49 protein-coding genes (1 of these 49 cut by a window edge) are annotated in these 56,582 nt (G+C 67.0%); 27 read left to right on the top strand and 22 right to left on the bottom strand.

Annotated features, from left to right (window positions below):
* Window positions 1-570 carry the end of an alpha/beta hydrolase gene (locus CQW49_RS09280; protein ID WP_004448110.1) on the top strand. Its footprint begins 660 nt before the window's first position, so 570 of the gene's 1,230 nt are visible here — the last part of the coding sequence; its start codon lies beyond the left edge, outside the window; its stop codon occupies window positions 568-570.
* Between the two features lie 136 nt (window positions 571-706).
* Here the strand turns inward: CQW49_RS09280 and CQW49_RS09275 are convergent, their stop codons facing one another.
* Entirely contained in the window at window positions 707-1,399 is a 693-nt protein-coding gene (locus CQW49_RS09275) for an SDR family oxidoreductase (RefSeq protein ID WP_004448111.1), read from the bottom strand.
* A gap of 403 nt (window positions 1,400-1,802) precedes the next feature.
* On the opposite strand from CQW49_RS09275, the gene CQW49_RS09270 reads away from it, so the two are divergent.
* On the top strand, window positions 1,803-2,393 hold the full coding sequence (locus CQW49_RS09270; protein WP_004448112.1) for a DUF642 domain-containing protein: 591 nt from the start codon (window positions 1,803-1,805) through the stop codon (window positions 2,391-2,393).
* Window positions 2,394-2,632: 239 nt separating this feature from the next.
* Here CQW49_RS09270 and CQW49_RS24525 read toward each other — a convergent pair whose 3' ends face one another.
* Complete coding sequence (locus CQW49_RS24525; protein ID WP_157926078.1) at window positions 2,633-2,809, bottom strand: hypothetical protein; 177 nt, start codon at window positions 2,807-2,809, stop codon at window positions 2,633-2,635.
* A gap of 165 nt (window positions 2,810-2,974) precedes the next feature.
* Between CQW49_RS24525 and CQW49_RS09265 the strand changes: the two genes are divergently transcribed.
* The 3 genes from CQW49_RS09265 to CQW49_RS09255 are packed head-to-tail and all read left to right on the top strand — an operon-like array spanning window position 2,975 to window position 5,086.
* Window positions 2,975-3,577 carry a DUF2975 domain-containing protein gene (locus tag CQW49_RS09265; RefSeq protein WP_004448113.1) on the top strand — a complete coding sequence of 201 codons (603 nt, stop codon included), beginning with the start codon at window positions 2,975-2,977 and terminating at the stop codon, window positions 3,575-3,577.
* Window positions 3,578-3,814: a helix-turn-helix domain-containing protein gene (locus CQW49_RS09260; protein WP_004448114.1), complete on the top strand. Its 237-nt coding sequence runs from the start codon at window positions 3,578-3,580 to the stop codon at window positions 3,812-3,814.
* Between the two features lie 27 nt (window positions 3,815-3,841).
* Entirely contained in the window at window positions 3,842-5,086 is a 1,245-nt protein-coding gene (locus tag CQW49_RS09255; protein WP_004448116.1) for a S41 family peptidase, read from the top strand.
* On the opposite strand, the gene CQW49_RS09250 is transcribed toward CQW49_RS09255, so the two are convergent.
* Window positions 5,083-5,871 carry a DUF72 domain-containing protein gene (locus CQW49_RS09250; protein ID WP_004448117.1) on the bottom strand — a complete coding sequence of 263 codons (789 nt, stop codon included), beginning with the start codon at window positions 5,869-5,871 and terminating at the stop codon, window positions 5,083-5,085. The genes CQW49_RS09255 and CQW49_RS09250 overlap by 4 nt on opposite strands.
* A gap of 57 nt (window positions 5,872-5,928) precedes the next feature.
* A complete protein-coding gene (locus tag CQW49_RS09245; protein WP_004448118.1) occupies window positions 5,929-7,206 on the bottom strand; it encodes a GNAT family N-acetyltransferase in 1,278 nt (425 codons plus the stop codon).
* A gap of 341 nt (window positions 7,207-7,547) precedes the next feature.
* Here CQW49_RS09245 and dxs point away from each other — a divergent pair, with 341 nt between their 5' ends.
* Window positions 7,548-9,479 (top strand): 1-deoxy-D-xylulose-5-phosphate synthase, encoded by a 1,932-nt coding sequence (gene dxs, locus CQW49_RS09240; RefSeq protein WP_004448119.1) that lies wholly within the window; start codon window positions 7,548-7,550, stop codon window positions 9,477-9,479.
* A gap of 206 nt (window positions 9,480-9,685) precedes the next feature.
* Here the strand turns inward: dxs and CQW49_RS09235 are convergent, their stop codons facing one another.
* Window positions 9,686-10,159 carry a hypothetical protein gene (locus CQW49_RS09235; protein ID WP_004448120.1) on the bottom strand — a complete coding sequence of 158 codons (474 nt, stop codon included), beginning with the start codon at window positions 10,157-10,159 and terminating at the stop codon, window positions 9,686-9,688.
* A 174-nt stretch (window positions 10,160-10,333) separates the two neighbouring features.
* On the opposite strand from CQW49_RS09235, the gene CQW49_RS09230 reads away from it, so the two are divergent.
* Window positions 10,334-11,512, top strand: coding sequence for a lytic murein transglycosylase (locus tag CQW49_RS09230; RefSeq protein WP_004448121.1), 1,179 nt, complete (start codon window positions 10,334-10,336; stop codon window positions 11,510-11,512).
* A gap of 4 nt (window positions 11,513-11,516) precedes the next feature.
* On the opposite strand, the gene CQW49_RS09225 is transcribed toward CQW49_RS09230, so the two are convergent.
* Window positions 11,517-13,193: a glycosyltransferase family 4 protein gene (locus CQW49_RS09225; RefSeq protein ID WP_004448122.1), complete on the bottom strand. Its 1,677-nt coding sequence runs from the start codon at window positions 13,191-13,193 to the stop codon at window positions 11,517-11,519.
* Window positions 13,194-13,608: 415 nt separating this feature from the next.
* Here CQW49_RS09225 and CQW49_RS09220 point away from each other — a divergent pair, with 415 nt between their 5' ends.
* Together CQW49_RS09220 and CQW49_RS09215 are read left to right on the top strand one after the other, a co-directional pair.
* A complete protein-coding gene (locus CQW49_RS09220) occupies window positions 13,609-15,741 on the top strand; it encodes an FAD-dependent oxidoreductase (protein ID WP_004448126.1) in 2,133 nt (710 codons plus the stop codon).
* Window positions 15,742-15,795: 54 nt separating this feature from the next.
* A complete protein-coding gene (locus tag CQW49_RS09215) occupies window positions 15,796-16,662 on the top strand; it encodes a hypothetical protein (protein WP_004448127.1) in 867 nt (288 codons plus the stop codon).
* A gap of 38 nt (window positions 16,663-16,700) precedes the next feature.
* Here CQW49_RS09215 and bcsS read toward each other — a convergent pair whose 3' ends face one another.
* Window positions 16,701-17,525 (bottom strand): cellulose biosynthesis protein BcsS, encoded by an 825-nt coding sequence (gene bcsS / locus CQW49_RS09210; RefSeq protein WP_157926077.1) that lies wholly within the window; start codon window positions 17,523-17,525, stop codon window positions 16,701-16,703.
* Window positions 17,526-17,824: 299 nt separating this feature from the next.
* Between bcsS and CQW49_RS09205 the strand changes: the two genes are divergently transcribed.
* The 4 genes from CQW49_RS09205 (at window position 17,825) to CQW49_RS09190 (ending at window position 22,733) form a co-directional block, all read left to right on the top strand.
* A complete protein-coding gene (locus tag CQW49_RS09205; RefSeq protein ID WP_004448132.1) occupies window positions 17,825-18,202 on the top strand; it encodes a hypothetical protein in 378 nt (125 codons plus the stop codon).
* 262 nt (window positions 18,203-18,464) lie between these two features.
* The gene (locus CQW49_RS09200; RefSeq protein ID WP_004448134.1) at window positions 18,465-19,361 is read left to right on the top strand and encodes a PIG-L deacetylase family protein; all 897 of its coding nucleotides are present in this window, start codon (window positions 18,465-18,467) and stop codon (window positions 19,359-19,361) included.
* Window positions 19,362-19,434: 73 nt separating this feature from the next.
* On the top strand, window positions 19,435-20,832 hold the full coding sequence (locus CQW49_RS09195) for a glycosyltransferase family 4 protein (RefSeq protein WP_157926076.1): 1,398 nt from the start codon (window positions 19,435-19,437) through the stop codon (window positions 20,830-20,832).
* Window positions 20,833-20,858: 26 nt separating this feature from the next.
* Window positions 20,859-22,733, top strand: coding sequence for a glycosyltransferase family 4 protein (locus CQW49_RS09190; RefSeq protein ID WP_004448139.1), 1,875 nt, complete (start codon window positions 20,859-20,861; stop codon window positions 22,731-22,733).
* Here the strand turns inward: CQW49_RS09190 and phhA are convergent, their stop codons facing one another.
* Entirely contained in the window at window positions 22,734-23,621 is an 888-nt protein-coding gene (phhA, locus tag CQW49_RS09185; protein ID WP_004448142.1) for a phenylalanine 4-monooxygenase, read from the bottom strand.
* Window positions 23,622-23,755: 134 nt separating this feature from the next.
* Window positions 23,756-25,126: a tryptophanase gene (locus CQW49_RS09180; RefSeq protein ID WP_004448143.1), complete on the bottom strand. Its 1,371-nt coding sequence runs from the start codon at window positions 25,124-25,126 to the stop codon at window positions 23,756-23,758.
* A gap of 92 nt (window positions 25,127-25,218) precedes the next feature.
* Here CQW49_RS09180 and CQW49_RS09175 point away from each other — a divergent pair, with 92 nt between their 5' ends.
* The 3 genes from CQW49_RS09175 (at window position 25,219) to CQW49_RS09165 (ending at window position 28,253) form a co-directional block, all read left to right on the top strand.
* Window positions 25,219-25,950 (top strand): cytochrome c biogenesis CcdA family protein, encoded by a 732-nt coding sequence (locus CQW49_RS09175; protein WP_004448145.1) that lies wholly within the window; start codon window positions 25,219-25,221, stop codon window positions 25,948-25,950.
* Window positions 25,951-25,958: 8 nt separating this feature from the next.
* Entirely contained in the window at window positions 25,959-26,684 is a 726-nt protein-coding gene (locus tag CQW49_RS09170) for a class I SAM-dependent methyltransferase (protein WP_004448147.1), read from the top strand.
* Window positions 26,685-27,071: 387 nt separating this feature from the next.
* Complete coding sequence (locus tag CQW49_RS09165; protein WP_004448149.1) at window positions 27,072-28,253, top strand: PA0069 family radical SAM protein; 1,182 nt, start codon at window positions 27,072-27,074, stop codon at window positions 28,251-28,253.
* Window positions 28,254-28,277: 24 nt separating this feature from the next.
* Here CQW49_RS09165 and CQW49_RS09160 read toward each other — a convergent pair whose 3' ends face one another.
* Window positions 28,278-29,525, bottom strand: a complete 1,248-nt coding sequence (locus CQW49_RS09160) for an aspartyl protease family protein (protein ID WP_198586451.1) — start codon at window positions 29,523-29,525, stop codon at window positions 28,278-28,280.
* A gap of 379 nt (window positions 29,526-29,904) precedes the next feature.
* Between CQW49_RS09160 and CQW49_RS09155 the strand changes: the two genes are divergently transcribed.
* Together CQW49_RS09155 and CQW49_RS09150 are read left to right on the top strand one after the other, a co-directional pair.
* A complete protein-coding gene (locus tag CQW49_RS09155) occupies window positions 29,905-30,507 on the top strand; it encodes a ribonuclease HII (protein WP_004448151.1) in 603 nt (200 codons plus the stop codon).
* A 176-nt stretch (window positions 30,508-30,683) separates the two neighbouring features.
* Complete coding sequence (locus tag CQW49_RS09150) at window positions 30,684-31,856, top strand: site-specific DNA-methyltransferase (RefSeq protein WP_004448152.1); 1,173 nt, start codon at window positions 30,684-30,686, stop codon at window positions 31,854-31,856.
* A gap of 22 nt (window positions 31,857-31,878) precedes the next feature.
* On the opposite strand, the gene glmU is transcribed toward CQW49_RS09150, so the two are convergent.
* Window positions 31,879-33,249 (bottom strand): bifunctional UDP-N-acetylglucosamine diphosphorylase/glucosamine-1-phosphate N-acetyltransferase GlmU, encoded by a 1,371-nt coding sequence (gene glmU / locus CQW49_RS09145; protein ID WP_024749819.1) that lies wholly within the window; start codon window positions 33,247-33,249, stop codon window positions 31,879-31,881.
* 218 nt (window positions 33,250-33,467) lie between these two features.
* Here glmU and CQW49_RS09140 point away from each other — a divergent pair, with 218 nt between their 5' ends.
* Window positions 33,468-35,006: an OpgD/OpgG family glucan biosynthesis protein gene (locus CQW49_RS09140; RefSeq protein ID WP_004448154.1), complete on the top strand. Its 1,539-nt coding sequence runs from the start codon at window positions 33,468-33,470 to the stop codon at window positions 35,004-35,006.
* Window positions 34,994-37,201, top strand: a complete 2,208-nt coding sequence (gene mdoH / locus CQW49_RS09135) for a glucans biosynthesis glucosyltransferase MdoH (RefSeq protein ID WP_004448157.1) — start codon at window positions 34,994-34,996, stop codon at window positions 37,199-37,201. Before CQW49_RS09140 ends, mdoH begins: the two co-directional genes overlap by 13 nt.
* Before the next feature lie 145 nt (window positions 37,202-37,346).
* Here mdoH and CQW49_RS09130 read toward each other — a convergent pair whose 3' ends face one another.
* Window positions 37,347-38,669 carry a glycosyltransferase family 4 protein gene (locus CQW49_RS09130; protein ID WP_024749820.1) on the bottom strand — a complete coding sequence of 441 codons (1,323 nt, stop codon included), beginning with the start codon at window positions 38,667-38,669 and terminating at the stop codon, window positions 37,347-37,349.
* A 196-nt stretch (window positions 38,670-38,865) separates the two neighbouring features.
* Here CQW49_RS09130 and CQW49_RS09125 point away from each other — a divergent pair, with 196 nt between their 5' ends.
* The 3 genes from CQW49_RS09125 to CQW49_RS09115 are packed head-to-tail and all read left to right on the top strand — an operon-like array spanning window position 38,866 to window position 41,197.
* On the top strand, window positions 38,866-39,468 hold the full coding sequence (locus CQW49_RS09125) for a thiamine phosphate synthase (RefSeq protein ID WP_004448160.1): 603 nt from the start codon (window positions 38,866-38,868) through the stop codon (window positions 39,466-39,468).
* On the top strand, window positions 39,465-40,322 hold the full coding sequence (locus CQW49_RS09120; protein WP_004448163.1) for a tetratricopeptide repeat protein: 858 nt from the start codon (window positions 39,465-39,467) through the stop codon (window positions 40,320-40,322). The genes CQW49_RS09125 and CQW49_RS09120 overlap by 4 nt, the downstream gene beginning before the upstream one ends.
* 2 nt (window positions 40,323-40,324) lie before the next feature.
* The gene (locus CQW49_RS09115) at window positions 40,325-41,197 is read left to right on the top strand and encodes an alpha/beta hydrolase fold domain-containing protein (RefSeq protein WP_004448165.1); all 873 of its coding nucleotides are present in this window, start codon (window positions 40,325-40,327) and stop codon (window positions 41,195-41,197) included.
* A 3-nt stretch (window positions 41,198-41,200) separates the two neighbouring features.
* On the opposite strand, the gene CQW49_RS09110 is transcribed toward CQW49_RS09115, so the two are convergent.
* From CQW49_RS09110 to CQW49_RS09095, 4 genes are all read right to left on the bottom strand, one after another.
* Window positions 41,201-42,580 carry a class II 3-deoxy-7-phosphoheptulonate synthase gene (locus tag CQW49_RS09110; RefSeq protein WP_004448166.1) on the bottom strand — a complete coding sequence of 460 codons (1,380 nt, stop codon included), beginning with the start codon at window positions 42,578-42,580 and terminating at the stop codon, window positions 41,201-41,203.
* A 73-nt stretch (window positions 42,581-42,653) separates the two neighbouring features.
* The gene (locus CQW49_RS09105) at window positions 42,654-44,558 is read right to left on the bottom strand and encodes an AsmA family protein (RefSeq protein ID WP_004448168.1); all 1,905 of its coding nucleotides are present in this window, start codon (window positions 44,556-44,558) and stop codon (window positions 42,654-42,656) included.
* 125 nt (window positions 44,559-44,683) lie between these two features.
* Window positions 44,684-45,391, bottom strand: a complete 708-nt coding sequence (lexA, locus tag CQW49_RS09100) for a transcriptional repressor LexA (protein ID WP_004448170.1) — start codon at window positions 45,389-45,391, stop codon at window positions 44,684-44,686.
* 217 nt (window positions 45,392-45,608) lie between these two features.
* Window positions 45,609-45,932, bottom strand: a complete 324-nt coding sequence (locus CQW49_RS09095) for a hypothetical protein (RefSeq protein ID WP_004448171.1) — start codon at window positions 45,930-45,932, stop codon at window positions 45,609-45,611.
* Between the two features lie 171 nt (window positions 45,933-46,103).
* Here CQW49_RS09095 and CQW49_RS09090 point away from each other — a divergent pair, with 171 nt between their 5' ends.
* Complete coding sequence (locus CQW49_RS09090; RefSeq protein WP_004448172.1) at window positions 46,104-46,988, top strand: pepsin/retropepsin-like aspartic protease family protein; 885 nt, start codon at window positions 46,104-46,106, stop codon at window positions 46,986-46,988.
* Window positions 46,989-46,993: 5 nt separating this feature from the next.
* Here the strand turns inward: CQW49_RS09090 and CQW49_RS25085 are convergent, their stop codons facing one another.
* Together CQW49_RS25085 and CQW49_RS09075 are read right to left on the bottom strand one after the other, a co-directional pair.
* A complete protein-coding gene (locus tag CQW49_RS25085) occupies window positions 46,994-47,620 on the bottom strand; it encodes an EF-hand domain-containing protein (RefSeq protein WP_004448173.1) in 627 nt (208 codons plus the stop codon).
* Window positions 47,621-47,646: 26 nt separating this feature from the next.
* Entirely contained in the window at window positions 47,647-48,435 is a 789-nt protein-coding gene (locus CQW49_RS09075; protein WP_004448174.1) for an NAD kinase, read from the bottom strand.
* A 272-nt stretch (window positions 48,436-48,707) separates the two neighbouring features.
* On the opposite strand from CQW49_RS09075, the gene CQW49_RS09070 reads away from it, so the two are divergent.
* Window positions 48,708-50,078 carry a M16 family metallopeptidase gene (locus CQW49_RS09070; protein WP_004448175.1) on the top strand — a complete coding sequence of 457 codons (1,371 nt, stop codon included), beginning with the start codon at window positions 48,708-48,710 and terminating at the stop codon, window positions 50,076-50,078.
* A gap of 14 nt (window positions 50,079-50,092) precedes the next feature.
* The gene (locus CQW49_RS09065; RefSeq protein WP_004448176.1) at window positions 50,093-51,373 is read left to right on the top strand and encodes a M16 family metallopeptidase; all 1,281 of its coding nucleotides are present in this window, start codon (window positions 50,093-50,095) and stop codon (window positions 51,371-51,373) included.
* A 483-nt stretch (window positions 51,374-51,856) separates the two neighbouring features.
* Here the strand turns inward: CQW49_RS09065 and CQW49_RS09060 are convergent, their stop codons facing one another.
* The 3 genes from CQW49_RS09060 to CQW49_RS09050 form a co-directional block, all read right to left on the bottom strand.
* Window positions 51,857-52,852 (bottom strand): sensor histidine kinase, encoded by a 996-nt coding sequence (locus CQW49_RS09060; protein WP_004448179.1) that lies wholly within the window; start codon window positions 52,850-52,852, stop codon window positions 51,857-51,859.
* A 362-nt stretch (window positions 52,853-53,214) separates the two neighbouring features.
* Window positions 53,215-54,213, bottom strand: coding sequence for a cobaltochelatase subunit CobS (gene cobS, locus CQW49_RS09055; RefSeq protein WP_004448181.1), 999 nt, complete (start codon window positions 54,211-54,213; stop codon window positions 53,215-53,217).
* 85 nt (window positions 54,214-54,298) lie between these two features.
* Window positions 54,299-54,910 (bottom strand): J domain-containing protein, encoded by a 612-nt coding sequence (locus tag CQW49_RS09050; protein ID WP_004448183.1) that lies wholly within the window; start codon window positions 54,908-54,910, stop codon window positions 54,299-54,301.
* Window positions 54,911-55,017: 107 nt separating this feature from the next.
* On the opposite strand from CQW49_RS09050, the gene CQW49_RS09045 reads away from it, so the two are divergent.
* The gene (locus CQW49_RS09045) at window positions 55,018-55,311 is read left to right on the top strand and encodes a BolA family protein (RefSeq protein ID WP_004448185.1); all 294 of its coding nucleotides are present in this window, start codon (window positions 55,018-55,020) and stop codon (window positions 55,309-55,311) included.
* 96 nt (window positions 55,312-55,407) lie between these two features.
* Here CQW49_RS09045 and CQW49_RS09040 read toward each other — a convergent pair whose 3' ends face one another.
* The gene (locus CQW49_RS09040; RefSeq protein ID WP_024749821.1) at window positions 55,408-56,544 is read right to left on the bottom strand and encodes a ceramide glucosyltransferase; all 1,137 of its coding nucleotides are present in this window, start codon (window positions 56,542-56,544) and stop codon (window positions 55,408-55,410) included.
* Window positions 56,545-56,582 lie beyond the last annotated feature (38 nt).

Here is a 56,582-nt window from a genome sequence, read left to right as displayed (position 1 = left end):
CGGCAGATGGCGATCCGCGACAAGGGCCTTCCGGGCAAGATCAAGAATGTGATGCTGGCCGCGCCGGACGTCGATTTCGACGTGTTCACGCGGCAGATCGCCGAGATCGGCGAGCGCCGCGCGCTGTTCTCGCTGTTCGTCTCGCGCAATGACGAGGCGCTCGCCGCCTCGCGCCATGTCTGGGGCGACAAGGTCCGGCTCGGCGGCATCGACCCGGATGTCGAGCCCTATCGCTCGCTGCTCGCCGAGCGCCGCATCTTCGTCGTCGATCTCGCCGATGTGGCGTCGAGCGATCCGCTCGGCCATGGCACATTCGCGCAATCGCCGGAGGTGGTGCGCGCCATCGGCCGCCGCCTCGCCGCCGGCCAGCAGCTCGCCGATGGGAAGGCGGGCGTCGGCGAGAGCGTCGGGCAGATGGCGACCGGCGCCGTCTCGGCGGTGGGCACGGCGGCGGGCGCCGCGGTCACCGCGCCTTTCGCGGTCGTCGATCCCCGCGCGCGCGACAATCTGAGCGATCGGCTGGAGCAGCTCGGCGGCCAGATGACCGATACGCTGGCGCCGCTGCGCTAGGGCGTTAACCGATCCGATTGGATCGGTTAACGCCCTAGCATTGTTTCGTTTGAGCGAATTCTGATCGATCGAACGATTCCGTTCGATCGGAAAGCGCTCTAGAGCGCTTTCCGCAACGAAAGACTGCCGGAGCGCCTCACCAGGGCGTGTCCTCGCCGCGATAATCGACGAAGCGCCCGCTGTCGCCCGGCGTCAGCGCGTCGATGGTCGCGACGATCCCGCTCGCGCTCTCTTCGACCGAGAGTTCGGCGTTCCTGCCGCCCATATCGGTGCGCACCCAGCCCGGATTGAGCGCGACGACGATGATCCCGTCCCGCTCGAGATCATGCGCCAGTCCCTGCGCGATCTTGTTCAGCGCCGCTTTGGCGGCGCGATAGGCGATATTGGTGGAGCCCGCCGTCTTCGTGGAGCCGAGGCCGCTGGAGATCAGCACGATGCGCGGCTTTTCCGCGCGCCGCAGATGGGGAAGCAAGGCCTGGACGACGCGCAGTGGACCGAGCGTGTTGACGTCGAAGAGATCGAGCGCGCCACGAAAATCCATGTCGAGCGTCGACTGGCTCTGCGGCCCATAGGCGCCGGCGTTGCAGACGAGCACGTCGATCGGCTCCTCGACGGTTTTCGCCGCGGCGCGGATGGCGTCCTCGTCGCGGGTGTCAAAGCTCACGATCGCGAAGCGGGCGCGATGGCGAGCCACGTCGCGCTGAAGCGCCTCGCGCGCTTTCTCGCTTCGCACAGAGGCGGTTACGTCGTCGCCGCGCTCCGCCACCAGCGTCGCGAGCCCATGGCCAATGCCCCGATTCGCGCCAGAAATGAACCAATGCTCCGCCATGATGGCCGCTCCTTCGCCGAGACGCTCAAATATAGCGCGCCGGACAGCCGCGTCGAATGCTGCGGGGCGCTGATCGCCATCTCGGGACGTTTTCGATGCACCCGGCGCAAGCGTCGCGCAGCCAGGACTTTTGCTTTTATCGATTTCACTCGATTGTCGTAAAAAGCGGTTCTCTTGTCTGAATGGTGAGCTGTGAACGATGGGGCGGCGTCCCCCGTTCGTCTCTCCTCTCCCTCCAGCGCGTTTCAGAAGGTCCGGACCTCGAAGCGGTGAAAAAGCCCAATGGCCTCGCGCGGCCTGCGAACGAATGAAAGTGACACATTATTATATAACGATTATAGTTAAAATTGGTTTCCGGAGCCACTCTGGCATTTCCGGCAACGCTTATTCTATGGAGCGGTAAATGCGAATAGCTCGAGTGGTTTTTGTCGGGGCGTTCATCGGCGGTGCGGCGACGTCGGCGCAAGCGGCCAACTTGATCGTGAACGGCGGATTCGAAGCTCCGGTCGTCGCAGCAGGGACCTATTCCCTGTTCAGCGTCGGTCAGGCTTTTTACGGTTGGACAGTGACTGGCGACAGCGGCAATGTTGCGCTCACGAGCACAACGTTCACCCAGAATAGCTTCGTCTTCCCCGCGCATGGCGGCCATCAATGGCTCGATCTTACCGGAACGTCCAATACACCGACCGGCGTCAGGCAAACGGTAGCGACGACGGTGGGCTCGCAATACCGGCTCGCCTTCTGGGTGGGAAATATCTACAATCCGAATGGAATATTCGGGACGAGCAGCACAGTGAACGTGTTTGCCAATGGTCAGCTTCTGACATCTGTGCTGGCTATCGGCGGGAGTGGATCGAACACGCAAAAATGGCAGGGGTTCACGGCGACGTTCACGGCGACCGCGAGTTCGACGACGATCAGTTTCATCAACGCGGATCCCGGTTATGATACTCAAAATGGCCTCGACGACGTGTCCCTGGCTCTCGTCCCGTGACGTGATTTCTGAAGGCTGCTTCCGACGCCCGAGCAATCACTATCTAGCGGCGTCGGTCTCGCTGCTCTCCCGGACATGCGCACGTCGTTCGAGTTGATCTCGATCGTCATTGGACGGCCGCTTGCTCGACGCTCCGGCCGCCGCCGCCCGGCTCGGCCACATCAATTTCCGATTCGAGAAGGTCGGAAATTTATCTCGATGCTTCGTTTACTCGGTGAAGGCCGAATTGCCTCGCCCGCTCAGCGCGCCTTGCGGCGCAGCACCCGATACGGCGCCGTCTTGGCGCTCGCGCGCCTGCGCCGGCGCAGCTTCTCGCCGGCGCAGGCGGCGGAGAAGCGGGATGGCGCGTGCGGATTGGCCTCGAAGGATGCACCAGCCGAGCTCCTGCTCGAGCGACGCGAGGCCTCTGAAATCATCGCTGCGCTCGCTACGCAAGTCCGACGCGACCCTCTTCGCGCTGAGAATCGGATCGCTCCCCTCCTGCCTCCTCTCCTCGATTGACGAATGGCGCGGGTTTGCTCTTGTGGTTATCGCAAAATTTTGTTTTATTATCGTATATCGATAATTTTAGGTTGGCCTGCATGTCGAATGTCGTCCCGCTCCTTCCGCCGGAAGTTCCCGCTCCCGAGCTGCCCTTGCGGGGACGTATTCGGCGTAGCGGCGCTCTCTTATCGGCGCTGTTCACGCTGCTGCTTTCGCTCGCATTGCTGTTCGCGATCGTGTTGGTCGGCGTCGTCCTGTTCTATCAGGGCGAGGATATCGCCTTCGGGCCCGGCGGCGTCGGGTTCGGACGCAGGCCGAATACGGCGGCGGGCCTCGTCGCGCTTTCGGCTTTTTGTCCGATGCAGCGGCTCGTCGGCGCTGGAGCTCTGCTGCTGCTCGTCGCTCCCGTCGCCTATATTTTCCTGCGCTTGCGCCAGCTGTTCGGCCTCTATGCGCGAGGCGTCGTCTTCGCTCCCCGAAATGCGCATTGCTTGAAGCATGTGGGTCTCGGGCTCGTTGCCTATGCGCTGGCGCCCTTTTGCGCCAACCGCATAGCGCTCCTCGCGGGCGTCGCGAACGATCCGACGTGGTTTCACCTCTTCGAAATTCAGGCGGCGGTTCTCGGCGCGCTCGTCTTCGTCATCGCCGATGTGATGCGGTGCGCGCATGAGATCGAGGCCGAGCGGGACGGATTCGTCTGAATGCCGATCGTCATGCGACTCGATGTGATGCTGGCCAAGCGCCGCATGCGCTCCAAGACGCTCGCGCGAGCGATCGGCGTCACCGAGGCGAATCTCTCGCTGCTGAAATCCGGCAAGGTGAATGGCGTTCGTTTCTCGACACTCTCCGCGATTTGCCGCGAGCTCGACTGCCAGCCCGGCGATCTCATGGAATATGAGCCGGAGGAGGCCGGCGACGCTGTCGCCGAGACAGGATGAGATTTTTTTCAAAGCACGAGCAAAGTCATGATTCGATGTTTCATTGCGATGGCGTTCGCTTGCGCGCTCTCCGCTTGCTCGATGATCGCAGGCGTCGCCGACATGGATGGACAGGCCACCGCGGAAGGCGCCACGGCGAGCACGCCGATGCTCCTCGACGGCGATCAAATTCTCGTTGAGATCGAAGCCGAGGCGCCCGATGGACAATGGCGACGCTGTCTCGCTCTGCTCAATATGGGGCAAGCGCCGCCGGTGTTGAGGCGCGGCGTTTATGATGAGATGGAGATCGCCGGCGGCCGTCCGCTGCGCTTGCGCATCGGCGGCCGACGCTTCGAGATCGCCGCCGCCGCGGTGCGCAGCGAGCCGGAGCGCGCAGAGGGCGAACGCCAATTCGGGCCTTTCTTCCCCGCCCGCCGCGTGGATATGGTCCTGCAGTCGGGCGCGCTGTCGAAAGGCGCGATCGTGCTCGACTATCCTGCTCGACGGCTCGTCTTCGCCGCCTCGGGCGCTCTCCCCGCGGAGGGAGTGGCCGTGCCGATCCGCGTCGACCGGCGCACCGGCCTCGCGCTCGTCGACGCGCAGATCGACGGCGCGACGCATGCATTCGTCATCGACGCGGGCAGCCCCTACAGCTGGACGCGTGGCGCGCTCGCGTCCTCTTGGGCCGCGCGCCATCCGGAATGGCTGCGCGCGGAGGGCGCCGTCGGGCCGGCGAATTACAACATGCTCGATCTTCCATTCGAGAAAGATGGACTCGTGCTACGCATCCCCGAGATGACGATCGGGTCATTGCGGTTGCACGACATCGGCATGATGGGGTCGGGACCGTCGTTGTCACCCTTCGCCGATATGATCTTCGGAGAAGCCTTTTGGGACATATGGCAAGAAAATGCAGGAGAAAGGGTCGCGGGGTGGCTGGGCGCCAATGTGATGAAAAACTATCGTGTAACCTTCGACTTTCCCCGCGCCATGTCCTATTGGCGAAAAGCCTCCGAGCCGGACGCGCGTGAACTCGATGTCGTCGGCCTCACTCTCGTCTATGAGGCGGGGAGCTATTTCGTAGGCAAAATTGTACGAAAGGGCGGCCTCGCGAGCGTCCCGGACGCGACGGTCGGAGACGAGATTATCGCCATCGACGGGACGGCGATTCGCGGCGCGCCGCGTGAGGCCGTCCTGGCGGCGCTGCGCGGCGCTCCCGGCCAGTTCAAGCTTATCCGTGTCGCTCGCAGCGGCCTCGAACGCGACATCGAGGCGCGTGTCGTCCATTTCTAACCGCGGCCGAGCCGCGCGATCAGCGCCATCGCCGCGGCCGGCGCCCGCACCTTGGCGCCGTCGATCATGAAGACGAAGACGTCGCGCGCTCGCCGCGCGGCCGGCTCCGCCAGCAGAGGAAGGTCGGCCGGCGTCTCGCCGCTCTCCCAGCTCCGCACCCGCTTCTCCCAGAGCGCCAGCGGCTCCGGCTCATAGCCGGTCGCGCAATCTTCGCGCGTGCGGCGCAGGCGGGCGTAGACGAAATCCGCCGTCGCATCGGCGATCGCCGGATGGTCCTCGCCGTCGACGAAGACCGCGGCGACATTCTCCTCGCGCAGCAGCGCGACGAATTGCGCGTCGAGAAAGCTCTCGTGGCGAATCTCCAGCGCGTGGCGCAGCGGCCGGCCGCTCTTGCGCTTCGGCAGCAGCTTCAGAAAGGCGCCGATCTCTTCGGCGTCGAAAGCCTTGTGCGGCGGCAATTGCCAGAGCAGGGGCCCGAGCTTGTCGCCGAGCTCCATGACCCCGCTCTCGAGGAAATGCTCGATCTTCTCGCCCGCTTCCGCGAGCCAGCGGGCCGAGACGATGGCGCGATGCGCCTTTACCGCGAAGATGAAATCCTCCGGCGCCGTCTCGCGCCATTTGGCGAAGCTCGCGTGCGATTGCGTGCGATAGAAGGTCGAGTTGATCTCGATCGCCGTCACCTGGCGGCTCGCAAAAGCGAGCTCCTGCGCATGCGGCAGGTCTTCGGGATAGAAGACCCCTCGCCATGGCTCGAAGCTCCAGCCGCCGACGCCGACCCGGATCATCGCCGATCTCCCCGGGGAAAGCAGGATAACGCGTCGCCGGCCGAAATGCTTCGTCCTTCAGCGCTCCTTGCGCTTCATCACGCGATAGAACGCCGTCTTGGCGCTCGCGCGCAGGCGTCGGCGCAGCTTCTCGCCGGCGCAGGCGGCGGCGAAGCGCGAAGGGGCGTGCGGATTGGCCTGGATCATCAAATCGCAGACGGTGAGCCGTTCGGGCCAGGAGCGTTCGATCATCGCATGGCCGGGAATGGCGCAGGAATCGGTCGTGTCGATCTCGGCGCGCCGCGTCTGCGTCTCGGTCAGCGCATAGACGAGCTGCACGCCGGGCGCCTGCGCGCGCAATGACTCGTCATAGGCGATCTTCCAGAAATAGGCGCGGCCGCCGCTCTCGATGACGACGCCCATGGCGATCGGCTTTCCATCGAGCTCGAGGCTGTGGATCTTGCACTTGCCCTCGCGCGCCAGCAGCCGCGTGGCGCTGCGCATAAAGGTCGCGAGCGAGGGATGGCCGAGCAGCGCGCCGCGCGTCGCCTTCCAGCCGCTCGCCTCGAGCGCGAGAAAGGCCTCGGCGGCGCCGCCGATCTCGGCCGGCTCGGAATAGATTTTATGGGTCAGCGCGCCGGCCTCCTCGAGCCGGCGGCGGCGGCGGCGCAGCTCGCTCAGCGCCTTGCCGGAGCCGTTGCGGGTCCATAGCTCGCGCGGATCGCCGCCCGGCTGCAGCAGCGCGCGCTCACGCGGATCGGTGACGCGCCAGCCGCGGCCGGTCGCCTGCGCCGCGCGCGTCAAAGCGGCGAAGGCGGGCCCGGAGATCGGCAGCGTCGGAAACAGCAGCGCGCCGCCGCCCGGCGCATATGAGGCGAGAAAACCGACGAGCGCCGTCGCCGCCTCGTCGACATCGTCGCGATCGAGCAGGGGGGTGGCCAGCGCCGCCTGCTTGTGCAGCCAGCCGCGGGTCACTGCGCCGCCGAGCGCGAAGCTCGGCGGGACGATCGGAAACAGCGCGATGAGACGCCGCGCAGCGGCGCCGCGCTTCCACACGGCGACGAAGGACGGACGAAAGCGCGCGGGAAAATGCCGCGCCAGCTCCAGCGCGAAGCCGGGCTCGAGAAAGCCGTTGGGCTCGACGGCGCGGGCGACGAGATCGGCCCAGTCCCGAGTGAAGGCGGCCATCTGCTCGGCGTCGAGCGCCTCGACGACGACGCCGCGCGCCTCGGCCGCGACGTCGCGCGGCGTGGCCTCGACTCCGGCGACGACGCGCAGGCTGGCGGCGGGTCGGCCGATCGCGACGCTGGCGCGGGAGAAACTCGGTCTGCTGATCCAAAACGGCGCTGTCGCCATGGCTTCCCTCACAATGGTCTCGCTTTCGTCCAGCCGGCCGCCAAAGCGAAACATGTCGCCGCGGTCGCCGGGATCGGCTTCAAGACGAGGGCCAGACCGGGGGCGGAGGGCGCCGGCGGATCGGACCGCGGGCACTCTTTCACGAAAAAGGTTACGATCGATATTCCAGAAAAGAGAACAATCTGCGCGCCGCGAGCGGTTGCGCCGGCCCGGCCATCCGTGCCAGGATGAAACTGCCGAGGTCCGGCATTTGCCGGCTTCGCCAGACCCGCTATATGAGACGACTTGATGAGACGACTTGCGGTCGAAGCTCTCGGCCCGTCCAGAACAGAGTTGGCGCTTTGACGACATCGAAGACCCCCCTGCTCGACAGGATCGACACGCCGCAGGATCTGCGCAAGCTCCATCCGAGCCAGCTGCCGCAGATCGCCGACGAATTGCGTCGCGAGACCATCGACGCCGTCTCCGTCACCGGCGGGCATCTCGGCGCGGGGCTCGGCGTCGTCGAGCTGACCGTGGCGCTGCATTATGTGTTCGACACGCCCAATGACCGCATCATCTGGGATGTCGGCCATCAGACCTATCCGCATAAGATTCTGACGGGCCGCCGCGACCGCATCCGCTCGCTGCGCCAGGGCGGGGGGCTCTCCGGCTTCAGCAAGCGCGCCGAGAGCGAATATGACGCCTTCGGCGCCGGCCATTCCTCCACCTCCATTTCCGCCGGCCTCGGCATGGCGATCGGCCGCGACCTTTCCGGCGGCAATAATCATGTGGTGGCGGTGATCGGCGACAGCGCGCTCTCGGCCGGCATGGCCTATGAGGCGATGAACAACGCCGGCGCGCTCGATTCGCGCCTCATCGTCATCCTCAACGACAATGACATGTCGATCGCCCCGCCGACCGGGGCGATGTCCGCCTATCTCGCCCGTCTCGTCTCCGGCGGCGCCTATCGCACGCTGCGCGAGACCGCCAAGCAGCTCGCCCGCCATCTGCCGCACTTCCTCTATGACAAGGCGCGCAAGGCCGAGGAGTTCTCGCGCAGCTTCATCACCGGCGGCGGCACCATGTTCGAGGAGCTCGGCTTCTATTATGTCGGGCCGATCGACGGGCATAATCTCGAGCATCTGCTGCCGGTGCTCACCAATGTCCGCGACAAGGACGACGGGCCGGTGCTGGTCCATGTGGTGACGCAGAAGGGCAAGGGCTATGGCCCGGCCGAGGCGGCGGCGGATCGTTATCACGGCGTCAACCGTTTCGACGTCTTGACCGGCGCGCAGGACAAGCCGAAGGCCAATGCGCCGTCCTATACGAGCGTCTTCGCCAAGAGCCTCGTCGCCGAGGCCGAGCGCGACGACAAGATCGTCGCCATCACCGCGGCCATGCCGGGCGGAACCGGTCTCGATCTGTTCGAGAAAGCCTTTCCCGATCGTACCTTCGATGTCGCGATCGCCGAGCAGCACGCTGTCACCTTCGCCGCCGGCCTCGCCTGTGAGGGCTACAAGCCCTTCTGCGCGCTCTATTCGACCTTTCTGCAGCGCGCCTATGATCAGGTGGTGCATGATGTCGCGATCCAGCACCTGCCGGTGCGCTTCGCCATCGACCGCGCCGGCCTCGTCGGCGCCGACGGCCCGACCCATGCGGGGGCGTTCGACGTCGCTTATCTCGGCTGCATTCCCGGCATGGTGATCATGGCGGCGGCCGATGAGGCGGAGCTCGTCCATATGGTCGCGACCGCCGTGCAATATGACGAAGGGCCGATCGCCTTCCGCTATCCGCGCGGCGAGGGCGTCGGCCTCGATCTGCCGCAGCGTGGCGAGCCGCTGGAGATCGGCCGCGGCCGCATCCTGCGCGAGGGCTCGCAGGTGGCGCTGCTGTCGCTCGGCACGCGGCTCGCGGAGGCGTTGACCGCGGCGCAGGAGCTCACCGCTCGCGGAGTTTCGGTCACCGTGGCTGATGCGCGCTTCGCCAAGCCGATCGATCGCGACCTGCTGCGCCGGCTCGCCGCCGAACATGAGGTGCTGATCACGATCGAGGAGGGCTCGATCGGCGGCTTCGGCGCGCAGGCGTTCCAGTTCCTTTCGGAGGAGGGCGCGCTCGACGGGACGCGCGGCGCGTTCAAGTTCCGCAGCATGATCCTGCCGGATATCTACATCGACCACGACAAGCAGGACATCATGCTGGCCAAGGCGAGCCTCGACGCCCGCGCCATTGTCGCCAAGGCGCTGGAAACTCTTGGCGACGAGCGCGGCGCCGCCCGCGCGATGATTGCCTAAAAAGAGGCGAAGCCGGGAAGCTGCGCTCCTTCTTCCGCGACGCGGGAGAAGGCGGCCCGACGAAGTCGGGTCGGATGAGGGCGCTTCCGGAAGGGGCGTTCGGTCGTGCCGCCTTCATCGAGATCGCCTCATCGGCTCGGACCCTCATCCGACCCCGCTTCGCAGGGCCACCTTCTCCAGCAAAGCGGGAGAAGGTGGCGCCCCGATCATTTCGTATAGACGTTGCCGTCCGGGCCCTTCCAGCCGTCGCCCTCGGCATAGAAGCGATATTCCTCGTCGAAGGCGATGGTCGAGCCCGGGGCGACATATTGCTTGCCCTTCGGGTCGCTGCTGCGCGGCGCCGTCACATAGAATTTGCTCGGCGAGCAGCCTTCCGGAAATGTCCCGGCGTCGTCCGGCTTGCATTCGAGATTGGCGCCTTCGGGGAATTCGACCGAGGCGTTGAAGAACAGCTCGAACCCCTTCTCGCCGGTCGCATGCATTTCCAGACGCTCGGTCATGGTCTGCTTGAACGAGAGCACCTTGCCGGGCTTGTCGAAGCGGGTCTTCAAAAGATTCTCGAAAATCTTGCGCGCATGCGCTTCGGTCGGGTCGGGGCAGCCGAACCAGCACATGGCCGAGGCATGGTCGAGCGTCAAAGGCGCGGCGACGAGCGCCAACGCGAGAATTCGGCGGAGCATGGGGGTCCTCTCTCTCGTGATGTCCGGTCGCCTGCGCCCTTCGCGCCTCGCCGGTCGAGACCCGACTTCCAGCGGGCTTGCGCCACAAATTAGCCGATCTCGGCGTCAAAATGAACCATGGCTTCGGGGGCGACGCCAACCTTCCGCTTACCATCGGCGGTTAAAATTTCCTGCATGAAGAAGACGTCACGCCTCCTCACCACTCTCGCGGCCGCGCTGCTCTGCGCTGCGCCGGCCCGCGCCGATTTCGCCTCCTGCCTCGCGGGGCTGCGCCATGCGGCCGCCGCCGCGGGCGTGTCCGCGCGCACGATCGAGAGCGCGACGGCGGGGCTCGAGCCCAATGACGCGCCGAGCTTCATGGACAAGCAGCCCGAGTTCAAGACGCCGATCTGGGACTATCTCGCCGGCCTCGTCGACGACGAGCGAGTGGAAGAAGGCCGGGCGCTGATGCGCCAGCATGGCGCTGCGCTGCAGGCCGCCGAGCAGCGCTATGGCGTCGATCCGGCCACCGTGGTCGCGGTCTGGGGGGTCGAATCGGATTTCGGCAAGAATTTCGGCAAGCGCAGCGTGGTGCAATCGCTGGCGACGCTCGCCTGCGAGGCGCGTCGCCGCAATGATTATTTCCGCGGCGAGCTCATCGCCGCGCTGAAGATTCTCGACTCCGGAGATATTGCGCCGCAGGAGTTCTACGGCTCCTGGGCGGGAGCTTTCGGCCATACCCAGTTCATGCCCTCGACCTTCCTGCGCACGGCGGTCGACCTCGACGGCGACGGGCGCCGCAACATCGCCAGCTCTGCCGCCGATTCGCTCGGCTCGACCGCTAATTATCTGCATAAGAGCGGCTATCGGCCCGGCCTGCGCTGGGGCTTCGAAGTCCGCCTTCCCGACAATTATTCCGGCCCCTCCGGGCGAACGGCCCGCCAGCCCATGTCGGCTTGGGCGAGCCGCGGCGTCAGCCGGCTCGACGGCGAGCCGCTCGGCGACGGCTCGGCCGCGCTGCTGCTACCCGCCGGCCCCAACGGCCCGGCCTTTCTGGTGACGCGCAACTTCGACGCGATCTATTCCTACAACGCGGCCGAATCCTACGCTCTGGCGATCTCCATCCTCTCGGACCGGCTGCGCGGGCGCCCCGGCGTGCAGGGCGCCTGGCCGACCGACGATCCCGGCCTCTCTCGCGCCGAGCGCCGCGAGGTGCAGGCGCTGCTGTCGCGCCATGGCTATGAGGTCGGCGAGCCCGACGGCGTCATCGGGACCAGAACCATGCAGGCGATCGCCGATTTTCAGGGCCGCGCCGGCATGCGCGCCGATGGGCGCGCCGGCCGCAAGACGCTGAACGCGCTGCGCGACCGCTGAAGGTTCAGGCGACGCGGGACTGCGCCTTCGCCTCGGCGACGCAGAGCCGGCGCAGAAACAGCGCCAGCACGCGCGAATCGTCCGTTTCGCCGAGCGCCGCCGGCGCAGCAGCGCGCATATGCTCGAAGCGCAGCCGCAGGCGCCCGCAATCATCGGCGACCTCGACCTCGATGCTGCGCTTTTGCCATCCCGGCGTCGCCAGGCGCCAGAAGGCGATCGGCTCGTCATCGGCGAAGACATAGCTCTCTTGGGCGGGGCAGGCCGGCGACAGAAAGGCGGAGAGCTCGAATTCGATCCGCAACATCTCGCCTTTGCGCGCGTCGGTGCGCAGCAGCAGCGAGGATGAGGCGCCGCTGCTCCAGACGCCTTCGGCCTCGCTGAACGACCAGCCCTCCCGCAGCACGTTCCAGGCGCGAGCGGGATCGGCGAAATCGATCGTGTCGCCGCGCGCAATGCTCGAGCGCTCATAGCGTCGCTCCGCTTTGCCCGGCCGTCTCTCGACGATCTCGCGCAGCAGCGACGCATAGCGCGCCGCCGCCCGCTCGATGCGAAAGCCATCGGCCCGGTCGCGTCCCGCCTCGGCGAGCCGTAAGCGCAGCGGTTCGTCGCGGCTCAAGCGCTCGATCGCCTCGGCGATCGCCGGAACGGCTTCCTCCTCGGCGAGCGGCAGCATTATGGCGCAGCTCTCGTCGATCAGCTCGAGAAGGCCGTCGACGCCGGTGGCGACGACCGGAACGCCTTTCGCCATCGCCTCGATGACCGACAATGACGTCGCTTCCGACTTCGAAGGCAGAATGAACATGTCGCTCGCATCGAGCAGGTCGACGACATCGGCGCGCGGCCCGAGCGTCAGCACGCGATCTTCCAATTCATGGCGCGCGATCTCGCGCCGAAGCGCGCGCAGATGCGGCTCCGTCCCGCCGCCCGCGAAGACGAGGCGCGCGTTATCGCCGAGCCCGCGCCGTCGCAGCGACGCCAGCGCCCGGACGATCAGCGCCTGTCCCTTATGCGGCTCGATGCGCGCCGTGGTGAGGCAGAGGAACGCAACCGCCGGGAGGTGCAGCTCGCGCCGCAGCCGCTCGCGCGCAAGCGGGTCGCGCTGTTCGAAGAAGCGGTCCGGGCGACAATTGACAATGACATGACTCGGCGCCGGATGATCGGGAAAAAGCGAGGCGAAACGCCGACGATGCGCTTCGCAGGCGAAGACGATCGCCTCCGCGTCTGCGAGGCCGGCGACGAGACGATGAAAAGTCGGGCCGACGCGCTGCTCGATATTTTCGAGCAGAATATTGACGACCGTGACAAAGGGAACGCCGCAGCGGCTCGCCGCTGTTTTGAGCGCGGCGAAGGAGATGAGCTCGGCGGCGTCGAATGTGAGCAGAAGATCCGGCTCGCTCGCTGCGATGAGATCGAGCGCCGCATCGGTCGCATGCAGGCTTTGCAACGGATTGCGCCAGGGCGCGCCTTCATCGATCTCATGAGCGATGAAGGCGACGCCTCGCCGCGTGAGCTCGTCGAGCGCGCAGGCGTTCGCGGCGTTGCGTCGCCCGGCGAATGAGATGTCGAATTCGCCGACGAGGGCGGCGGCCATCTGATAGGCGACCTGCGCCGTGCCGCCGGCGGCGGCGTCATCGGTCGCGATGAGCAGGCGGGGCTTTGCGGAAGGATGTGAGACGGTCATTTGCAAAGGCTCCATAGGCAACAAAATATCCAAATCGCACATTGGCGCTGCGTGGTTCTACGCAGGTCGCGCCGCCGCGCTGCGTGAGTCTACGCAATGTTGCGACGCCCCACACATAATGAGCGCGTATCGCTCCCATACGCCGTGCAACCGATCGCTAACCACTTCATCGAGCGCTCGCGTATCCCCGATTGCCGCGTCGAGGCCGGACGCCAGTTTCCCTTTCGCATGATGGAAGCACAGCCCGAGTCCCTTTTCTGACGATACGACTGTGGACGAGCGGATCATTTCGGCATCGAGGCGCCCGAGCAGGCGTCTTTGAAGCCGCCTGCGCCATCGACGCGAGGTTCGATCTCCTCGCTCGAGGCCTGCGCGCGCCTCCGCGCCACGGGAGCCACGCATAGGAGATTTGCGAATGAATGTGCAGTTCGATCCGAAGTCCGCTGCGACGCCTTCGTCGCATAAGAAGCGGGTCGCCATCGTCGGCGGCGGCCCCGGCGGATTGTTCACCGCCCGTCATCTCGCCGACAAGGCCGGCGACGCCTGCGAGATCGTGATCTTCGAGGCGAGCGAGCGGCCGGGCGGAAAGATCGTCACGCGCGAGTTCCCCGGAGTCGGTCCATATGAGGCGGGCGTCGCCGAAATCTACGATTATTCGAGCCGCGGCCCCGATCCCCTGCGCCAGCTGATCGTCGACGAGCTCGGGCTCGGCATCAAGCATATCTCCGGCGGCCCCTGCGTCATCGATCGCAAGATCATTCTGTCGCCAGACGATCTCGCGCAGAATTTTTCCGAGCGCACGCGCGACGAGGTCGTCGCCTTTCGCACGAGATGCGCGGAAATGCTCGGTCCCGACGCCTTCTATCACTCCGTCGCAGAGGTCGACAACGCGCATCCCTGGTCGCAGATCTCGGCCGAGGCGCTGCTCACGCGCGAGATAAGCGACGAGACCGCTCGCCGCTATGTGCGCGCCATGGCGCATAGCGACGTCTCGGCGCCGCCGCACCAGACCAACGGCCTCACCTTTCTGAAGAACGCGCTGATGGACGTTGACGGCTACATGGATATCTATTCGGTGATCGGCGGCAATGAGCAGATCGTCGAACGCCTCGTCGACGATCTCGACGCCGAGCTGCGCCTCAACTCCATCGTGCGTTCGGTGCAGCCGCTGGGCGACGGAACCTATGCGCTCGAGGTCGACTGCAACGGCTTCGTCGAGACGCAGATTTTCGATTATGTCGCGCTCGCCCTGCCGCTCACCGCTCTGTCGATGATTCATTGGCGCTCGACGCTGCTGCAGGAAACGATCGACCGCCACATCGCTTATTTCGATCGGCCCGGCCATTATCTGCGCGCGACGCTGCTGTTCGAGCGTCCGTTCTGGCGCGAGCATATTCCCGCCGACTGGTTCATGCTCGACGCATTCGACGGCTGCTGCGTCTATGACGAGAGCGCGCGCCACGACTTCGGCCAGCTCGGCGCGCTCGCCTTTCTCATCGCCGGCAACGCCGCCTTGAGCCTCGCCAATGTCGCAGACGAGCGCATCGAGAGATTGTGCCTCGACGCGCTGCCGCCCCAACTGTCGCAGGCGCATGATCTGCTGCTCGATCGGCGTGTCCATCGCTGGATGGCGTCGGTCAATGCGCTCCCCGGCGGGTTGAGGACGCGGCGCCGCGCCGTCAATCATCGTCCCGAGCCACGCAAGCTCCCCGGCATTCTGATGGTCGGCGATTACATGTTCGACGCGACGTTGAACGGCGTGCTCGACTCGGCCGATGCGGCGACCGACATCATTCTCACCGACATATTGTGGTCGCGCCGTGCGCCGCTCGTCGAGAGCGGCTCGACGGCGGGCGCTGCGACCGAGGCGACGCTGGAGCGATTCTTTCCCGCCGACGCGGTCGCCGACATGTTGCGCATCGCCTTCGGCGTCGAGAAGGGCGCTTCGATTCTCCATATCGGCTCGGCGTCCGGACGCATGGTCGCCGCGCTGCGCGCCCTCGGCTTCGACGCGCATGGACTGGAGCCCGATTCCGCGCTGCACGCCGAAACCGCGCCGGGGCTCGAACGCTATAATCGATTGGGCGATCCGACCGATCTGCCGTTCCAGGACGGCGCGTTCGAGGTCCTCGTCGAAACCGGCCTCGATCGCCTCGAGCCGCAGCAGGGCGCGCGCGCCATTGCTGAATTCTCTCGCGTGTGCCGGCGCGGCGTTCTGCTCGGCGCAGTGACGACCGATCTGCCGATCGACCTGATCGAGCGCCACGATCTCCTCCATGGCGTGCGCACGCTGGCCTCGCGCTGGGATTGGTCGGAGAAGCTCTACGCCGCCGGCTTTTCGCATGAGCTGATGGATCATCGGCTCGACGAAGTGTGGAAGCGCGCGGTCGAGGCCGGCGCCGGCGCCGGACATTGGTACGAAGACGCCGAATCGGTTCTCTACTGCTTCTATCAGCGCGGCGAGGCCTTGGCTGGCGCGGCCGCGAGCGATGCGAGCCCCGAGATTCCGATGGAGCGAATCGCGCTCGCGGCTCCAGGAGCCGCCTGACGTCTTCGCGCAATGACAGACAGCTTTTCCACGAGACGAGATTGGAGTTGCATCATGGGGAACGCATTGACGCAGAAGGAGCAGAAGGTCGTGGCGGCGCGCGCCTGGCGCCTGTTCTTCGACCGACGCGAGGAGGGCGAGGAGACGATTGCCGTGCGCGAGCCGCGCAATGTCGCCGTCGTCCTGAAGCCGATCGAGGCGCAGGAGACGCTCGCGCAGGGCGCTCCGGCGGAGGACGGATCGCTCGATCTCATCTGGATGCCGCCCGGCGCCAATTATCCGCTGAATGTCGAGCGCGAGGCGGAAAGCTGGCTCGATGACGCGGCGACCGCGTTGCGCCGTTTTCCGGTGCGCGCGGGAATTCGCACGGTGCGCGTGTTCTGGCATGACAGCCGCGTTCTGCTCTACGCCAATCCCGAGCAGGTGAACGACGCCATCGACGCGATCATTCGCTTCACCGCGACCGAGCGCGAGCTGTCCGCGTTGGATACGGCGATCGCCGCCAATTGGCGTGTGATCGACGCCGATGCGGCGCTCACCCATGACGTCGCCCGCCGCGACCAGAGTCGTCAGACGCATGTGAATGAGATGACGGAGCGTGCGACGCGCATGCAGATGTCGCGCCTGCGCGTCGAGCGCGCGCTGGAGCAGCTCGATCCGCGGCTGGTCGAATCTTCCAAGCGGCTCTACGCCGAGCTCTCGCTCGCCGCCGCGCAGCACGATCGGCTCGATCTGATCGACGAGCCGATTCAATTCGCGATCGACCATTACGAACTCGCCAACACGCGTCTCATCGAGGCGAGGAACGCCTCGAAGGATCGCGCGCATGCGCTGATCGGCCATGGGCTCGAGGTGGTGATCGTGGCGTTGCTCCTCGCGGAGCTGATCGCGACCGTTCTGGCGATTCGCATCGGCGGCTGACGCGCTCGAGGCGCGGCGCCTCGTGGCGCCGCGCTTCATCAAAAGCGCACGGATGTCTCGATGAGGCCATAGGCCCCGGACTTGTTGTATTGATCATAGGCGTAGCCGCCGGCGATGGTCGTATGGAACGGACCCATTTCGGAGATCGTCAGATGCGCGCCCGCTTTCCACATGTAATCGCGGGCGTTGGTCTCCAGCACGCCCTGCGGTCCGACATAGATGTTCGTCGCCGAGAAGAAGCTGCCGAGATTGAAATGCTCGAAGATGAGATAGCCGGGCCTGACGTCGACATAGCTGGTCTGGAACGCCGTGCTATAGGCGCCATAGCCATAGAACATGGTCTGATCGGTCGGATTGGCGTCGACCTGCAGCGCGACATTGAATCCCCATCGTGTGCCGCGCGCCGGGTTTTCCGGATCCGGCTGCGACAGGCCCTGATGCACCACGCCGCCGCCGATGAGGGCGAGCACGGAGTAGCGATCGGTGACGAATTCATAGCCGAAGAGAAAGGCGCCTTCCTGATAGCGACCCGAGACCTTGCCGAATTCCCTGATCCCCGGAAGGCCGACGTCGCTGAAGGGAACATCCGCATCCTCCCCGGCGATCGGATAATCATAGCGTCCGAAGCCGAGGCCGAGGCGCGTGCGAAATCCCGATTCCTCGAGATTGCTCTGCAGTGCGAAAGTGCCTTCGAGATATTGATCCCAGATGCGTCGGGTCGTCGCCGTCGAATAGGAGGTGATCTCGATCGTGGGGGGAATGGCCGGCGCAGGCGGCGGCGGCAGGAGGGAATCGGCGGCGTTCACGCCGAGGCTCGCCATGCAGGCGCAGAACGGCAATGCCCCGCGGCAAATGCGCTTCACGATGGTCTCTCCGAAGGGCTCGAACGAAACTGGATTGAAGAACACGCCACATCGAGAGCCGAGCATACGCGCCGCGCAGGCTCTTGACACTCCGCACAAACCGGCGCGGACCATGCGTATTTGTACAGAATCTTCGTTCGCGCGCGCTCGTCTCGACGCCGCCGACCGAGGACGAAGCGCGTCGGAGCTAGGAACCGACGCCGCCCTGCCGACGCCGAGCCGTTTTCGGCGACCTCGTTCCGGCGCCCGAGGCGATTGCGGCGCCGATTCGTGCATCATCGCAATCGTGGAGAAATCTCATGCGTATCGCCTTAGCCGCCCTCCTGGCCGGCATCATCCTCACGCCCTGCGCGGTCGGAGCGCAGCCTCTCGCGAATGACGCGGAAATAAGAAGCGCCTTCGCCGGCAACACGGTCTCCGGCGAAGAGAAGGGGCAGGCCTATGTCGAATATTTCGCGCCCGACGGACATATCGTCGGCGTCAATCACGAAGGCAGATACAAAGGCAATTGGCAGATTTTCAAGAACCGCATGTGCGTGAGCTATGAGGAGGACAATGGCAAGGCGAGCGCCTGGGATTGCTCGCATGTCGGCCTCAGCGGCGCGAGGCTCAGCTGGACGCAGGACGGCGAGACGTCCTATTCGACCATCGCCGCCGGCAATCCGCGCGGGCTGTGACGGCGCGCCTTCGCGACGACAGCGCGTCGCCGCCTCCTCGCGGCGACGCTCATCACGAGCAGCTTCGGATCGCGGGTCTCGCTCCTTCGCGATAGGCGCGCTGTTATTATCCCCAGGGGATTTTCGCATTTGCCGAGGCTTGCGGAGTTTCCCTTATTTCTGCCTGCGGCTGGATCGTGAATATTAACTAAGATTTATTTTTCTCATCTCTGGCGGCGCAGGCGCCGCGCGGCGGGGAGACATTGATTCGGAGCAATCTTCGATGCCGAGCTGCGCCGCGCCCGTCCTGACGACCGACCCGGAGCCCAGAGCGGGCGACGCCGACCGGCTTCTGCGCAAGCTCGCCGAAACCCTGTCCCCAGCGAAGATCGACGCGCATGAGGTCGCGATCGTCATCGCGCATCCTGACGACGAGACGATCGGCTGCGGCGCGAGCCTGTCGCGACTCGCAGGCGCATCGATCATCCTGGCCACGGATGGCGCGCCGCGCAACGGCGTGGACGCGGCGCGCGCCGGCTTCGCGTCATCGGTGGAATATGGCGCGGCGCGATCACGGGAGCTGCGCGCCGCGCTCGCGGCGGCTGGCGTCGACGCCAGCCGCATCATTGCGCTCGGCGTCGCCGATCAGGACGTCTGCGCGTCGCTCGCGCCGATCGCGCGTCGACTCGCTTCGATTTTCGAGAGTCTCGACATTCGCGTCGTGCTCACGCATGCGTATGAAGGCGGGCATCCGGATCATGACGGTGTCGCCTTTTGCGTCGCGGCCGCCGCGCGTCTGCTCGGCGCGCACGGGCCAAAGATCATCGAAATGCCCTTCTATCATCTCGCGGACGATGGCGTGTCTCTGGCGACGCAGCGCTTCTGCGACGGAGAGGACGATGTCGTTCTCGAGCTGACGTCGCCCGATCGGCGCATGAAGGCGGCGATGATGGCCGCTCATTCGACTCAGGCGGAGACGCTGCGCGCCTTCGGCTGCGAGGCCGAGCGCTTCCGTCGCGCCAAGGCGCATGATTTTCATGCGCTTCCGAACGGCGGACGGATATTCTATTCGACATTCGACTGTGGGTTCTCTGCATCCGATTGGCCCGCGGCGGCGCGCGCGGCGCTGCAGCGCATCGGTCTCGAGCGCGCGCCGCGCAAATGGTTTTCGTTCGCGTAAGTTGCTCGCGTGGGATTTCTGCGCCCGCACGCCCATTCGCCGGCTCGTCGGCGCCGCAACGAAAGCGCCCGTCATGAACGCCCGCACCATAAATTCGTACATCGCTTGCCAATTGCACAAGGAGATCGGCGAACTCGAGGCGAGCGTCGCCGGATTGCAGCGCGAGCGCGACAATTGCCTCTCGCGACGGCTCGCAGCTTTCAAAGAGCGCCTCGCACGCCGAGGACGTCCGGCGCCTCCCGTTCGACGCGACGCTGCGCCGCCGCAGGGCGGCGACATTCGCAAGCATCGCGTGGCGCAGCCGGGCGAGCGTCTGCTCATCGATATGACCAATACGATCGCCTGCGATTTCGTCAGCGGCATTCAACGCGTGGTGCGTCGTCTCGCCGCCGAATCGACAGCGACGGGCGCGGGTCTGCCGGTGGTGCTGGAGGACGGCGAGCTATATGCCTGCGCCGAGGGAAAGCGTCGCGACAGGGTCGAGCTCGCGGCGGGCGACAAATTCATCATGGCCGATGCGAGCTGGCACGATCTGCGCGGTTGCCGCAAGGCGATGGAGCATGTCTCGCGCCGGGGCGGCTCCAATGTGCTCGTGCTGCACGACATTCATCCGCTGCTCTATCCGGGTTTGTTTCATCCGGAGAATGTCGAGACGTTTTCCACTTGGTTCGATTCGGCGGCGATCGCGAGCGACGCGTTGATCGCCGTGTCGCGCAGCTCCGCGGAGGAGTTTCTCGGCTATGCGATCGCGAACGGAACGAGCGTCAATCCCGAGATGCGCATCGGATGGAGCCATCCGGGAGCCGATGTCGACGCCGAGACCGAGGCCGGCGCCTCATTCGAGGCGGCCGCGATTTGCGCGAGCGCGACTCCGTTCTTCTTGAGCGTCGGCACGCTGGAGCCGAAGAAGGGCTATCCGATCGCGCTCGACGCTTTCGAGCGCGCTTGGTCGAGCGGGGTCGACGCGCGTTATGTGATCGTCGGGCGTCGCGGCTGGAACACGCGCGCGCTCGAGCGGCGCATTCTGTCGCATCCCGAATTCGGCCGGCGCTTGTTCTGGTTCGATCGAGCAGGAGGCGCCGACCTCGCTTATCTCTATCGCCATGCGCATCGCCTCGTCGCCGCATCGGTCGCCGAAGGCTTCGGCCTGCCGCTGATCGAGGCGGCGCATTTCGGCCTTCCATCGATCGCCAGCGATATTCCGGTGTTTCGCGAGGTCGGCGGCGATGCGGCCGTCTATTTCGACGTGACCGACAGCGCCAGTCTGTCGATGCGCATTCGCGAGGCTTGCGTTCGGCGCCCGGCGCCCGTCGCGCTGCCGCGGCGGCGGAGCTGGCGCGAGGCGGCGACTGAATTATTCGCACGCATCCGTAACGAAGATTACCAATTCGGCTCTTTTGCATGGCGCCTCGCCGGCTCCGTCGGACAGGACGGCGCCGAGCGCGCTCGCACCCTGCGCGCCGTGTCGTGAGCATGACATTCTGCTGCGAGACCGCTATGACCCTGGATGGCGCCACACGACCGAAGCTGCTGATCGTCACGGACGACGCCAATATGGGGGGAACCTATCGCGTCGCCGAGCAGCTCGTCGCCGGCGTCGCGGCGAGCTTCGATCTTCGCTTCGCCTGTTCTTTCGAGGCGAAGAATGCGGCGTCGCTCGAAAGAATGGGACGCGACGGCGTCGCGCTGTTCGATTACCGCGCCAGCGAGCGCAATCCGCAGCGCTCCGCTTTCGCCTTCGAGGACGCGCAGCGACTGCTCGACGCGGCCGATCCGGATGTGATCGCGCTCGTCGAAGGCGGCGAGATCTGGTCGTTCTCGGCGCTGAAGCAGGTCGCCGCGGCGCGCGGCATTCCTTATGTCGTGTCGATCAATTTGCTCACCGACGAGTGCGTGCGGCGCTACGCCGAGTTGCACGGGAAAGCGATCGAGACGCTGCGCGCGGCGCAGGCCATCGTGTTCGTATCGCAGGCGAGCCGTCGTCGTTTCGAAGCGCTGCTGCCTCGTATCGACACGCCGAAACATGTCGTCCTCAACAGCCGTCCGGCGCGCTATTTCGCGATCGGCGACGCCGATACGCGGCGGAGCGCACGCGCGTCGCTCGGCCTGCGCGAGGACGAGACCGCGTTTCTCTGCGCCGCGCGCATAGAGCCGCGCAAAGGGCAGGCGCTCTGCCTCGAGGCGTTGGAGCGGCTGCGCGAGCAAGGACGATTGTCGGGCCTGCGTGTCGTGCTGGCCGGGGGCGGCGACGTGGAGGCGCTGCATCGCTCCATCGCGTCGAAGCGGCTCGGCGAGCATGTGCTGACGCTCGGCGCGCGCGACGATGTGCCGAGTCTGCTCGAAGCCTGCGACGCTTTTGTCCTGCCCTCCTATTCGGAAGGAATGCCGCTGTCGATCATCGAGGCGATGGCGAAGGGGCGCGCAGTGATCGCGACGGCGGTCGACGGCGTTCCCGAGCAGCTCGATCGTCTGTCGGGGATTCTGCTGCCGGCGCCGTCTCTCGCGCGCGACGAGTGTGTCGCTGCGCTCGCCGACGCCATGGCGGCGCTGCGCGTTGATCCGCGCACGCGGGAGGATATGGGCCGCTGCGCGCGGCTGCGCGCGCTCGAGTTGTTCGATGAAACGCGCATGATCGACGAATATCGGGCGATCCTCTCGAACGCCGCTTCGCGCGCTCGGGGAGGGCGGCGGCTCTCTGCGCTACGCGCTCTTCTTTCGTCGCGCGAGGCCGTGAGCAGCCGCGAGCGCCAATCGCTGCGTGGACGTGCGCCGCGCTTGCCGAAGCTCGCGCAATGGGGAGACGAGAGCGCGCGGCGGGAGATTGCGCGACTGCGGGCGATGCGGCGCGATCTGCGCGATGGCTTCGCCCCCGGCTCGCAGATCGAGCTCGGCGATCCGGCGCAATGTTGGAACGTGGCGCATGATGGTTGGGACGTCGCCGAGGATGACGGCGTCTGGAACGACGGCGGGGTTTCCATCCTTCGGCTGCGCTTGCGCCGCCCGATGCGCCGGCTGCGTCTCCAATTCGATCTCACGCCTTTCTCGCCGGAGGGGCGACGGCAGGAGACGGATGTGTTCTGCGGCGGCGCGCTCGTCGCGAGCTGGCGCTTCGACACGCAGGTCCGGGAGCGCCGCGGCGTCGACATTCGTCGGCGGGAGAGCGGTCGGATATTGGAGCTGCGCTTCGTTCACAAGACGTGCGTTTCGCCGCGCGCGGCCGGTTTGTCGTATGACGCGCGTGAGCTGGCGATATTCCTGCACCGCATCGAGATCCTGGCTATCCCGTTGAGTGAGCGTCTGCACGAGATGTTCCGTCTCGACGCGGACGTCATGGCCGCTCGGCATGAGGCAGAGCGCGCGCCGGCGGAATGATCACGCCGCATTCGCCTTTGCGCGGAAATAGTGAAAGTCGCCACGGGCGACGATGCGATCGCCGGGGGCGATCTCATGCGGCTCCAGCGTCGACTGCGCGGTCAGCCGATCATAGATCGGGCCGAAATCCTGGTAGCAGGCGTCGAGCAGGCTCTGAAAGCTGTCGACGACGAAATAGCTCTGCTGGAAATCATCGATGATGTAGCGCGTGCGCATGACGCGTTCGAGATCGAAGCGGATGCGATTGGGGGAAGTGTCCTCGAGCGCGAATACGCTCTCGGCCGGCGACGAGAGAATTCCCGCGCCGAAGATGCGCAGTCCCGCAGGCGTCGAGACGAGCCCGAACTCGACCGTATACCAATAGAGGCGGGCGAGCTCGGCCAATTGTCCGCGGGCCAGCGCGCGCCTTCCGCCCTCGCCATAGGCTTGCAGAAAGCGCGCATAGATCGGATCGGCGAGCAGCGGGACATGGCCGAAGACGTCGTGAAAGACGTCGGGCTCCTCGAGATAGTCGAGCTCGGCCTCGGGTCGGATGAAGGCGCCGGCCGGAAAGCGCCGCTCGGCGAGATGATCGAAGAAGACGTCGTCGGGCACGAGACCGGCGACCGCGACGACGCTCCAGCCGGTGAGAGGCGCGAGCCGCGCGCTCAGCTCGGCGAAATCCGGCACGCCGCTCTGCGACAGCTGCAGCTTCTCCAATGCCGCGAGATAGTCGTCGCAAGCGCGCCCCGGCAGTAGCGCGAGCTGGCGCGCGGAAAGCCGCTTCCAGCGATCGTGCTCGGCGGCGCTATAGGACGACCAATCCTGGTCGATCGTCCAATCGGCGCGCATGGGCGCATTGGCGTAGCGGTTCTTCGGCGGATGCGTCGCGTCGTGATCGGTCGGCATCGCTGTCCCCAGCTGTCCTTTTTAGGAGAGATAGGGCGTGCATCGGCTTCTTGCAAAGCGCAGAGCTGTCTCGAGCGGGGCGAAAGGCGCGCCTTCAAGCGCGCATGCTGCATTCACGACGGGGATCGTCTGCGTCACCCCGGCGCGAAACGTGCGGTGAAATGGCGCAGGAACGGCGCCTGCCACAGGATGCGATAGGGCGGAATCGCGGCGCGGTCGGCGAACACCGTCTCGATCGTCTCGATCACATAATCGAAATGGCTCTGCGTGTAGACGCGGCGCGGAAAGGCGAGGCGCACCAATTCGCGCGGCGCCGGCGTCTCGGTCCCATCCGTTTCACGGCGCCCGAACATCACGCTGCCGAGCTCGACGCCGCGCACGCCGCCCTCGAGATAGAGCGCGTCGACCAGGCCGACGCCGGGGAAATCGGCTGGCGAAAGATGGGGGCAGAAGCCGGCGGCGTCGAGAAACACCGCATGTCCGCCGGCCGGCCGCACGATCGGCACGCCGCGCGCGATCAGCCGCGAGGCGAGATAATCGACGGTGGCGTGGCGATAGCGCTGATACTCCTCTTCCAGAGCTTCCATCAGCCCGACGGCGATGGCCTCGAGATCGCGCCCGGCGAGGCCGCCATAGGTGGGAAAGCCCTCGGTGAGAATGAGCAGATTGCGAAACTCCTCCGCCCAGCGATCGTCATTGCAGGCGAGGAAGCCGCCGATATTGGCGAGCCCGTCCTTTTTGGCGCTCATCGTCGCGCCGTCGCAGAGCGAGAACATTTCGCGCGCTATGTCGAGCAGCGGACGTTCCGCCTGGCCCTCCTCCCATTGCTGGATGAAATATGCGTTCTCGGCGAAACGGCAGGCGTCGAGCACGAGCGGGATTCCATGGGCCGCCAGCAGCGCCTTCGCCTCGCGCATGTTGCGCAGCGACACCGGCTGCCCGCCGCCGGCGTTGTTGGTCGCCGTGATCATGCAGAAGGGGATGGCCCTTGCGCCCTCGCGCTCGATCAGCCGCGCCAGCGCCCCCAGATCCATATCGCCCTTGAAGCGCTCGTCCGAATGAATGTCGCGGCTCTTCGGCGACGGCAGGTCGATCGCGCGCCCGCCGACATATTCGATATTGGCGCGCGTCGTGTCGAAATGGCTGTTGTTGGGGACGATGTCGCTCGGCTTCAGCCGCGTCGCGGCGAGGATGCGCTCGGCGGCGCGGCCCTGATGCGTCGGGAAGATATGGGTGAAACCGGTGATGTCGCGCACCGTCGCCTCGAACCGGCGCCAGGATCGGCTGCCGGCATAGCTCTCGTCGCCCTGCATCATCGCCGCCCATTGGCGGTCGGACATGGCGCCCGTGCCGCTGTCGGTCAGAAGATCGATGGTCACGTCGTCGGCGTCGAGCAGGAAGAGGTTGTAATGCGCCGCAGCCAGACGCTCGGCGCGCCGCGCCCGCGTCGTCATCGGCAGAGCCTCGGTCATTTTGATGCGGAACGGCTCGATGATCGTGCGCATGATCTCCTCCTTGCCGCTCTCTTCGAGATAGGGCGGATTTTGCGTCGGCGTGCGGGCTGTGGCACAAGGCGCATGCGAAGCGAGGAGCTCCCATGGCGGCCGACGTCACCTTTCCCGCCGCCGCCGCGGCGGGCGTTCTCTCATTCCTCTCCCCCTGCGTGCTGCCGCTGGTGCCGCCCTATCTCACCTTCATCGCCGGGGCGAGCCTCGAGGAGTTGACCATCGCGGGCAAGGCGCGGGCGAAGCGCGACGTGCTGATCGCCGCGCTGCTGTTCGTCGCCGGCTTTTCCACCGTCTTCGTGGCGCTCGGCGCCACCGCCAGCGTGTTCGGAAAAGTCCTGCGCGCCAATCTCGAAATTCTCTCGATCGCCGCCGGGCTGGCGATTATTCTGATGGGGCTGCATTTTCTCGGCGTGTTCAAGATCGGCCTGCTCTATCGCGAGAAGCGCTTCGAGGTCGGCCGCCCGGTCGGCCGGCTCGGCGCTTATGTAATGGGCCTCGCTTTCGCCTTCGGCTGGACGCCGTGCATCGGCCCGATCCTCGCCGCCATTCTCGCTGTCGCCGGCTCGCAGGAGACGGTGGCGCGCGGCGCCGCTCTGCTCGCTGTCTATTCGGCCGGCCTCGGACTCCCCTTCCTCGTCGCGGCGGCGGCGATGGGGCCGTTCATGGGCTTCATGCAGCGCTTCAAGCGGCATTTCGGCAAGGTCGAGAAAATTGTCGGCGCGCTGCTCGTCGTCACGGGCCTCGCCTTTCTGACCGGAGCGATGCAGAATATGTCCTTCTGGCTGCTGCAGACCTTCCCCGGCCTCGCGCAATTCGGCTGAGCTCGCCCATGTCCCGACCCCTGGATGAAAATCTCTTCACCGGCCCCATCGGCGCCGAATATCGGATGCTGGAGCTCATCTGTCCCAACGCCGCCGTTCTGGCCCGCCGCGTCGCCGAGCGGGTCGCGGGCTGGCGCGAGGGCGAGGCGCTCGAGGCGCTGGAGATCGGCTGCGGCTCGGGCGTGAGCACGCTGCCGCTGCTCGCCTATCGTGAGGACCTCCATCTCACCGCCATCGACAGCGCCGCTAAAATGCTCGATCAGGCGCGTTCGCATTTGTCCGCCTATGTCGACGCCGGGCGCGTCGCTTTCGTCGAGGTCGACGCGCTGACGAGCCTGCGCGCTCTGCCGGAGGCGAGCCTCGACGTGATCTCGTCGAACTACGCCATTCATAATTTCCTCGACGATTACCGTCATGACGCGCTCGCGGCGGCGTTTCGCGCGCTGAAGTCGGGCGGCCTGCTGCTGAACGGCGATCGTTACGCGATGGACGATCGCGCGGCGCATCTCGCCTCAACGCAAGCGGAGGTGCGCAGCTGGTTCGACAAGCTCGGCGCCCTCGGCCGCTATGATCTGCTCGAGGATTGGATCGCGCATCTCTTCAGCGACGAGTCGCCCGAGCACATCATGTATCTGACGCCGGCGTTGGCGCGGCTGGAAGCGCTGGGCTTCACCGCTGTCAGCGTCGAATATCGCGAAGGCGTCGACACTCTGGTGACCGCGGTCAAGCCCTGAGGGGCGATCGCAGGGCGCCGAAACGAAAACGACGCTGAAAAGAAAAACGCCGGACGTACCTCCGGCCCGGCGTTCGAGCCTCCGTGGCCGTGACGCCATCGGTTGCTCTATCTCCAGACATAAGAGCCCCCCGTGACCGGACAATGACGCGGGCGCGCGCGGCGTGGAAAATTTTCGCGCCGCCGCGGAGGACGCTTGACCACGCCTGGCGTGTTCCTTATACGTTCTCTTGTTCCGAGTATGTTCCGTCCCCGCGTAAACAAGTCCCCTAAAGTCCTCAGTAGTCGAGCGTTGTCGCGTCGGGTCCATGGTCGTTTTGCGCCGAGCGTCGCTTCCCGGCGCATCGTCGACCATGGGCCGCCGACGTGAGCGAGCACGGAGGTTGCGATGGCGAGCGCTGCAAAACGTCTGATCGAAAAGGCGGAACGAGCCGATTGGCGCGGGGCGGCGCGTCGCAGCCGCGCGGCGATCGGCGCGGTCGTGGATTTTTCCGCCGAGGAACGGCCCATCGTCGATCCGGCCCGCAGACGGGGCCGCGGCGCTCTCTCGAACCCGAGCGGACGTTTCGAGCGCGAGCAGCGCGTCGCCTCCGACGACGGATGGAATACGTTCGATGAGCCCGAAGCGCTGCGCACCAATATTCATGTCGAGCGGGCGCGGACGATCGTCACCCGCAACGATTCGCCGGATATTTCCTTCGACCGTTCGGTGAACCCTTATCGCGGCTGCGAGCATGGCTGCGTCTATTGCTATGCGCGGCCGACCCACGCCTATATGGGGCTCTCCTCCGGATTGGATTTCGAGACCGAGATTTTCGTCAAGGAGGGGGCGGCGCAGCTGCTGGAGCGCGAGCTCTCGGCGCCGGGCTATTCGCCCAAGACCATCGCCATCGGCGCCAATACCGATCCCTATCAGCCGGTCGAGAAGCGCTATCGAATCACCCGCGGGCTACTGGAGGTGGCGAGCCGCGCCGATCATCCGATCGGCATCGTCACCAAATCCTCTTTGGTCACGCGCGACATCGATCTGCTCGCGCCCATGGCCCGCAAGGGGCTCGTCAAAGTGGCGATCTCGGTGACGACGCTCGATCCGGCGCTGGCGCGGGCGATGGAGCCGCGCGCCGCCGCGCCGGAGCGCCGTCTCGCGACGATCGAGGCGCTGTCCGCGGCCGGAATTCCCGTCACGGTGCTGGTCGCGCCGATCATTCCGGGGATCAACGACGCCGAGATCGAGACGATTCTGACCCGCGCCCATGCGGCCGGGGCGCGCGAGGCCGGCTATGTGATGCTGCGCCTGCCGCTGGAGCTGAGGGAAGTGTTCAGCGAATGGCTGGTCACTCATTTTCCGGACAAGGCCCGGCATGTCCTGTCGCTGGTGCGCTCGGCGCGCGACGGCAAGCTCTATGACCCTTCCTTCGACAAGCGCATGACCGGGGACGGTCCCTACGCCTGGATGCTCGGCCGCCGATTCGAGGTCGCAGCGGCCCGGCTCGGCTTCTCCCACACGCGTCTGCGCTCCGATCTGTTCCGCGCGCCGCGCTGCGGGGCCGAGCAGCTCAGCCTGTTTTGAGGCGGCCGGCTGGTGGCGGCGTCGTCAGGGCAGGAGCTTCTCAATTGCCAGGTCGTAGCTGCGCCGGTCGCTCGTCGTGACCAGTAGAGTCTCCTCCGAGTCCCTTACGGAAAGATCGCTGATTCCGAGGTCGCGCGCCGATCGGCCCCCGACTTCGACGATTAGGTCGCCGCGCCGCAGCCCGGCGCGTTCGGCAGCCGAACCCGCGAGAACGTCGAGAATCTCGAATGCGTCATGGTCCGGCTTGTCGAGCATCATCCCGGCGCTGCGAAAGGCCGTCGGAAGTTCTCGGCCGGCGATGCGTTCGAAATAGACACGGCCGGCCTGATAATCGATGGTCACGACAAAAAGCCTCAGTACGCCGTAGCCGATGAGTCCGGCGATGCTCGGCGGCACGGCAAAGCCGGCCTCGTCCATCGAGCCCATGATCATGGGCGGAGACAGCGAAAGCGGACCCAAGCGCAGTCGCTCGCCAAAGCCGAGCGAAACATGCGCCGGCCCGCCGATCCCGCCCGCGCCCAAGAAGCGAAAGGATTTGCCGCGGCCGCCGAATGCGCGCGACCTCTGAAAAGCCCTCGACACGAAGACTTCGCCGGTCGAGCCGGTGTCGAGGACGAACTCGCCGGCGACCCCGTCCACCTCCGCCTGCACAGACGGAAGGCTGAGCCCTTCGGGCGAGATCGACATGCCGAGCGGCAATGCGAATTGCGACGACGGAGGCCGGAATCCAAGCGCGTTAAACGTCAGGAGCCGCTGCTTGAAATCGATCGTGACAGCAAATCTCATGAGCAGCTCCGAGCCGATAAAGCCCGCCAGCCGCGCTCGTGATCCGCGATCGACAATGATGTTGCGAAAGTCGTGGACCGTCACGGTATGGTGCTCGAAGGTCGCGGCGCCGATCGTGATTCGATCCACTTCAATCGTTCTCGCCGATAACCGTTTCCGACCCACCCCACCGACTTGCAGGCTCCTCTTGGCCGACGTTCGCAGGCCCTGCGCCGTATCCTCCGTGAGCGTCGTCCCCGCGCCGGTGTCGAAAAGGAAGGGCAGCAACGGGCCCCCGTTGATCGAAGCCTCGACGATTATGTGGCCGCCCTCGAGGACAAAGGGGATCTCGATCGGCCGCCCAAGCGCAGGATCGCCGCCCACAGGGCTCACGGCGGCGCGGGGAGCGCCGGCGCCTGAATGCTCGAGCTCCCGCGCGAGCGTTCCGGGTGGCGGAGGCAAATCCGCCGCTTTCTTTTCCGCGCCGGAAGCCAAAGGCCCGAGCAAAACGAGAGCGCCGAGCAGAGCCGACGCCGCCCGCAGTGTTGGGCCGCCTGCGAGAACGCTGCATGACAATCGATTTTTCGCCATCCGGACCCGCCGCGTGATGCAAGCTCTGGCGCGATTCTTTCGATTTGACGGGGCAGAAAGAACGAGCCTCAGGCTCGCTTTCGCGGCCCATCAGTTTCGATGAAGCAAACCACTAGAACTTTAGCTTATCACAGCCCGACAGAGCGCCGAAACCGACCTTTGGTCCGTGGCCGAACCAAAGAGCCACGACTGAAGCGGACGACCGCGGCGGCTCGCGACCAGCCGCCGCCGGCAGAATTGCCGTCTTGAGGAATCTGTGTTTCTTTCCGTACCTCTACCGAAGAACCGAGACGTCATGCCTCCGCATTTCCGCCTAGAGACGCGCCTGCTGCGCGATGGATTGTGGCCGGTCGCGGGCGTGGACGAGGCGGGCAGGGGGCCGCTGGCCGGCCCGGTGGCGGCGGCGGCGGTGATTCTCGATCCGCGCCGGCTGCCGGAAGGCGTCGACGATTCGAAAGCGCTCACCGCCGAGGCGCGCGCCGCCGCCTTCGAGCGCATCGCCGCGAGCGCGCTCGCCATCGGCGTCGCCTTCGTCAGCGCCGAGGAGATCGACGCGATGAACATCCGGCAGGCGACGCTCGCCGCCATGGCGCGGGCGGTCGCCGCGCTCTCGCTCGCCCCGCGCCATGCGCTGATCGACGGCAATGATCCGCCGAGTCTCGCCTGCCCGGCCGAGGCGATCGTCAAGGGCGACGCCTCCTGCCTGTCGATCGCCGCCGCCTCGATCGTCGCCAAGGTGATGCGCGACCGCCAGATGCGCCGCCTCGCCGAGCTCTATCCGGCCTATGGCTTCGCCGCCAACGCGGGCTATGGGACAAAGGAGCATCTCGCCGCCATAGCGGCGCTCGGGCCGACCCCGCACCACCGCACGAGCTTTTCGCCGATGCGGCGCAAATAGCTCGTCCCACGGTTGCGCAAAGCTGCGCCCATACTCGGGTAAATAGCTCGTAAACAGATGATTTTGTTAACTTAGCCGTGCGGAAAAGACACAGCGCCGCGCGCCCCTCCTAAACCTGCTTTTTACCCGGCTCGGGGCAATGTGACGACGTTGGTTGCGTAGCCGGTGTCGAGTCCATGAGTAGCGCGCGCGTCGGGGCGATCCGCTCCCAGTCCCAGCTGAAGGTCACGAGTACTGGGTCATCGAGCTTTCGGTCGCCTCACGCGCCGCGCAACTCTGTTCTTCTCGGCGACAATGTCCCGCTCATGGCGGGACTGCCCGCCGAGAGCGTCGATCTCGTCTTCGCCGATCCGCCCTATAATCTCCAGCTCGCCAACGCCCTGACGCGGCCGGACCAGAGCCGCGTCGACGCGGTCGACGACGATTGGGACAAATTCGCCGATTTCTCGGCCTATGATTCCTTCACCCGCGATTGGCTCGCGGCCGCGCGCCGCGTCATGAAGCCCAATGCGACGATCTTCGTGATCGGCTCCTATCACAATATCTTCCGCGTCGGCGCCATGATGCAGGATCTGGGCTTCTGGATTCTCAACGACATCGTCTGGCGCAAGACCAATCCGATGCCGAACTTCCGCGGCCGCCGCTTCACCAACGCCCATGAGACGCTGATCTGGGCGGCCCGCGATTCCTCCTGCCGCTCCTATACGTTCCATTACGAGGCGCTCAAGGCCGGCAATGAGGATTGCCAGATGCGCTCCGACTGGCTGCTGCCGATCTGCACCGGCGGCGAGCGCCTCAAGGACGCGGCCGGCCGCAAGACCCATCCGACGCAGAAGCCCGAGGCCCTACTCGCGCGCGTGATGCTCGCCGCTTCCAATCCCGGCGATCTGGTGCTCGACCCGTTTTTCGGCAGCGGCACCACCGGCGCCGTCGCCAAGCGGCTCGGCCGTGACTACCTCGGCCTCGAGCGCGACCCCGCCTACGCCGCCGCGGCGCGCGAGCGCATCGCGGCGATCGAGCCTTTGCCGGACGAGGCCATCGCCGCGGCGCCGACCAAACGTTCGGCGCCGCGCATCGCCTTCGCTAGCCTGGTGGAGTCGGGCCTCGTCGCGGCGGGCGCGATGCTGACGGACCTCCATGGCCGCCACCGGGCGATGGTCCGCCCCGACGGCGCGCTGGCGCTCGGCCAGATCGTCGGCTCGATCCATAAGATCGGCGCGCTGGCGCAGGGCCTGCCCGCCTGCAATGGCTGGACCTTCTGGCATTTCGAGAGCGGAGGCGGCGCGCTTGCTCCGATCGACGACTTGCGCACGATCGCCCGCGCCAGCCTCGCCGCCGCGGCCGAATAGCGCGCCTGGAGCCGCCCTCCCGCTAGCCCTTCTTCTTCTCCGATTGCCGCGCCCGAAACGCGCTGGCCCAGCCGCCCTTTTCCATCTGCCGCCCGCGCGCCACGGCCAGCGCGTCGACGCCGACGTCCCTGGTGATCACCGAGCCGGAGCCGACATAGGCGCCGTCGCCGATCGCCACCGGCGCCACCAGCGACGAATTGGAGCCGACGAAGGCGTTCGCCCCGATCGTCGTGCGATATTTGAAGAAGCCGTCGTAATTGCAGGTGATGACGCCGGCGCCGATATTGGCGTGCGCGCCCACAATGGCGTCGCCGATATAGCTCAAATGATTGACCTTCGCGCCCTCGCCGATGTCGGCGGCCTTGATCTCGACGAAATTGCCGATCTTGGCCGCGGCCGCGAGCCGCGCCCCCGGCCGCAGTCGGGCATAGGGGCCGATCTGCGCCCCGGCGCCGACGCTCGCGCCCTCGAGATGGGAAAAGGCGTGAATCGTCGCCCCGTCGCCGATGGCGACGCCCGGGCCGATCACCACATGGGGCTCGATCGTCACATCACGGCCGAGCTGTGTGTCGAAGGAGAGAAACACCGTCTCGGGCGCGATCAGCGTCGCTCCGCCGAGCATGGCGGCGCGACGCAGCCGCTGCTGCGCGATCTGCTCGGCGCGGGCGAGCTGGACCCGGTCATTGACCCCGAGCACCTCCTCCTCCGCCGCGAGGACGACCCTTGTCGGCAGGCCGGCCGCCACGGCGCGCTCGACGACATCGGTCAGATAGAACTCGCCCTGGGCGTTGTCGGAGCCGACGCCTTCCATCAGAGCGAGCGCGCTCGCGCCGTCGATCGCCATTAATCCGGCGTTGCAGAGCGTGACGCGCCGCTCCTCCTCGCTGGCGTCCTTCTCCTCGCGAATGGCGCGCACGCCGCCCTCGCCGTCGCGAAGGATGCGCCCATAGCCGTAGGGGGTCGCCGCCTCGAAGGCGAGAACGGCGACGCCCGCGCCCTCGGCGAGACTCCGGCGCAGCGCGGCGATGGTCGCCGGCGACACGAGCGGCGTGTCCGCGAACAGCACGATGAGATCGTCATAGCCCTCGGCGATGGCCTCGCGCGCCGCCAGCACCGCATGGGCGGTGCCGAGCTGCCGCTCCTGCACGAAGCTCCGCGCCCCCGGGCAGAGGCGCCGAGCCTCGCCGGCGACGTCCTCGCGCCCGGCGCCGACGACGACCGCGGCCGCTTCCACTTCCGCCGCCCCGACCGCGGCGAGCACATGGGCGAGCATGGAGCGCCCCGCCACCTCGTGCAGCACCTTGGGACGGCGCGATTTCATGCGCGTTCCCTCGCCAGCGGCGAGAATCACCGCGAGAGCGCGCCGGGCGGGCGATCGATTCTGTTCAGTCATGGGCTCCGCGCTCTTGCTGGCGAGCCTCCAGGCTCGCGGGTTCGAGGCCACTCGGGGGCTCTCCCGGCGGCGATTCGATGAACTAGTCCGCAACCCTTTCAATCACGCAACCAAAGATCAAAGAATCGCATTCCGAACGGCGATCTTTCGGGTATACCCGTCTGGCGCGCGCGCTTCCTGCAGTTTTCCCTTCCGCCAGCCCCGGTTCCGGCCTCGCAATGCTCGAACGCAGAGACGTCTTGAAAGCCGCCCTGACCACGCTCGCCGCGAGCGTCGGACCGGGGCGCGGCCAGGCTCAACCCGCGCCCGCCGCCCCGCCGCCGGGCGGTCCCGCCCCGTTCAACCGCGACACCGTGCTCGACATCGCCCGCGCCGTCGCCAAACGGCCCTTCGCTCCGCCGCCGAGCGACCTGCGCGAGCCCTTCGCCAATCTCAGCTATGAGCAATATGTCGGCGTCAAGACGCGACCCGGGGCGGCGATATGGAGCGGCGAGAATCGCGGCTTTTCGATCGAGCCGCTGCATCGCGGCTTCATTTTCACGGCGCCGGTCGAGCTCTATGTCGTAGAGGACAATCTCGCGCGACGCATCGCCTATGACCAGACGAAATTCGACTATGGCGGCGTCAAGGTCGGCGACAAGGTTCCGGACATCGGCTTCTCCGGCTTTCGCGTCATCGGCCGCCGCGAGGACGGCGGCGACACCGAGCTCGCTCTGTTCCAGGGCGCGAGCTTCTATCGGGCGGTGGCGCGCGGGCAGACGCTGGGCGTCACGGCGCGCGGCCTCTCCATCCGCACCGCCGATCCGCGCGGCGAGGAGTTTCCGGCCTTCCGCATATTCTGGATCGAGAAGCCCACCCTCGCCGACAACGCCCTCGTCATCCACGCCCTGCTCGAGTCGCAGAGCGTCGTCGGCGCCTATCGCTTCACGCTGCGTCCGGGCGAGGCGACGCTGATCGACGCCGAGCTGACGCTGATTCCACGCGCCGCGATCGACCATCTCGGCCTCGCCGGCGCCGCGGCCTCCTCGCTGTTCACGCCGCTCGACAATCGCCGCACCGACGATGTGCGGCCGGCCGTGGCCGAAACCAATGGTCTGCAAATGCTGACCGGAAAAGACGAATGGCTGTGGCGCCCGGTCTCCAACCGCGACACATTACAAATATCGGCCTTTGTCGACGCCAACCCCAAGGGGCTCGGCTTTCTGATGCGCGAGCGCGACATCGCCGCCTATCAGGACGATGTGCAGCATTGGGAGCGGCGGCCCTCGCTGTGGATGGAGCCGATCGGCGACTGGGGGGAGGGATCGGTGCAGCTCGTCGAGATCCCGTCCGAATCCGAGGTCAACGCCAATATCGTCGCTTATTGGCGGCCCAAGCAGCCGCTCGTGACCGGCAAGGAGGCGACCTACGCCTATCGGCAGTTCTGGTGCTGGGCGCCGCCGGCGCGTCCGCCGCTCGCCATCGCCGCGACGGCGCGGGGCGGTCGCTCGCCTTACCCCAAGATGCGCCGTTTTATCGTCGTGTTCATGGGCGAGGCTCTGGCCGATCCGCAGCGTGTGGCCAATCTCCGGGCGGACTTGACCACCTCGCCCGGAGCGGCGACCAATATTCGGACTTTCGTCAACCCGCAGGCGAAAACCTGCCGCGTCGTCTTCGATGTCGACCCTGCGGGCGAAACCTTCTGCGAAATGCGCCTCGTGCTCCGCTCCGGGGACGAAACGCTCAGCGAAACCTGGCTCTACCGATGGACGCTCTAGCCCTCACACTCGCCGAGCCGCTCCCGCCGCCCGAGGACGCGCCCCGCCTCGCCGATCCGGCCGCCGCTCCGCCGACGCCGCCGGAACAGCGGCTCGACATGCCGACGCAGAAGCTCTGGCGCTTCGCCGCGCGCGAACGCCGGCGCCTCGCCGCTCCGGAGCTGCGCTACACGCCCTGGATCTCGCGGCTCGTCGCCTTCGGCGGCGGGCTGGCGCTCACCGTCTATGGCGGCCTCGAGATGTATGGCGTCATCGACGTCGGCGGCGTCACGACGCTGAAATGGGCGCTGCTGGCGCTGTTCGTCCTCAACTTCTCCTGGATCGCGCTCGCCTTCGCCAGCGCCGTCGTCGGCTTCTTCACTTTGCTCGTGTCGCGCCGGCCGCCGCCCGCGCCGGAGCGGCTGCAATCCCGCACCGCAGTGGTGATGCCGATCTACAACGAAGCGCCGAGCCGCGTCTTCGGCGCGCTGCAGGCGATTCTGCAGGATGTCGAGGCGACCGGCCTCGGCGACCATTTCGACTGGTTCTTCCTCTCCGACACCACCAATCCCGACATTTGGATCGCCGAGGAGCGGGCCTTCGTCGCGATGCGCCGCCGGCTCGGGCCCAAGGCGCGGGTCTATTATCGCCGGCGCGAGAAGAATATCAGTCGCAAGGCCGGCAATATCGCCGATTTCGTCACCCGCTGGGGCGGCGCCTATCCGCAAATGGTGGTGCTAGACGCCGACAGCCTGATGGCGGGCGAGACGATCCTGCGCCTCGCCGCGGCGATGGAGGCGGACCCGGACGCCGGCATCATCCAGACGCTGCCGCTGATCATCAACCGCAACACTCTGTTCGCGCGCGTTCAGCAGTTCGCCGCCCGAATCTATGGGCCCGTCATCGCCGCCGGCCTGTCGCAATGGATGGGGCGCGACGGCAATTATTGGGGCCATAACGCGATCATCCGCACCGAGGCCTTCGCGCATCACTGCGGCTTGCCGGATCTGAAGGGCCGTCCGCCCTTCGGCGGGCACATCCTCAGCCACGACTTCGTCGAGGCGGCGCTGATCCGCCGCGCCGGCTACGCCGTCTATATGATGCCGACGCTGGGCGGCTCCTATGAGGAGAGCCCGCCGTCGCTGATCGACCTCTCGATCCGCGACCGGCGCTGGTGCCAGGGCAATCTGCAGCATTCGCGAGTGCTCTGGGCGCGCGGCTTCCATTGGGCCTCGCGCCAGCATTTCCTCACCGGCATCTTCGGCTATCTCACCTCGCCGCTGTGGCTCTGCCAGCTGCTGGTCGGCATCGCGCTCGTTTTCCAGGCGAGCTATTTCCGGCCGGAGTATTTCACCTCGCAGTTCACGCTGTTTCCGGTATGGCCGCGCTTCGACGCCGAGCGCTCGCTGGCGCTGTTCGCGCTGACCATGGCCATTCTGCTCGCGCCCAAGGGCTTCGGCCTCATATTGGCGATGGTCGACAAGGAGACGCGGCGTGGCTCCGGCGGCGTGCTGATGCTGCTGGTCTCGACCCTGTTCGAGGTGCTGATGTCGGCGCTGCTGGCGCCGATCATGATGCTGATCCAGACCGGACATGTCTTCCATATTTTGTTCGGCTTCGACACTGGCTGGGACCCGCAGCGGCGCGACGACGGCTCGGTGCCGTTCAAATTCATCGTCAAGCGCCACCAATGGCATGTCGCGCTCGGCCTCTTGACCCTGGTCGCCGGCCTCATGATCTCGCCTTCGCTCGTCGCCTGGATGTCGCCGACCATCGCCGGCCTCATTCTGGCGATCTTCATCTCCTGGATCACCGGCCAGCGCTGGCTCGGCCTCGTGTTCCGCCGCGCCGGCGTGCTGGTGACGCCGGAGGAGACGACGACGCCGCCGATCGCGCGGCGCGGCCGGGCGCTGCACCGCCTGCTCGCCCGCGGCGGCCAGGACGAGGTGAATGGCCTCATCGCCCTCCACGCCGATCCGGATCTTCGCGCGCTGCACGAGGACTGGCTGCCGGCTCGCCCGCCGCGCGTGCGCGGCCAGATTTCCGCCGATCGCGCCATGGCCGAAGGCAAGCTCGCCGACGCCGAGACTTTGGAGGAGGCGGTGGAATGGCTCGACCGCCGCGAGCGTCTGGTGGTGCTCAGCGACCGCGCCCTGCTCGGCATGCTGGCCCGCCTGCCGAGCCGCCCGAAGCCGGGAGAGTCGGCGGCGGGTTGAAGTTTAGCCGACTGGTGACGCGCACCCTTCTCCCGCTCGCGGGAGAAGGTGGCCCGGCGAAGCCGGGTCGGATGAGGGCCTCGCAGGATTGCGCGGCAGCTCAGCATTCAGCCTTGAATTCGAAGCGGCTTTTCGGCGGGGACCCTCATCCGACCTCGCTGCGCGAGGCCACCTTCTCCCGCAAAGCGGGAGAAGGAAGCGCCATTTTCTGCAAACATTCTTCTCGCCTCTCGACCCGCTTGCGCTCTCTCACCTCGGCATAGACCGCGAGAATGCGCTCCACATGCCGGTCCAGCGTCGGCGGATCGCGCCAGAAGGCGTCATAGGCGCCGTCGGAGAGCCGCGCGACCAGCGCGTCGTCCTTCAGCCGAAGCAGCGCCGCCTCCAGCGAGTCGACGTCTCCGCTCGAAAACCAGAGGCCGCCGACGCCATCCTCGACCTCCTCGCGGCCGGCGCAAATGTCGGAGACGACGATCGGCGTGCCCATGGCCTTGGCCTCCAGCACGGTGAGCGGCTGGCCCTCGTACCAGAGCGAGGGGAACGCCAGCGCCCGCGCCGCGCGCATCTCGGCGCGCACGCGATCCGGCGGCAGCCAGCCGAGAAAGCGGGCTTGCGGATAGCGCGTCCGCAATTCATCGGCGATCGGCCCGTCGCCGATGAACGCCGGCCGCAGACCGGCGCGCGCCGCCGCCTCGGCGAACAGAAAGGCGCCCTTCTCGGCCGAGAGCCGCCCGACGAAAATCACATCGCCCGTGGCCGGATCGCTCTTGCGCCCGAGGTTCTCGCAATCGATCGGATTGGAGACACGGTGCAGCCGCGCGCGCTTGGGCAGATAGGGGCCGACGATCTGCTGCTGATAATCGGAGATGCAGACATAGTCCGAGAAAATCTCTGGCAGCCGCGCGAGGCGCTGCGCCACGGTGAGCCGGGCGTTGCGCCACAGCTTGCGCGGATAATTGCGGCTGTCGCAATGGGTCGCCCAGCAGGAGGGCGACAGCGGCGTGCGATGGCAGACCTCATTGGTCTGATAATCATAAAAGCCGCCATTGGGACAGAACAGGAAATATTCGTGCAGTGTGTAGAGCGCCGGCAGGCCGGAGGCGCGGATCGGCGCGGCGATGGAAGGCGACAGCGCCTTGGCCCAGCCATGAACATGCACGATCGTCTCGTCCCGTGGCAGCCGCGCCAACAGATCGGCGAGCGCGCGGGCCGCGGCGAGATTCCAAGTTCCCTGCACGGCGGCGGCGGCGCGCGAGGGATTGCCGAGGAGGTCATGCTGATCGAGGCAGACCATTTCGACGCCGGCCTTGGTCAGGCGCTCGTCGACGGGCGCGGCGGCGGCGAATAGAATTGGCCGCGCGCCATGGGCGGCGAGCCCGAGCGCGCTCTCGATCGCCACCTTCGCCTGGCCGCCGGAGACGAAGGCGTGATCGACGCAGATGACGACGGTCGGACGAGGGGCGGCCATGGCGGACTCCGAAAAGAGGTTGCGCGCCGAGTTTGGCGGATGAGGGCTTAAGCCGGCGTAAGCGCGACGCTCGCACTTTCAAGTCCCGGCCCTTGCTTTCGCGTCTCGCGCACTGCGTGTGACGACGGCGAGAAAGGTGAGAATTAAGCGTTCGGCCCGGTTTGAATCCCGCCGCGCGCGCGATTAAGGAAGAGCCATGTCCGAGCCCGCCCGACTCTATCTCGCGACGCCGCTTCTCACGGCCGTCGATCCTTTCCTGCCCGCGCTGCGCGAGGCGCTGGACGCGGCCGAGGTCGCGAGCCTGCTGCTGCGGCTTGGCGAGGGAGCGTCGGACGAGGCCGTTCGCGCCGTCGCCGCGCTGGCCCAGCCGCGTGACATCGCCCTTCTGCTCGAGGGCGAGAGCGAGCGCGTCGCCCGCTGCGGGGCGGATGGCCTGCACTTTTCCTATGGCGACAAGCGCCTCGCCGCCGAGCTGAAGCGCCTGCATCCGGATTTCATCGTCGGCGTCGGCGGCCTCGAGACGCGCGACGACGCCATGCGCGCGGGCGAGGCCGGCGCCGATTATCTGCTGTTCGACGGCGATTTCGACGAGACGCTGGAGCGGGCCGCCTGGTGGGCGGAGATTTTCGAGACGCCCTGCGTCGCCCTCGCCCGCCGGCTCGAGGAGGTCGGGCCGCTGGCCGCCACCGGCGCCGAATTCGTGATGATCGGCGAAGCGGCGTGGAGCGATCCGCGCGGCCCGGCCGCAGCGCTGCGCGAGGCCGCCGCGCGCATCGCTGCGGAGGACGTCGCCCGATGAGAGCCGTTGTCGCCGCTCTGCTCTGCGCGCTGACGGCCGGCGCCGCTCATGCGCAAGCGCCGTCCGGACCCGATCTCGCCTTCGGCGCCTTTCAGCGCGGCGATTACGTCGCCGCCATGGGCGAGGCGAGAAAGCGCCTTACCGCCGATCCCAAGGACGCCGCCGCCCTCACCCTGATCGGCCGGCTGCATCTCGACGGCGCCGGCGTCGCGCGCGATCCGGCCGAGGCGATGCGCTGGTTTCGTCGCGCCGCCGACGCCGGCGGCAAGGACGCCGCCTATCTCTTCGGCGCGGCGACGCTGACCGGGCGCGACACGCCCAAGGATCGCGGCAACGCCCGCTTCTATCTCGAGAAGGCGGCCGCGCAGAACCATCCGGCGGCGCTCAATCTGCTCGGCGAACTGGCGCTCGAGAATGACGGCGGCGCGCCCGACTTCCCTCGCGCCATCGGCTTTTTCCGCCGCGCCGCCGCGCTCGACGACGCCGACGCCGCCTATGCGCTCGGCCTCCTCTACAAGAGCGGCCGCGGCGTCGGCCAGGATGCGGGGGAGGCGGCGCAATGGCTGCGCCGCGCCGTGGCGTCCGCCCATTCGGCCGCTATGGTCGAGCTCGCGATCCTGGAGTTCAATGGCGCCGGCGTCGCGCGCGACCGCGCCGACGCGGTGAAGCTGCTGCGCCGCGCCGCCGAGGCCGGTAACGCCGTCGCCCAAAATCGCCTCGCCCGGCTGCTCGCCGAGGGCGTAGGCGTCGAGAAGGATCTCATCGAGGCGGCGCGCTGGAACAATCGCGCCCGTTCGGCGGGACTCGTCGACGCCAAGCTCGACGCGCTGCTGCAGGGGCTCGCGGCGAAATAGCGATGGCCAGCCTCGCGGCGCATCTCGCGCGCGCCTTTCTGCGCCGGCGCCTGCGTCCGCGCCTCTCCGGCGAGCTCGGTCTCGACGCCGCGGCGCGGGCGCTCGACATGCGTTGGCCCTGGCCGGACAAAGCGCGGCGGGAGCCGGACCCGCGGCTTCCCGGCGAATGGACGCGCGCCAGCGGCGCGCCGATCGCGACGCTGCTCTATCTGCATGGCGGCGCCTTTTTCGCCGGCTCGCCGCGCGGGGCCCGGCCGCTCACCGGCTTTTTCGCGCGCGCGGGCTTCGATGTTTTCGCGCCGGCCTATCGGCTGGCGCCGGAGCATGTGTTTCCGGCCGCCCTCGACGATGTCGCCGCGGCCTATGAGGCGATCGCGCGCGAGCGGGGGCGGATTTTGCTCGCCGGCGATTCGGCTGGTGGCGGCCTCGCCCTCGCGCTCGCGCTGCGGCTCCGCGCGAGCGGCGCGCCGCTCCCTCGCGCTCTGGCGCTATTCTCGCCCTGGGCCGATCTTGCCGCGACTGGCGCCTCGATCCGCGCAAACGAGGAGAAGGACCCGATCTTCACGCGCCGCGCCTTGAAGCTCGCCGCGCGCCAATATCTCGGCCGCGCCAGCATGCGCGACCCGCTCGCCTCGCCGCTCCATGGGGAGCTCGCGGGATTGCCGCCGCTGCTGCTGCATGTGGGCGCCGACGAGCTGCTGCTCGACGATTCGTGTCGGCTCGCCGAGCGCGCCCTAGCGGCGGGCGTCGATGCGCGGCTGACGATCTGGCCGGTCGTCCCGCATGGCTGGCAGATGGGCGCCGCCTTCATGCCCGAGGCGCGCCGCTCGCTCGCCGCAGCGGCGGGATTTCTCGCCGCACATTCGGAACGCTGACTTTTACTCCGCCGCCGCCTGATTGCGGGCGTCGCGGGCGAGGCGCTCGGTCTTCAGCAGCTCGGCCACGAGGAAAGCGACCTCGATCGCCTGCTCGGCGTTGAGGCGCGGGTCGCAGGTCGTGTCATAGCGCCTGTGCAGCTCGGTTTCGGAAATATCGCGCGCGCCGCCCATGCATTCGGTGACGTCTTGGCCGGTCATCTCGAGATGAATGCCGCCGGCGTAGGTCCCCTCGGCGCGATGGGCCTCGAAGAAGCTGCGGATCTCCGACATCACGCGGTCGAACGGCCGCGTCTTGCGGCCGCCGGCGCTGATCGTGTTGCCATGCATGGGATCGCAGCACCACACCACATTGCGCCCCTCGCGCGAGACGGCGCGCAGCAGCGTCGGCAGCGCCTCGGCCGCCTTGTCGGCGCCGAAGCGGCAGATCAGGGTCAGCCGGCCCGGCTCGTTCTGCGGATCGATCGCGTCGATGAGGCGCAGCAGCGCGTCGGGCTTCAAGCTCGGGCCGCATTTGAGGCCGACGGGATTTTGAATGCCGCGGATGTATTCGATATGGGCGCCGTCCGGCTGGCGGGTGCGGTCGCCGATCCACAGGAAATGGCCGGAGGTCGCGAAGGAGCCGCCCTCGAGCGAGTCGACGCGGGTCAGCGCCTGCTCATAGCCGAGCAGCAGCGCTTCATGAGAGGTGTAGAATTGTGTCTGCCGCAGCTCCGGATGATGCTCGGGGTCGAGCCCGATGGCGCGCATGAAGCCCAAGGTCTCGCTGATATGGTCGGCGAGCTGCGAATAGCGCTCCGACAGCGGGCTGTTGCGCACGAAGCCGAGCATCCAGCGATGCGCATTCTCGAGATTGGCGTAGCCGCCGGTGGCGAAAGCGCGAATGAGGTTCAGCGTCGCCGCCGACTGGCGATAGGCCATCAGCTGGCGCTGCGGGTCCGGCCGGCGCGCCGCGGCGGTGAACTCGATATCGTTGATGATGTCGCCGCGATAGCTCGGCAGCTCGAGATCGCCCTGCTTCTCCATCGGCGCCGAGCGCGGCTTGGCGAATTGCCCGGCGATGCGCCCGATTTTCACCACGGGCGACGCCGCGGCGTAAGTGAGCACCACCGCCATTTGCAGGAAGACGCGGAAGAAATCGCGGATGTTGTCGGCCGAATGCTCGCTGAAGCTCTCGGCGCAGTCGCCGCCCTGCAGCAGGAAGGCGCGTCCCGCGGCGACCTCGGCGAGCGAGCGCTTCAGGCTGCGGGCCTCGCCGGCGAAGACGAGAGGCGGAAAGCCGGCGAGCTGGCGCTCGACATCGGCGAGCGCCGCCTGATCCGCATAGACCGGCGTCTGCTCGATCGGCTTTTCCCGCCAACTTCCCGGCGTCCAATTGGTCACGGCTCGTTGCTCCCACGCGGCGCCCAGCGCCCGCCCTCGATCTATACAGGAGCCGGACGCCGGAGGCGAGCGCTCAGCGTTCCCGCGGCAGCAGCGGCGCGGCGGCGCCGGAGCGCTTGATCAGCGCCGCGGCGTCGAGCGCGAAAGAGGGCTCGTCCCAGGCGCCTGAGAGCTCGAAGCCGAGCTGCACGCCATTGTCGCGTGGCGCGCCGGCGGCGTCCGCCTCGCGCGCCTCGGCCTTGATCGCGAGACCGCGCTCGGGGATGCGGGCCGAGCCTGCGAATGCGAGAGAAAAGCCCGGACCATGGGCCTCGCCGTCCTCGATTGCGGCGGCGCCTTTGGAGATCTTGATCGTCGCGCCGGCGCGGTCGACCAGAGTATGTCCGGAACGAATGTCGAGCGCGCTGGATAGTGGGCGCTTGTCGGCGCGCCGTAGCGCCCGCTCGAGATCGATGCCGCCGACCTCGCCTTCGTTCAAGACGAGGCTGGCGCGCCCGTCGAGCGCGCGCATCATCTCCGCAGGGCTGTCGCCGGCGGCGTCGAGCACGATGTTGGCGTCGAGATTGCCGCCGAGGTCGGGCCGCGCGGCGAGATCCCATGCGAGCGCGCCGGCGTCGACCGCCTGCGTCTGCGCATTGGCGTGCAGCTCCAGCACCCCGGCCGCATTGGCGGCGAGCGTGACCCGACCCTTGATCGTTCCCTTATAGGCCTGCGCCTCGGTGAGCGCGACCTCGATGCGGCCGGCGCGCAGCATCAGCGAGATCGCTGCATCCTCCATATTGAGCCGCAGCAGACGGGCCCGCGCCGCCGAAAGCCGTAGATCGACATCGGCGCCTTTGATGTCCGGCAGCACGAAAGGCTCGCGGCTCCACTGGCCGTCCGGTCCGATGAGCGCGGGAGCGTCGGCGATCATCGGCTTCAGGGAGACGAAGCTGCTGGCGAGCGTGCCGTGCAGGATCGGCCGGTCGCCGTCGTGGCGCAGTCCGAAGACACCCTCGAAATCATTCTCGTCGGCGGAAAAATGCAGGTCGGAGAGCTGGAAGTCGCGCAGCCCGACGCTCGCCTTGGCGGCGATCTGCACATTCTCGAACCGGCCGGGCAGGGGCGCCGAGACGTCGGCGAGCCGCAGCGCATCGCGCAAGGACGGGGAGGAGGCCGAGAGGCGGCCGGTGAAGCGCGGCTTGGGCCCGCTCTGAGCGACGCCATCCGCCTCCATCCGTAGGCTGACGGAGTCGATCCTCATCATCATCGGCGAGGCCTCGCCGCGCAGGAGCGCGCCCGGCTTTTGAAACCACAGCATCGCCCGCGGCCGCTCGCCGCGCCAGGAGAAGGCGGCGTCGAGCGTGGCCGGCGCGCCGACAGAGCTCCAATCGAGCGTGGCGTCGATCATATCGATCCGTTCCTCGCGCCCGTCCTCGAAGACGACGGCGACGGCGCCGGACAGGATGGCCACGGAGCCGAGCGGGGCGCGATCGGCCGTCTCGGCCTCCGGCGTCGACGGCCGCGCGGCGGCGGCGCGCGCCGCGGCGCCGCTCGCGGTCATCGGCTTGCGGTCGAGCGCGATGCGGATGCGCGGACGCAGCAGCTCGGCGTTGGCGAGCTCCAGCCGACCCGTCAGCAGCGGCAGCAGACGGACATTGCCGCGCAGCCGCTCCGCCTCGATGGTGAGAGCGAAGCTCGGATCGGCGAAGGCGACGTCGTCTATCGCAATATGCGGCCTGGGCAGCAGCGAGAAGGTCGAGCGGCCTTTGGCCGCGGCGCGCAATCCCGAAGAGGCCTCGATCTGTCCGGCGATCTCCTCGAGCATGGCGCCGGTCGAGAAGGTCCAGGGCGCGATCGCCGCGGCGAGCGCGAGGACGGCGGCGGCGAGCATCGCCGCGATCCAGCCGCGCGAGAGCCCCAGCAGAGCGAGCCGTCCGCGGTGCAGGCCTGTCCTCAGACGATCGAGCTCGCGCGAAAGGCTGGTCGAATGCGACATGATCCCGTCCAGACCGAGTGATGAGCCGCGCGCGGCGCGAACAGCGACGGCGCGCCGTTTCTCGAAGCTCGGACGATGGCGAAAAAGGGCGGCGAGATCGTGGCGGCGCCGCTGCGGCGGCTGCGTCAGTATTTGCGCAGCAGGCTGACCAGGCGGCCCTGGATGCGCACGCGGTCGGGTCCGAAGATGCGCGTCTCATAAGCAGGATTGGCGGCCTCCAGCGCGATCGAGGCGCCGCGCTTGCGCAGCCGCTTCAGCGTCGCCTCCTCGTCGTCGATGAGGGCGACGACGATGTCGCCGGTGTCGGCGCTGTCCTGCTTCTTCACGACGACGATGTCGCCGTCCAGAATGCCGGCGTCGATCATCGAATCGCCGCGCACTTCGAGCGCGAAATGCTCGCCGCCGCCGAGCAGATCGGGCGGCAGGGAGATGGTGTGGCTGCGGTTCTGCAGCGCCGAGATCGGCGTGCCGGCGGCGATGCGGCCCATCACCGGCACGGCGACCTGCTGATCGACCTCGCTCTCGGCGCGCTCGGCCATCGGACGGACGCGGCCGAGCGCTCCCTCGATGACCGAGGGAGAGAACTTGCCGCCGCGGGCGGCGGCGCGCGGCGTCGCCGATTCGGGCAGTCGCAGCACTTCCAGCGCGCGGGCGCGGTTGGGCAGGCGGCGGATGAAGCCGCGCTCCTCGAGAGCGAGGATCAGCCGATGAATGCCCGACTTCGAGCGCAGATCCAGCGCGTCCTTCATCTCGTCGAAGGAAGGCGGCACGCCGGTCTCCTTCAGACGCTCGTGGATGAAGCGCAGAAGGTCGCTTTGTTTCTTGGTCAGCATTGCGAGGAGCCCCCGTGGCGCCGAACCGTGGCGCGGCGCATAGTGATGCGCGTTCATAAACAAATCATGAACGTCACTCTATGCGTTCGCGGTGCGTTCCGCAAGGGAGCCGAGAAATTGCGCCTTGAATTTTCTGCTCGGCTCGAGCCGAGCCTCCGCGAGGAGGGGCGATCCGGGAGCGGCTCCGGATCGCTCGCGGTCGGCCGACGCGTTTTCGTCACTCGCAGACGCGGACGCGGCGCGAGCCGATGACGACGCCATATTCATCATACACCGGGCGACGCTCGCGCCAGCAGCGATAGGGCGGCGGCGCCTCCTCGTAAGCGGGGGCGGGATAATAGGCAGGGGCGCCGTAATAGGCCGGCGGCGGCGGCGGCGGCGCAGGGCGGGCGGAGCTTCCGGCGAGCGCGCCGAGCGCGAAGCCGCCGATGCCGGCGGCGATCGCCGCGCCCGGATCGCCTGCCGCGGCGGGCGTCGTCGCAGAGGCCGCGAAGGCGAGCGCGAGAGCGCCCGCGAGTGGTCCTGCCAGTCTCATTCTCATCGATTCGTCTCCGGTGATCTTTCAGAGCGCGCCGCGCGCTTGGCTCATCTCAAGCTGAATTGCAAGGCGAAAACGTGACCGTCGCGCGACGCCGAAGGCCGGTTCGGCGCCGGTTTGCGGACGCGCCGAAATAGCGGAGACTGGCGAGGTCCAGCGCCCGAAGGATACTCGATGATTCGTTTCCGCTCCCTCATCGCCGCGCTCGCCTGCCTGCTCGCGCCGAGCCGCGCGGCGTTCGCCGAAGGCTCCGTCGTCGCCCTCGACGTGACCGATGGCGAGCATGGCGGCGGCCGCATCCATGTCGCGGCGCGTTTCGGCAATGTGCAGGGGCCCATGCGTCTCGACACCGGCGCCTCCAGCACGCGGCTGCGCGCCGCGCCCTGGAATGCGGAGCTTCCGCTGGTCGGCCAGAGCCGGTCCGAATCGGCGTCGGGCGCGGTCACGCGATGCGCGGACGTCGAGGCGCAGAATGTGCAGCTCGTAGCCGAGCAGGGGAACAATATCGGACGGGCGAAATATGTGGTGACGCGCTGCGAGGACGGGGCCGGCGACGATCTGCTCGGGCTCGATTTCTTCCACAACGCCCGCTTCACTCTCGATGTCGATGGGCGGCGAATGGCCTTTCCAGGCGCTGCGGGCCCGCTCGCGCCGGCGCGCCGGCTCGGGCCGGACGGGCGGCTCGTCGGCGTCGAGGCGCGGCTCGGCCGCGCGAAGCTGGCTGGCTTGATCGACAGTGGGGCGGAGCTGTCGGCCGTCGACCGCCGTTTCGTGGAGCGGCACAGATCGCTGTTCAGGCCCGTGCATGAGCAAGCCCATGCGCGCGACGCCGGCGGGGCGGCGCTTTCCGCCAAGCTCTACAAGGTCGCGGAAATCGATTTCGGCGCCGGCCGAACGCTGCGCGATCTTTATGTGATCGCTTATGATTTCGGCTCGCTGCGCGGCGTTCTCGGCCGCGACGCGCCGCTCATTCTCGGCGTCAACGCGCTGCGGCCGTTCCTGTGGACGTTCGATTTCACCGCGCCGGAGGCGCCGAAATGGCGTGCGGATCGGCGCTGAGCGCGTCAGCGGCCGAAACCGCCGCCGCCCATTCCGCCGCCATAACCGCCGCCGAACCCACCGCCGCCGCCGCCATAACCACCACCGCCATAGCCGCCGCCGCGAGAATGGCCGGGAAAGCCGGCGTCGCCATCGGATGGCCGCTGACCGCCAGAACCTCCGGAGCTCGCGCGCGCGAGCTCCTCTTGCTGGACGCGGCAGGTTCCTCGCTTATCGTAGCGCTGGAAGAAGGGGCTCGGAAAGGCGAGGAACTCGGCTTTCGTCACGCGGCCTTTGCCGGACATGTCGAAATAATCGAAGGTCGCGCTGCGGAACACCGGACTGATGCGCCGCATTCTCTCGAAGTCCTGCGCGTCGAAATAGCCGCGGCGGCGCTTGTCGGCGACATTATACATACGCTGCAGATATTGCCGCCATTGCTCGCAGGTGTACACGCCCTGCGCCCCGCCCCATTCGCTCGCGGTGGCGAGAACGGCGTCCTCGCCCTGCGGCCCGGGCCCGCGGCCTCCTCCTGGCCCGCCTCCTCCTGCGCCGCCCGGAAAGCCGCCGGGCGGCCGCTGCTGGGCGAACGAGGTCGCTGACGCGAGCGCCGCAAAGGCGAATGCGAGACCGACGCGACGCAGATGCTGCATTTCGACACCTCCACTCGGAACCGGGGTCAACCGAACTGCTCCCGCAGAATGCGCTCCTCCAGCGAATGGCCGGGATCGTGGAGCAGAACGAGCTCGGTCGCGTGATCCATCTCGACATCGACGTGAAGCGCGTCGCGGAATTCGTCGTGGTCCGCGACCACCGAGACCGGGCGCTTTTCCGCCTCCTGCACCTCGAGGCGCACCTTGGCGACGTCGGGCAGCAGCGCTCCGCGCCAGCGCCGCGGCCGAAACGCGGAGATCGGGGTCAGAGCCATCAGCGGAGCGTCGAGCGGCAGGATCGGGCCATTGGCGGAGAGATTATAGGCGGTCGAGCCCGCCGGCGTCGCCACCAGCACGCCGTCGGTGACGAGCTCCGGCATGCGCTCCTGCCCGTTCACCAGAATCCGGATCTTGGCGATCTGCGAGCTCTGCCGCAGTAGCGACACTTCGTTGATGGCGTGGGCGGTGAATTCGTCGCCATGAGTGTTGGTGGCGCGCAGCAGCAGGGGATGAATGATCGAGGGCTTGGCGCCGGCGATGCGCTTGCGCAGATTGGCCTCGCGATATTCGTTCATCAAAAAGCCGACCGAGCCGCGGTTCATGCCGTAGATCGGCTTGCGGGCGCCCATGAAGCGATGCAGCGTGCGCAGCATCAGCCCGTCGCCGCCGAGCGCGACGATGCAATCGGCGTCCTCGGGCGGCGCGTCGCCATATTTGGCGACGAGCCTCTGTCTCGCCTCGTCGGCCTCGCGCGTGCCCGAGGAGAGGAAGGCGAGTCGCTTGAAGCTGCTCGGCGTTTCGCCGACGTCCGCCATGGGGCACCTGGATTTGGCGCCTTTGTCGGCGCCGGACGCCCGTTGAATACACCTGCGGAGGGCGGCGAGGGAAGGCCGCGCGTCTGCCACCGCATGGTTCTCACGATTTCGCGATCGCCGGCGGCGCCTGACAGGAGGCGCTTTCGCGCTTATATAGGCCGAATGCTCACGTCGAAGCGCTCGCGGCCGGACTGGCGCCGATTTCTCTTGGCGAGCGAGACAGCGCCCGGGACGGGATGCGCGCCCAACGATCGAGGAAGGAAATCACGCCGATGACACAGCCAGCCCTCGCCGAGGGAAGCGCGGCCAAGACCAATGCGGCCAGGATCGACGCCGGCGCAGGCCAGAGCGGCGCCGGCGGCGTCGTCCACACGCGCCTCGCCAACGGGCTGGAGATCGTCGTCATCCCCGACCGACGCGCGCCGGTCGTCACCCATATGGTCTGGTATCGCAACGGCTCGGCCGACGATCCGCGCGGAAAGTCGGGAATCGCCCATTTTCTCGAGCATCTGATGTTCAAGGGCACGCACGCCCATCCGCAGGGCGAATTCTCCAATCATGTCTCCGAGCTCGGCGGCCAGGAGAACGCCTTCACCAGCTATGACTACACCGCTTACTTCCAGCGCATCGGCAAGGAGCATCTCGGCACTCTGATGGAGTTCGAGGCCGACCGCATGACCAATCTCGTGCTCTCGGACGAGGTCGTCGCGCCGGAGCGCGAGGTGGTGCTCGAGGAGCGCCGCATGCGCACCGAGAATGATCCTTCCGCCCAGCTCGACGAGGCGGTGCAGGCGGCGCTGTTCCCGCATCACCCCTATGGCACGCCGATCATCGGCTGGGGCCATGAGATCGAGACGCTCGGCCGCGAGGACGCGCTCGCCTATTATCACCGCTTCTACACGCCGGAGAATGCGATCCTGATCGTCGCCGGCGATGTCGAGGCCGACAATGTCGTGGCGCTCGCGGAGGCGAGCTACGGCCGCATTCCCGCCCGCGCCGACGCGCCGGCGCGTCGGCGCCCGCTCGAGCCGGAGCCGCGCGCCCATCGGCTGGTGACGCTCGCCGACGAGAAGGTCGAGCAGCCGACGCATGAGCGCGTCTTCCTGGTGCCCTCCTACACCACGGCCGCGCCGGGCGAGGCGGAGGCGCTGGAGGTGCTCGCCCATGTGCTCGGCGGCGGTCCCTCGAGCGTGCTCTATGACGCGCTGGTCGTGGAGCAGAAGCTGGCGGTGAGCGCCGGCGCCTATTACATGGGCTCGGCGGTCGACGACACGCGGCTTTGGGTGTTCGCCACCCCGGCTCCGGAGGTGACGCTGGAGCAACTCGACGCGGCGATGGACGCGGCGCTCGCCGATTTCGCGGCGAAGGAGATCGCCGAGGCGGATCTCAATCGCGCCAAGACTCGGCTCGTCGCCGATGCGGTCTATGCGCAGGATAGTCAGGTGTCGCTGGCGCGCTGGTATGGCGAATCGCTGGCGACCGGCCTCGCCGTCGTCGATGTCACGGCCTGGCCGGACCGCATCGACGCGGTGACGGCGGCCGATGTCGCCGCGGCGGCGCGCAAATGGCTGCAGAAGCGTCGCGCCGTGACCGGCTTTCTGCAGCCGGACGATGAAGGCGAAGAGGCAGGTCTCGCCGCGTGAGGAGCAACTCCATTATGACAGCCGCCGCCGTCGCGCCCGCGAAGAGCCGCGCCGAGACCATTCAGCGTATCGTGACCCCTGGCGGAGTGGAGGCGTGGCTGGTCGAGAGCTACGCCGTTCCGCTGGTCGCGCTCGAATTCGCCATGCGCGGCGGGGCCGCCCAGGACCCCTCCGGCAAGGCGGGGCTCTCGACCATGCTCGCGGGCCTCCTCGACGAGGGCGCCGGCCCCTATGACTCGCGCGCTTTTCATCGCGCTATCGAGGACCTCGCCATTCGGCTCGGCTTCGGCTGCGATCGCGACACCGTCTCCGGTCATTTGCAGACGCTCTCGCGCAATATCGATCCGGCTTTCGAGCTGCTGCGCCTCGCCCTCTGCGAGGCGCGGCTCGACGAAGCGGCGATCGACCGCGTGCGCGGGCAGATCATCGCCGGGCTGCGACGCGACGCCAATGATCCCGATGCGCTGGTCGCCAGGGCTTTCCGCGAGACGGCTTTTCCGGATCATCCCTACGGCCGCCCGGTGCGCGGCGAGCCGGACAGCCTCGAATCCTTGACGCGCGGCGATCTCGAGGGGCTGCGCGGGCGCCTGCTGGCGACGAGCGACCTCAAGATCGGCGTCGTCGGCGCGATAGACGCGGAAACGCTCGCGAGAAAGCTCGATCTCGTCTTCGGGGCGCTGCCGCGCCGCGCGCAGCTCGATCCCGTCGCCGAGATCGACATTCATCGCGTCGGCGAGCGCCGCATCGTCGATCTCGACGTGCCGCAATCGACAATCCGTTTTGGCCGTCCCGGCATGCAGCGCAAGGACAAGGATTATTTCGGCGCTGTGGTCGTCAATCACATTCTGGGCGGCGGCGTGTTCACGGCGCGGCTCTTCAACGAGGTGCGAGAGAAGCGCGGGCTCGCCTATTCGGTCTATTCGCATCTCAACGAATATGACCATTGCGCCATGGTGGTCGGCGGCGCCGCGACCAAGAACGAGCGCGCGCGCGAATCGCTCGATGTGATCCAGAGCCAGTTCGCCGACCTCGGCGCCAATGGCCCGACCGCCGACGAGCTGGACAAGGCGAAGAAATATCTGACCGGCTCCTATGCGCTGCGCTTCGACACCTCGACCAAGATCGCGAGCCAGCTCGTCAATTTGCAGCTCGACGGTTTCGAGCCGTCCTATCTCGACGAGCGCAATGCGCGGATCGACGCGGTGACGATGGAGGACGCCCGGCGCGTGGCCAAGCGCCTTCTGGGCGACGGCGAGCTGCTGGTGTCGATCGCCGGCCGGCCGCAAGGTCTCTGAACAGTCATACTGCGGCTTAAAAAATCGTCCCCCCTCGTGACGGCAAGATCACGAGGGGGGATTTTTTATTTTCGAGTGTCGAAATACTCGACGATAGCGGCCAGGAGGAAAAGGCCGGGTCCTTGAAAAGGGGTCCGGCGCACGCCGAACCCCGCGCCTCTGGAAATTCACCGGGAGAAAATTGATCGACTATCGATCGACTACATCTCTTCTCTAGCGCGGAACGCGCCTAAAGAAAACAACCTAATTGGGCGCGACAGCAGAAAGACTAAGCGTGTTGCTTGTCGGCAACATCAGTACTCATACTATAGTAAGACTACTATAGTAGAACTACGATGTCGAAGCTCCATCTCTGTTGTTTTCAACGACATGCTGCCGGAGTCGGTTCGACTTGAGCGTTCGTATGCGCTCACGAGCCAAAGCGCGGCGTGAAATTCTGCATGGCCCGGAGGCTTCGGCAAGCGGTGACAGCAGAAATTCCCGTTATCCACCGCGGGCGGCGAGCGGCAGCGTGAATTCGACGCTGAGGCCGCCCTGTTCCATCGTCTCCGATCGGAAGGCGCCGCGATGGGATTCCACGATAGCGCGCCAGAGCGAGAGATCGGCTGCCCGGCCGTCAGGAGCGTCCGCGTCGATGTCTCCGAGCGCGAAGACCATGGTGACGGCGGCCGCGTCGGAGACCGTCGAGATCGCTGGTTGTCCCTGCGGCGGCCGAATGTCGCGCAGAAGCTCCACGAAAAGCTGCTCCAGTTGCGCTGGATCGGCGAGCACGCGGTCGCATCGCGCATCGAGACGCAGCAGCAGCGGCCCGTCGTCGCCGTGATGCATTCTGATCGTCTCGCGCAGCAGAGCGTGCAGCGGCACGGCGGCGAGCCGGGGCGGTCCATGCGCGAGAAATTCTCTCATGTGCATGAGCAGCCGTCCCGCTCGCGCCAGCTGTGCGGATGCTTTGTCCACAATGGCGACGATGGACGCGCCGCGCGCATCCGTCTCGATCGCGCGCAGGCGCCGCACGGTCTGCAGATAGGCGGCGGCCGCCGATAGCGGCTGGGCGATGTCATGAGCGATCGTCGCCGCCACCGATTCGAAGCGCGCCCCGTCTCGCGCCTCGCCCGTCTCGTCCGTCCGACGCGACTCGCGCGTCGCCCGGCGCAGGCTTTCGCCCGCCAGCCCCGCCAGCGCCGCATTGGCGAACAGCAGCAGCGCGTCGGTCCAACAAAATGCGCCGAATGGCTCGGCCGAGAAATGGACGATCAGCGTCGAAGCGAGCGCCGCGACGCCGGCCGCGGCGAGCCCGCCCGTCAGACCGGCGATCTGGACGAGTGGATAGAAGGCCGCAGAGGCGTGACAATTATACGTGAGCCCGCCGATCGCATGAAAAGCGACTGCGCCGATGGCGGCCGAAAGGACTCCGATCCCCAGCCGACCCGGCAGAGGCCCTCCCCGAATATGGGCGAAGCATCGCGCAAGATCGATCAAAGGACTGCCTGCGGCGTCTCCGGCTTCACCGTCGGGTTTCTGCGGCCCGGCCGCGGAGAGGCGGAGCGAGGCCGAAGAGAGCGCCGTGAGAGCCGGGCTCGATTAAGGGCGCCAGACTGACGTGATTTCGCCGAATTTGCAATCTCCAGGCGGATATGCCCAGGGCTCCGAATTGGGGGTCAAGGAGCAGGGAATTCTCCACGCCACGGCCCGCGCTCTACGCCATTTCACGACGCGGCGTCGCAGGGAGCGAAGCGACACGAGGGGCCGCCCCGCGGCGTCTCGAAGCTTCGCTTCGCTCACAATGACGGGTCCGACGCCGAGCGGGTGTCGAGGCCGTGGATCGGCCGCCGCGACAATCCTCAGGTCATCACGACATTGACGGCGCTCTCGGGCAATTCCTTGCCGAAGCAGCGCTGATAGAACTCCGCCACCAGCGGCCGTTCCAGCTCGTCGCATTTATTGAGGAAGGTGAGGCGGAAGCCGAAGCCGATATCGCCGAAAATCTCGGCGTTCTCCGCCCAGGTGATGACTGTGCGCGGGCTCATCACCGTCGACAGATCGCCAGCCATGAAGGCGTTGCGGGTCAAATCGGCGACGCGCACCATCTTGTTGACGGCGTCGCGGCCTTCCTTGGTCTTCTGGAAGCTCTTGACCTTGGCCAGCACGATGTTGGTCTCGGCGTCATGCGGCAGATAATTCAGCGTCGTCACGATCGACCAGCGGTCCATCTGGCCCTGATTGATCTGCTGCGTGCCGTGATAGAGGCCCGATGTGTCGCCGAGCCCGACCGTATTGGCGGTGGCGAACAGACGGAAGGCCGGATGCGGGCGGATGACGCGGTTCTGGTCGAGCAGGGTGAGGCGGCCAGAGACCTCGAGCACGCGCTGAATGACGAACATCACATCGGGACGGCCGGCGTCATATTCGTCGAAGCACAGCGCGACATTGTGCTGGAGCGCCCAGGGCAGGATGCCGTCGCGGAACTCGGTGACCTGCTTGCCTTCCTTCAGCACGATCGCGTCCTTGCCGACGAGATCGATTCGCGACACGTGACTGTCGAGATTCACACGCACGCAGGGCCAGTTCAGCCGCGCCGCGACCTGCTCGATATGGGTGGACTTGCCGGTGCCGTGATAGCCCGTCACCATCACGCGACGGTTGCGGGCGAAGCCGGCGAGAATGGCGAGGGTCGTGTCGCGGTCGAACAGATAATCGGGATCGGTGTCGGGAACATGCTCGCTCGGCTCGGAATAGGCCGGCGTCTCGAGATCCGTGTCGATGCCGAACAGCTGACGCACGGACACATTCAGGTCCGGCAGAGGCGCGGCCCCCGCGGCCTTGTCGCTATCGAGTAACATTCATCCTCCGTTCCGCCGGCCCGGGCGCTTTCCCGCCTCGGCCCGGACCGATCCATACCGGAGCGCACAGCTCATGCGCTCGCCGTCACACCAGTTTCGCCGCCCTCAGCGTCTTGTAGGCGTGGATGATCTCCCGCAAACGCTCTTCGCAGGAGCGGTCTCCGCCATTGGCGTCCGGATGGTGACGTTTGACCAGCTCCTTATATCTTGTCTTGATCGCCTCCGCACTGGCGGTCTCCTCGAGGCCGAGCGCATTCAGCGCCTTCAGGGTCACGGCCGAATGGTTCGACGCGGCGCTCTCCGCCTGCGGACGGCCGCGGTGGTAGCGCTGGCGATAGAGGCCGAGCGGATCGGCGAAATCGCCGTCCCGGACCCGATCCTCGCGAAAGGCGGATTGGCCGCGCTTCACGCCCATGGTCCAGGTGGGGCGGTGGCCGGTCGTGGCGTCTTTCATGTAGCGGGCGACGTCAGCGTCGCTCATGCCATTGAAGTAGTTATACGAATTGTTGTATTCGCGAACATGCTCCAGGCAGAAGCAGAAATATTGTCCCTCGCGCTGCCGCCCCATCGGCGCGCGATAGGCGCCTTCGGCCTCGCAGCCGGGCGCGTCGCAGCGAAAGCGCGGCGCCTCGCGGCGCTCCTGCCGCTGCTCGGGCTTGACGCGGATACGGTCGAAGAGGGGCGAATTCAAATCCATGGCGCTGCATTATGGTGGACTGGGCGTGGGCTGCAAGCGGAACCCGCCGACAAACCCGGTTTCGGTCGGCGGGAAATTTGCTTCGCCCAACCGGAGGAGGACAGAAGATGGCCGAGACAGGCAATTCGGGCGCCGTTCGCGCGCGCATCAATGAGAAGCTGACCGCGGCGCTCGCGCCCCTGTCGCTGAATGTGATCGACGAGACGCATCACCACGCCGGCCATATGGGCCATCACCACGATCGCAGCGAGACTCATTTTCGCGTCGAGGTGGTGAGCGCGGTCTTCTCCGGCAAGGGCCGGGTCGAGCGCCACCGGATGATCAACTCGCTGCTGGCCGAGGAGCTCGCCGGCGGCGTGCATGCGCTGGCGATCGACGCGCGCGCGCCCGACGGGGCGTGAGCCGCAGCAGGGCCGCGTGGGTGCGGACCTGAAACAGGAAGAGCGCGGAACCCGTCGGTCCGCGCTCTCGAATTCTCCCGATCTCTGGACAGGCGCTCAGCCGGTCGTCTGCTCTTCCTGCTCGCGCACGGTCATCGCATTGCCGTGCCAGACGAAATCATCGAAGAGACAGGCGTCGACGAACATCACCGGCAGCAGAATGTCGCGCGTCAGCTGCGCGAAGGGGCTGCGCCAGGAGAGCCGCCAGCCGGCGACGCGGGCGAGCGCCAATTCCGCGCCATAGAGCGTCGCCAGAAGCGCGACGACGACGAGCGGCACGTTCACATCGAGGAGATGCGCGGCATAGGCGCCCGTCAGCACCGGCGCGAAGCTGCCGTTCATGAACTCCGGGGCGAAATAGGCCGGGAAGGTCACGCGCCGCAGCCGCGCCCAGCGCACATGGCGCGAATAGACCTCATGGGCGGTGCGATGGCCGAGCGGCTGCTCGAAGGGCATGTCGACGAGCCGGACCTTCATCTTCTGCGCACGGATGATCTTGGTGGAGGCGGCGTCCTCGGCGATCTCGGCGCCGAGCGCCCTTATGCCGCCGGCGCGCTCCAGCACCTCGCGCCGCCACATCATATTCTTGCCCTGGGCGAAGCCGATGCCGACCGCCTCGGCCCCATATTGCCAGCGCGCCTGGAAGGTGTTGAGGAAGGCGCATTCCACCTCGGCCCAGAAGCCCTGCGGACGCGAGCCGATCGGCATGGAGATGACGAGCGCCGTGTCGTCGCGGAAGGCGGCGAGCATGGTCTGAATGTAGTCGGGCGGCAGCAGCGCGTTGGAGTCGGCGAGCACCACCCAGGCGTGGCGCGCCGCGTCCCAGCCCTTGACGCAATTGTTGAGCTTGGGATTGGCGCTGACATAATCATCGCCGACGAGCAGCCGCGCCGGAACGTGCGGATGCGCGGCGATCAGCTTCTCGACGAGGCCGATCACCGGATCATTGGCGCATTGGACGCAGAACAAAACTTCATAAGAAGGATAATCGAGCATGAAGCTCGAGCCGAGCGTCTCCTCGCTGAATGTCTCGAGCCCGCGCAGCGGCCGCACGATGCTGACCGGCGGCGCGCCGGGCGGAACGGGGAGGGTGCGCGGCCGGGCGCGGCATTTCGCGCCGGCGATGGCGATGGCGGCGAGATTGAGCGAAACCATGGCCGCGCAGAGCGCGGCGCACGCATAGGCGGCGATCATCATGCGGTGTCTCTGCCTGTCACTTGCGGGAGTCGGGA

It is taken from the genome of Methylosinus trichosporium OB3b, assembly GCF_002752655.1.
Classification (GTDB): Bacteria; Pseudomonadota; Alphaproteobacteria; order Rhizobiales; family Beijerinckiaceae; genus Methylosinus; species Methylosinus trichosporium.
This window is presented reverse-complemented; position numbering and strand designations above follow the sequence as displayed.

Bases quoted from the DNA above. Each gene is read 5' to 3' on its own strand.
- CQW49_RS09275 (WP_004448111.1), bottom strand. From the start codon at position 1,399: ATGGCGGAGCATTGGTTCATTTCTGGCGCGAATCGGGGCATTGGCCAT.
- CQW49_RS09270 (WP_004448112.1), top strand. From the start codon at position 1,803: ATGCGAATAGCTCGAGTGGTTTTTGTCGGGGCGTTCATCGGCGGTGCG.
- CQW49_RS24525 (WP_157926078.1), bottom strand. From the start codon at position 2,809: ATGATTTCAGAGGCCTCGCGTCGCTCGAGCAGGAGCTCGGCTGGTGCA.
- CQW49_RS09265 (WP_004448113.1), top strand. From the start codon at position 2,975: ATGTCGAATGTCGTCCCGCTCCTTCCGCCGGAAGTTCCCGCTCCCGAG.
- CQW49_RS09260 (WP_004448114.1), top strand. From the start codon at position 3,578: ATGCCGATCGTCATGCGACTCGATGTGATGCTGGCCAAGCGCCGCATG.
- CQW49_RS09255 (WP_004448116.1), top strand. From the start codon at position 3,842: ATGATTCGATGTTTCATTGCGATGGCGTTCGCTTGCGCGCTCTCCGCT.
- CQW49_RS09250 (WP_004448117.1), bottom strand. From the start codon at position 5,871: ATGATCCGGGTCGGCGTCGGCGGCTGGAGCTTCGAGCCATGGCGAGGG.
- CQW49_RS09245 (WP_004448118.1), bottom strand. From the start codon at position 7,206: ATGGCGACAGCGCCGTTTTGGATCAGCAGACCGAGTTTCTCCCGCGCC.
- CQW49_RS09235 (WP_004448120.1), bottom strand. From the start codon at position 10,159: ATGCTCCGCCGAATTCTCGCGTTGGCGCTCGTCGCCGCGCCTTTGACG.
- CQW49_RS09230 (WP_004448121.1), top strand. From the start codon at position 10,334: ATGAAGAAGACGTCACGCCTCCTCACCACTCTCGCGGCCGCGCTGCTC.
- CQW49_RS09225 (WP_004448122.1), bottom strand. From the start codon at position 13,193: ATGACCGTCTCACATCCTTCCGCAAAGCCCCGCCTGCTCATCGCGACC.
- CQW49_RS09220 (WP_004448126.1), top strand. From the start codon at position 13,609: ATGAATGTGCAGTTCGATCCGAAGTCCGCTGCGACGCCTTCGTCGCAT.
- CQW49_RS09215 (WP_004448127.1), top strand. From the start codon at position 15,796: ATGGGGAACGCATTGACGCAGAAGGAGCAGAAGGTCGTGGCGGCGCGC.
- CQW49_RS09205 (WP_004448132.1), top strand. From the start codon at position 17,825: ATGCGTATCGCCTTAGCCGCCCTCCTGGCCGGCATCATCCTCACGCCC.
- CQW49_RS09200 (WP_004448134.1), top strand. From the start codon at position 18,465: ATGCCGAGCTGCGCCGCGCCCGTCCTGACGACCGACCCGGAGCCCAGA.
- CQW49_RS09195 (WP_157926076.1), top strand. From the start codon at position 19,435: ATGAACGCCCGCACCATAAATTCGTACATCGCTTGCCAATTGCACAAG.
- CQW49_RS09190 (WP_004448139.1), top strand. From the start codon at position 20,859: ATGACCCTGGATGGCGCCACACGACCGAAGCTGCTGATCGTCACGGAC.
- phhA (WP_004448142.1), bottom strand. From the start codon at position 23,621: ATGCCGACCGATCACGACGCGACGCATCCGCCGAAGAACCGCTACGCC.
- CQW49_RS09180 (WP_004448143.1), bottom strand. From the start codon at position 25,126: ATGCGCACGATCATCGAGCCGTTCCGCATCAAAATGACCGAGGCTCTG.
- CQW49_RS09175 (WP_004448145.1), top strand. From the start codon at position 25,219: ATGGCGGCCGACGTCACCTTTCCCGCCGCCGCCGCGGCGGGCGTTCTC.
- CQW49_RS09170 (WP_004448147.1), top strand. From the start codon at position 25,959: ATGTCCCGACCCCTGGATGAAAATCTCTTCACCGGCCCCATCGGCGCC.
- CQW49_RS09165 (WP_004448149.1), top strand. From the start codon at position 27,072: ATGGCGAGCGCTGCAAAACGTCTGATCGAAAAGGCGGAACGAGCCGAT.
- CQW49_RS09155 (WP_004448151.1), top strand. From the start codon at position 29,905: ATGCCTCCGCATTTCCGCCTAGAGACGCGCCTGCTGCGCGATGGATTG.
- CQW49_RS09150 (WP_004448152.1), top strand. From the start codon at position 30,684: ATGAGTAGCGCGCGCGTCGGGGCGATCCGCTCCCAGTCCCAGCTGAAG.
- glmU (WP_024749819.1), bottom strand. From the start codon at position 33,249: ATGACTGAACAGAATCGATCGCCCGCCCGGCGCGCTCTCGCGGTGATT.
- CQW49_RS09140 (WP_004448154.1), top strand. From the start codon at position 33,468: ATGCTCGAACGCAGAGACGTCTTGAAAGCCGCCCTGACCACGCTCGCC.
- mdoH (WP_004448157.1), top strand. From the start codon at position 34,994: ATGGACGCTCTAGCCCTCACACTCGCCGAGCCGCTCCCGCCGCCCGAG.
- CQW49_RS09130 (WP_024749820.1), bottom strand. From the start codon at position 38,669: ATGGCCGCCCCTCGTCCGACCGTCGTCATCTGCGTCGATCACGCCTTC.
- CQW49_RS09125 (WP_004448160.1), top strand. From the start codon at position 38,866: ATGTCCGAGCCCGCCCGACTCTATCTCGCGACGCCGCTTCTCACGGCC.
- CQW49_RS09120 (WP_004448163.1), top strand. From the start codon at position 39,465: ATGAGAGCCGTTGTCGCCGCTCTGCTCTGCGCGCTGACGGCCGGCGCC.
- CQW49_RS09115 (WP_004448165.1), top strand. From the start codon at position 40,325: ATGGCCAGCCTCGCGGCGCATCTCGCGCGCGCCTTTCTGCGCCGGCGC.
- CQW49_RS09105 (WP_004448168.1), bottom strand. From the start codon at position 44,558: ATGTCGCATTCGACCAGCCTTTCGCGCGAGCTCGATCGTCTGAGGACA.
- lexA (WP_004448170.1), bottom strand. From the start codon at position 45,391: ATGCTGACCAAGAAACAAAGCGACCTTCTGCGCTTCATCCACGAGCGT.
- CQW49_RS09095 (WP_004448171.1), bottom strand. From the start codon at position 45,932: ATGAGAATGAGACTGGCAGGACCACTCGCGGGCGCTCTCGCGCTCGCC.
- CQW49_RS09090 (WP_004448172.1), top strand. From the start codon at position 46,104: ATGATTCGTTTCCGCTCCCTCATCGCCGCGCTCGCCTGCCTGCTCGCG.
- CQW49_RS25085 (WP_004448173.1), bottom strand. From the start codon at position 47,620: ATGCAGCATCTGCGTCGCGTCGGTCTCGCATTCGCCTTTGCGGCGCTC.
- CQW49_RS09075 (WP_004448174.1), bottom strand. From the start codon at position 48,435: ATGGCGGACGTCGGCGAAACGCCGAGCAGCTTCAAGCGACTCGCCTTC.
- CQW49_RS09070 (WP_004448175.1), top strand. From the start codon at position 48,708: ATGACACAGCCAGCCCTCGCCGAGGGAAGCGCGGCCAAGACCAATGCG.
- CQW49_RS09065 (WP_004448176.1), top strand. From the start codon at position 50,093: ATGACAGCCGCCGCCGTCGCGCCCGCGAAGAGCCGCGCCGAGACCATT.
- cobS (WP_004448181.1), bottom strand. From the start codon at position 54,213: ATGTTACTCGATAGCGACAAGGCCGCGGGGGCCGCGCCTCTGCCGGAC.
- CQW49_RS09050 (WP_004448183.1), bottom strand. From the start codon at position 54,910: ATGGATTTGAATTCGCCCCTCTTCGACCGTATCCGCGTCAAGCCCGAG.
- CQW49_RS09045 (WP_004448185.1), top strand. From the start codon at position 55,018: ATGGCCGAGACAGGCAATTCGGGCGCCGTTCGCGCGCGCATCAATGAG.
- CQW49_RS09040 (WP_024749821.1), bottom strand. From the start codon at position 56,544: ATGATCGCCGCCTATGCGTGCGCCGCGCTCTGCGCGGCCATGGTTTCG.